This window comes from Arcanobacterium urinimassiliense (assembly GCF_900119495.1).
In the GTDB taxonomy this organism is placed as follows: Bacteria; Actinomycetota; Actinomycetes; order Actinomycetales; family Actinomycetaceae; genus Arcanobacterium_A; species Arcanobacterium_A urinimassiliense.
In genome coordinates, this window is the sequence record NZ_LT632435.1 from 1,556,548 (window position 1) to 1,614,218 (window position 57,671).

Below are 57,671 nucleotides of genomic sequence, written 5' to 3' on the forward strand. Positions count from 1 at the left end.
CGCCGTAGAAGCCATCTACTACCGGCTTATCTTTGTTAATCAACAGCTGGTTAAGTACAGTACCGTCACCGGCGGAAACCGTCTTGAGCTGGTAACCGCTCTCCTCTTGGAAAGCTTTAATATCTTCTTCCGAAATCTTGAAAGAATCGTGGGTGAGAATGGTGACGACTTTATCGGCGCCGTCAGCTTTCTTATCTCCTGAATTAGCGGCGCTGCACCCAGCTAGCACCAGCGCAGCGGCAGCCAAAGCCACAGCCGTCTTCTTTAATGAAATCATTTTTCCTCCTACAATCATCTATTCGGAGGGGTATTCCGGATATATAGCCTGCCGCAGCAAACCGCGCCCAGAATTGAGAAACCCGACTCCCTTCGCCGGCATTATCCGGATCAGGTGCGAGGGTATTGGCTTAACGCAATCTCAGCACCGCAGTGGCGCTCCCCTGTCGTATTTCTAAGTATATAACAAGCAAAAATTATTACATACTTCTAGTAGTAGATATACCTTAAAGCCACGGAAGAGCTTTTCGGCCTTTTTCCTCCAGAAGTAATCGAATACCCGCACTTACTGCGGCACTCACAGCGGTGAATATGAAAAGCTGCACTCCGATTTTTCCTGAATTAGCTACCCCTTGCTGTGGAAGTTCCCTGTGTAAACCTTTTTTCCAAAAAAGCGTCAACAAATTCTCAGCTAAAAATCCAGTTACCGAGCCTAAGCCATAACTTAAAATTTTCTTTCCTATATACATCGGAATATCCTTTCCAATTACTCTCTTTACATTTGCACGTATTCAGTACCGCGGTCTATATCCTCTTTTAATTCATCTATGACTAATTCTGCCGGCTGCACCCGCCCAGTACGGTAGCCAGAGCGAGACAGCATGTGTGCGGAAATCGGCGAAGAAACCAATTGAAAGGCTATCACTAAAAGCAGCGTCCAGGTCATAGAAGCCTCTCGCACCAAAAGAATCACTCCTAGCATAAACATAATGAGAGAGAATACTTGCGGCTTGGTAGCTACGTGTTGGCGAGAAAGCAGATCCGGATAGCGCACCATGCCAATCGCCGCAATCAAAGTAAAAATACTGCCAACTACCAGGAAAATTGCTCCTAGGACATCCGCTATCATACCAGCGCTCACAGCTGCTCCTTCCCCGCGTGTTCCGAATCAGCCCCCGAGGTGCGATTTTTCGAAGTGGCCGCGGGGTGCTGGCTCGGGCGTAAATCGGTAAAAGGCTGTGATTGGTGCAGCTCTTCAGCTCTTTCCGCCGCCCGCCGCGCCAATTTTTGCCGCAGTTGCGGAGCAATTGGCGGCATAAAACGTGCCAAAGTGGTCGAACCGATAAAACCGATAAGAGAAAGCACTACCAATACCGGCAAGAGATCGCCGCGGCGCGAGCTCGCCGCTAAAAGTGTAAAACCGCCGATTAAAACTGCCGTCATCATATCTACTCCGACCATACGGTCTAGCGAAGTAGGCCCTCTCACTATGCGATAGAGGACTAAAACGGCGGCACAAAAAAGCAATACTGCGCAGCCAATAAGTACATAAATCATAGTGTTTCTCCTGCTCTACGCGGTTCACCGCTCGGAGGAGCATAGGGAGTAGGAAGCCTACCCGCCTGCGGAGAATCTCCCGGCACATATCCGGCATCTATCAGCTCCTCGTGAGAAGCCAAGGCGCGCAAGACCCGCTCTTCTTGTTCGAGCACCGTGGCGTGAATACCGTCTATACCACCTGCTAAATCCATATCGAATACGTGCACATAGAGAGTGCCGGTGGCTCGATGCGCATCTACCACTACCGACCCAGGCACCAAACCCGTCATTCCTGCCACGATTGCCAAGTATACATCCGAATGCGAACGCAGTTTCACTCGAATAATGGCGCCGCGCGGCACGCGCCCTCGGAGAATAAATTTTCCTTGCATCCACGAAGCCCGTAAAATATCGGCGAAAAATATGAAAAGGAGCCGCCCGAGAGCCCGCGGGCGAAATCGCCCGTCGTAGGGAGTAGCCGGGAAAGGAGCCAAAGTAGTAATAAATAAAGCCAGTAAAAATCCCGCTACGAAATTACCTACTGAGATATCTCCCCAGATTAACACCCACGCCAAAGTGAGCCAGAGAATTAACCCCATCGAGGCATGCGGGAAACGAGCCGGATGGAACCGAGAACGGCGAATAGCAGCTGCCGATTTACTCATGACTTCCTCCCTCGTTTTGCCGTGTACTTTGCCGCTCATTCTGCATTTCTTTTTCCACTACCTGCGGCGATATCCCTTCTCCGCGGGCGTTTTCCGGGAATACAGCTACCACGTATGGCATACGCTGCGTGAGCTCCATTCCCGCCGCTTGCGTATAGGAATTTATCGGGCCGGCGAAGAGCGAAATACCTAAAGTAATAGCTACCAGCACTCCCGTGGCATAAGTAGTACCGGGGACGCTTTTCACCTGGGGCAACTCCTCCGGAGGAATTTGCCAGAAAGCCATATTCCACGCCCGCATGACGGCGTAGAGCGTGAGGAGTGAAGTGATGATGCCTCCGGCTATTAAAGCCCAATCAATCCACAATCCACGCTCGAGAGAAGCCTGCATAAGCCCAACTTTTCCAAAGAATCCCGAAAAAGGCGGAATACCAGCTAGATTTAAAGCGGGAAGCATATAGAACACGGCGATGAGAGGCGCGGTTTTAGCGAGGGATCCCAGTTTAGTCAAAGAAGTAGTGCCCCCGTGCCGCTCAATTAAGCCCACCACCAGGAAAAGCGTGGTCTGTACTACGATGTGGTGCATTGTGTAATAAATCGCTGCGCCCAGCCCGTGCACCGAAGATACGGAGATTCCCCAAATCATATAACCGATATGCGATACCAGCGTAAAGGAAAGCAAGCGTTTAATATCCACCTGTGCCACGGCACCGAGGATTCCGATCAGCATCGTGAGCAGCGCAAAAACTCCCAGAATAATCCCGAGCCGGTTGTAGGGGAAGAGTAATACTTGCGTGCGAATAATGGCGTAGACCCCGACTTTAGTCAGTAATCCGGCGAATACCGCGGTGACCGGTGCCGGAGCAGTGGGGTAGGAATCCGGCAGCCAAGCCGAAAGTGGGAAAATAGCAGCTTTAATTCCGAAAGCTACTAAGAGCAAGGCTTGAATTGCGAGGCGTACCCCCGGATCAATATCCGGAATCCGCAAAGCGAGCTGCGCGATATTTACGGTACCGGTGGAAGCATATATGAGCGCGACGGCAACCAAGAAAACTACTGAAGATATAAGGGAAACTACTATATAGATAGTGCCTGCCCGCATCCGATCTCGGGTACCGCCCAGCGTAATGAGCACAAAAGAAGATACCAGCAGCATCTCAAAGCCCACATACATATTGAAGATATCGCCCGCTAGAAAAGCATCTGATACCCCGGCAGAAAGAATTAAAAATGCGGGGTGGTAGACGGCAATAGGTGCAGCATCATCTCCGTCTGCGGCACCTTGAGCAAGAGAATAAAGCAATACCAGCAGTGTGACAGTGATAGAGGTGAGGAGCATAATTGCCGATAATTTATCGGCTATAAGCACGATACCTACTGGAGCAGCCCACGAACCAATATTCAAAACTACGGGTGCTTCGCTAGACATTACGACTAGAGCAATTGCCACTCCCAACGCTATCGCTAATACAGTGGCGGAAATTATGCCCTGCAGCCGGCGAATAGAAGCAAAAGCTAAGGAAAGCCCCGCTCCGAGCAGCGGCAACACTATGGGAATGGCGAGCAAAAAGTTCCAATTCATGCTTGCTCCTCCGACTGCATAGTTGCCACTATATTAGCTGGCTGCTGGCGGGGTTTATCGAAGACTGGATCTATTTCTCCCGTGAGCTCCGTATCTTCTAGCTCCCCTTCCGTATCGTCATGTGCCTGCGGCGCATCTTCTTCTACCCGAGCCGCTCCCTCCGCCCGCGCGGCGAGCCGGGCGCGCTCTGCGCGGCGCAAAATTCGTCTATCTTCTAAATCGTCTTGCACTTCGTCATTCCCATTTAATTGCCAGGAACGATATCCAATCGCAAGCAAAAACGCCGTAGTGCCGAGACCAATAACGATGGCCGTGAGCATCATCGCTTGCGCCAAAGGATCTGACATAGTCTGCGGATCAGTTTTCCCGACTAACGGCGGGTTCCCCGTCCTCCCACCGGCGATTAAGAAAAGAATATTTACTCCGTTAGTTAAATTGGTAAGTCCGAGCACGATGCGAGAAAGCGAACGCTCCAGAATTAGATACACTCCCACGGAGATCAGTACCGCCGCCAGCACTAAAAGAGCTAAAGAACTAGGCATGAGCTTCCTCCTCATCTGCTGCATAACGAGCTGCCGCTTCGGCCGCTTCCGCCGCTGCCCGGCGTATATCCTCGCGCGGTAAAAGTGCCATCTCTACTTCGTCAGAAATTCCTTCTTTTTCACCGTGTCTATCTATTTCCGCACCGAGAGAACGCAGAATATCTAGCACTAAACCGACGACGATGAAGAATACTCCGATATCGAAGAAAATGGCGGTGGCCAGATTTACCGGCCCGAACAAAGGAAGAGAGAAATGGAATTTCGCGCTCTGTAGAATCGTACCGCCGAAAAAGGTGGGAGCGAGCGCGGCGATGGCAGCCAAGGCTAAACCTCCCCCGAGGAGATGACCCGGGTGGAGCGGTATAGCAGTTCCAAGTTCATAGCGCCCACCTGCTACGTAGCGCAGTACCAGCGCAGTGCCAGCCATTATTCCGGCCGCAAAACCGCCTCCCGGATTGTTGTGACCAGCTAAGAGGAAATAGAGGGAAAGAAGAATAATCGTATGGAATACGAGCCGCGTGCCTACCTCCAGGATTACCGAACGCCGCGGGCTGGATAGAGAAGTGCTGCCGGCTAGCCAGAGCCGATTGCGCCCAGAGGCCCGTACGGTAGATTCGATTTGCCGCGCACGCCGTGCGTCCCAAGCAGGAGCTTCTCCCTTTTTATCTTGGGGGTGCTCCCAGACGCGCACCGAATTCCCGGGCTGGAGCAGGTTGCGGAAACGGTCGATACGAGCTTTTCTATCTCTAATAAATAGTAGCGAAGAAATCCCTACTGCGGCTGCCACCACTACCGATATTTCGCCGAGCGTATCCCCGGCGCGAATATCTACTAGCGTCACATTTACGATATTGCTGCCATAGCCGTAGTAGTAGGCTTCGGCGGGGAACTGCTGAGATATTGGGGTAGCCGTGCGTGCCCCGGCTGCCAGCCAGGTGATTAGTGCCGCACTTATTCCAATCGCGCAAGCTAGCAGAATTCGCATTTGCCGGATTAAGCGGAGCGGTCGATTAGAAAAATATATGGGCAGGCGGCGCAATACTAAAATAAAGACCACTAGACTCATGGTTTCAGCCAGAGTCTGAGTGAGTGCTAAATCAGGAGCTCCGTATAGTTCATAGATAAAAGCGACCGCATAGCCCGATACTCCAATTAACAGAACTGCTTTGATGCGGTGCCGCGCGCGGGCGCCGAAAATAGCGGCCAGCGCAGCTATTACCGCTACCGCCAGCTGCGCGGGTGTATCGAATAGCCGAATTGCGGGGCGAATCTGCAAATTACCACCCAGCAGGGCCGCTCCCCCCACCAGTAGGGTGAAAAATAGAATTGAGGAGAGGTAAGCAGGCAGAGAACCGCGCTGAGTAAAACCAGTGACATATCCGGAAAGATTCTCTAAACCGTCGATACTCTTCTGATAAAGACCGGAGGCGCGCAGGGGAAACTCCAGTTTCTCAGTGATTCTCTCCCACGGGCGGCGCAGCGCAAATATCGCGAACCCGCTCAAAAGTACTAGGAGCGTGATTAGGAGAGCCCAACTGAAACCACTCCACAACAGCAGATGGCCACTTTCGCCGGGTAGAGACTCCACATAAGGGAGGAGGAGCCGCTCTAAAGACGGCCCGCCGATTATACCGACCAGTAATCCCGAGAGGGAAAGTATAATTACTGGCCCGAGCAGCATCCAAGAGCGCTCTTTTACCGCTAGTTCTACTACATTCTCCTTATCGGCAAAAGCTCCCCAAAGGTAGCGCAACGTATAAGCGACGGTAAAAGCTGAACCAAGGGCAATGGCAATCCAAGTAACTGTGGCACGAAAATCACTGCCAATTAGAGTATGTAAGGCAGCTTCTTTTGCCACAAATCCGGCAAAAGGCGGTAGGCCCATCATTGAAGCTCCGGCGAGCGCCGAGAAGAGCGCCGTCACCGGCATTTTCTTACGCAACCCAGTGAGCTGGCGTAAATCTCGTGTCCCGACTGCCCAATCGATAATGCCGATAGAGAGGAAGAGAGCTGATTTGAAGAGGGCGTGTGCCAGCAACATCATTAAGCCGGCCAGGAGCATGGCCGAGGTGCCGTAGCCGACAAGAATCATTAGTAAACCCAGCTGAGAAACGGTGCCGAAAGCGAGTACCAGCTTCAAATCGTACTGCCGCAGCGCCCGATAGCCGCCCAACAATAAGGTACAGATTCCAAATAACGGAATACCAATCTGCCAGATGGAATAGCCAGCAAAGCCGGGGGCGAAACGCGCCACCAAGTAGACGCCAGCTTTTACCATAGCGGCCGCATGTAAGTACGCAGATACTGGCGTGGGGGCAGCCATGGCAGCGGGGAGCCAAAAGTGGAAAGGAATTATGGCGGATTTTGTAAAAGCTCCGGCCATGAGAAGCACAACTGCCGTATTCAAAAGCGCAGTGGCAGTGTGGCCGGTGAGTTGATCGACTCCGAGGCGATTGCTCTGAATACTAGCTAATAATTCGGTAATTTCATAAGATCCACCGGGTAATTCCCCGAGAATTATGATTCCTACCAGCATTGCTAGACCACCAGCGGTGGTGAGAATAATTGCCTGCATAGCGGCACGGCGGGAAACACTCGTATGGTAATTATGGCCGATGAGTAAAAAAGAAAATACGGTGGTGAGTTCCCAGAAAAGATAGAGGGAAAGAGTGTTGTTGGTGGTCACTAAACCGAGCATCGCTGCTGCAAAAGCTGTGAATACCGCGGCAAAACGAGGTACTCCGCGCGCCGTCGCCGAAAAATACCGACTGCAGTAGAACAGTACGAGTGCCCCGACGCCGGTAACTATCAGAGCCATGAGCCAAGAGAGCTGATCTATTCGAAAGCTGAGATTCATCCCCAGTTGCGGCGCCCAAGGCCAAAACTCACTGCTGCTTTTTCCGCGGAAAATGCCGGGAGCTAGCGAGAGCAGATAACAAAAAATAGCGGCCGGAATGATGGAGAGCACTACGAATCCGAGGCGGCCTTTGCGCATCAAGGGGGGTGCAAGCAGAGCTCCCGCCATGAATAACGCCAGACATATCAGCATGCCGCTCCTTTAAAATGCGCTTCGAAAATTTTTGCACCGGCGAGGTATACCGCGGAAAGCACACTTTACTGGTATGCGCTGCACCTGCGGTACGCCGATAAGAAGATATTTCTGCCAGTATCCCCTCTCCATACTAGTGAAACTAAGTGCGAGCTTCCAGCGGAAGAAGCGAGGAAGCTCCGGCAAAAAGCCAGTTATCGGTAAAATAGGTCTATCCGGAGCTGGAACGAGAAAAGAGCGGAGCCAGCGCGAAAAGAGGAAGTAAAAATCCCCTAGAGCTCGCGCGAAGTATCTACGCGATGAAAATTTAGATATGAGCGCGAAGCGGTAGGCCCACGCTGCCCTTGATAGCGAGAATGAGCTGCTCCTTGTCCGTAGGGGCGCAGGGCTGGCGAAGAGAGCTGGAAGAAGCAGAACTGCCCCACTTTCATGCCGGGATAGAGCTTAATCGGCATAGTGGAAGTATTAGAGAGTTCCAAAGTCACGTGCCCGGAGAAACCGGGATCTATAAAACCAGCGGTAGAGTGCGTGAGTAAACCCAATCTCCCTAGGGAAGATTTACCTTCTAAACGAGCAGCTATATCGGCAGCTAGAGAAATTCGCTCATAAGTGGAACCTAAAACGAACTCCCCCGGATGCAACACAAATACGCCATCTGCCGGCACTTCGAGCAGCGCAGTTAATTCTTCCTGCTCCGCCGCTGGATCTATTACTTCATAGCGGTGATTATTGAACAGACGAAAATATCTATCTAAATGAATATCTATCGAAGATGGCTGCACCATTTCCGGATCCCAAGGATCTAAAGAAATTTTCCCGGATTCTACGTATGCGTATATATCGCGATCTGAAAGTAACACCCTTTGATTCTGGCATTTTTTTCGCCTTTTAGGAAATCAAATTATGAGAAATGCGCTTCTTTATAGCTCTTGTATTTCCCTCTCTCTAGCTTGACTGTTAGGCTAAAAGAGTCTTTTATGCTCAGGCGGGCACAGCCTGCGGTTGATAGAAAAGGTAAAAATATGAAACTGAAAAAAGTATTAGCTCTGGGAGTTGGGCTACTATTAGCATTTTCGCTTATGTCCTGCGGAAATGATGATTCAAAGGCAAAGAATGCCGGAAAAGCAGAAGGCGATACTTTCACCATCGGCTTCGATGCTAATTTCCCACCCTATGGCTATAAGCAGGGCGATGATTACGTCGGCTTCGATATTGATTTAGCGCAAGAAGTAGCTAATCGTAACGGCTGGAAACTGGTAAAGCAGCCTATTGACTGGGATTCTAAAGATATGGAGCTCAACTCCGGTACCGTAGATTGCCTGTGGAACGGCTTTACTCTTACTGGGCGGGAAGATAAATACACTTGGAGCTCCCCGTATGTAGATAATTCCATCGTCGTCGTGACCAAGAGCGATTCTGGAATTAAAACTCTGGCAGATTTAGCTGGGAAAGTAGTAAATGTACAGGCTGATTCCTCAGGTCTGGCCGCATTGAAAGATGCAAAGAATAAAGATTTAGTGGCGAGTTTTAAGGAACTCACCGAAGTGGCAGAATACAACACCGCTTTTATGAATATCGAAGCGGGTGCAGCCGACGCTATTGTAGTTGATTTGGGAGTGGCTCATTTCCAGCTCGATAAGCGCCAAGCTGGTGCTTTCACCATCATGCAGCCAGAACTACAGACTGAACAGTACGGAATTGGCTTTAAGCTCGGCAACGAAGCACTGCGCGATCAGGTGCAGAATACCCTCGACGAAATGCGCAGAGATGGCACCTTCCTCAAACTGGCGGAAAAGTACGGTTTGCAAGATGCGGTGATTAACGAACCGGCTAAGTAAGGCATAAGTAAGGCAGAATCTTTCCTACTTCTACCGTAGTAAGGTAGCTGGGCGCGCCTAGGTTGCAACCATGTGGGCGCGCCCGGTTACAGCAAAAAGAGAAAATTATGGATCTAATAAGTACCTATATGCCGGAACTGCTAGGCGGAGCAGTAAATACCGTAATTATTTTTGCTCTCACCCTCGTGCTTTCTATGCCGCTGGGTTTAGTTGTATACGGTGGGCGAGTATCTCGGTTAAAACCGCTGGCCTGGCTCACGCAGTTCTATATCTCTCTTATGCGTGGCACTCCGCTGATGCTGCAATTAATGGTGGTGTACTTCGGACCTTATTTCCTTTTCGGCGTACAAATTAGCTCTGCTTACCGTTTTTATGCAGTGGTAATCGCTTTCGCCATAAATTACGCAGCCTACTTCGCCGAAATTTATCGGGGAGGCTTTCAAGCAATCCCCAGCGGGCAACGCGAAGCTGCCTACGTACTGGGTTACTCACGTGCTCGCACTTTTCTATCAATCGAACTCCCTCAAATGTTTCGCACGGTATTACCCTCTATCACCAACGAAGTAATCACCTTGGTGAAAGATACTTCGCTCGCCTTCGCCATTGCCTACGCGGAGATATTCACTATTTCTAAGCAGATTGCCGCAGCTCACGCCACTATGGTGCCTTTTATTGCGGCCGGAGTATTTTATTGGGTATTCAATCTGCTAGTGGCTACCTTTATGGCCCAAATCGAAAAACGCCTCGGCGTCTACCATATTTAAGCGAGGAACTGCTATGGAAGCATTAGCTATTAATAATATGGAAAAAAGCTTCGGCACCAATAAAGTGCTGCAGGGAGTTTCGCTGCGCGTAGAAGAAGGAGAAGTAGTAGCCATTCTCGGACCTTCTGGATCTGGAAAATCTACTCTTCTGCGCTGCGCCACTTTTCTTGAAGAAATGGATAACGGCGAGATCTGTTATTTTGGCGAGCAGGCTTTCAAAAAAGAAAACGGCGAAAAAGTATCGACAGGAGACCCGCGGCGCTTTCGCCATGACTTTGGTTTAGTGTTCCAGGATTTTAATCTTTTTCCGCACTGGAGCGTACTACGAAATCTGATGGATTCCCCTTGCAAAGTACAAAAACGCAATCCAGAAGAAGTGCGCAAAGAAGCCCTCGCTCTTTTGGAACGCATGAATCTGAGCGATAAGGCCGACGCCTACCCCAGTGAGCTTTCCGGAGGTCAGCAGCAGCGCGTAGCTATTGCGCGTGCACTGGCGCGCCGCCCGCGTATGCTTTATTTCGACGAACCTACTTCCGCCTTAGATCCAGAACTCACCGGAGAAATTCTCCATATTATTCGTGCTCTCGCTGCCGAGAATATGACTATGGTTATCGTGACGCACGAGATGGATTTTGCCGCAGAAGTAGCTGATACGGCACTGTTTATAGACGGAGGTGTCGTGCTAGAATCCGGGCCTGCCCGCGAGTTAATTAAAAACCCCACCCAACCGCGCACCATCCAGTTCCTTACTAAACTGCGCGGAGAATCTGAGCAGAAAAACTCATGACCCGCACTTCTCTAAAATGGCTTCCGAAAGCCGCTCCAAACCAAAGTATCGCTGCAGCGCAGCACCTCTTTCAAGCGACTTATAACTATCAACCGCAGGGAGTTTGGGCTGCCCCGGGGCGAGCTAATTTAATTGGCGAACACGTAGACTACGCCGGAGGAATATGCCTGCCTTTTGCTTTAGCGGAGCGAGCCTATTTAGCAGCTTCCCCTAATGACGCTGGCATCTACCGAGTAGTGAGCCCTGGCGGGGAACCGCAGCTAGTAGAAATTCCCACTTCCGAAGTAGGGTTACGCAATCCAGATAACTGGGCAAGCTATGTAGTAGGTGCAGTGTGGACAGCATTAGGGCCCGGGCAGGGCTTCGATTTAGCTCTCTATTCGGAAGTGCCGATTGGAGGAGGGCTCTCGTCTTCTGCCGCGCTGGGTTGCTCAGCTGCCTTGGCTGCCCAAGAAATTATTAGCGGCCACTCGCTCACAGAGACCGAAAGAATTCCCCTTATTGCCAGCACGAAGCGCGCCGAAAATGAAGTGGCGGGCGCACCGACCGGCGGTATCGATCAGCATATTTCTTTGCTCGGCCAGGTAGAGCACGCACTGGCGATTGATTTTGCGCAAGGCAGCTATGAGCAAATTCCTTGTGCACTGCAGGCAGCAGGTCTAGTTATTTTAGTAATCGACACCGGCATACCGCATTCTTTACGCGATGGGCAGTACAGTTCCCGCCGGCAAGTGATTGACGCTGTAACCGCTTACGCCGGCCAGCCGTACTTGCGAACGGTATCCGAACCGCTGGCAGTAGCCGAAGAATGGGCGGAGCAGAATGTGCCAACGGGGTATGGAAGTGCCGAATGGAAAAATATCGTCCGCCGGCGTGTACATCACGTATTTAGCGAAATTTCCCATACGCAAGAAGCTATTAGCTACTTACAACAAGAAGATTGGCGGCGACTAGGAGAAGCTATGCAAAAATCGCATATTTCTTTGCGCCACGATTTTGAAGTATCTATTCCCGAGCTGGATACGGCGGTAGAGATAGCTTTGGCGAATGGAGCATACGGAGCTCGCCTCACCGGGGGTGGATTTGGCGGAGCTGCAATTGCCTTGCTGGAAAGAGAGCGCGTGGAAATGTGCGCCGAAAAAATTGCGGAAACTTTTGCTTGGCGCGGTTACAGTGCTCCGGCTTTTCTCTTAGCTTATCCGAGCCAAGGTGCAGAGCGCGTAGCCTAAGAAACCTGCACACCTACCTCACCGTTCCCTACTTATTCCTTGCTACCTGCTCACTTGCTACCTGCTCGCTTGCTACCTGCTCGCTTGCTACCTGCTCGCTCACTGCTCTTTCTCCGCGCTATTTGCTTATCGTTCCGAAAGAGATATAGTTTTCTTGTAGTTTAATGATAACTATTCTCAGTCTAAATAGGGAGTAAAGAATACAATGAGCAAAAAGCGAATCTCGCTACTCATATCTCTTTTAATCTGTGCTTTAGGCGGAACTCTCTGGGCCGGATTCTTAGTACCCGCCCAAGCAAGCGGGGAAAATATAGTCACGCAGCCTACCGTATTACGTAAAGGGCATTTAGACGTATTTTATGTATGGGGAAATTCCACCGGCCTACAGCTGGGAATTAAAGAAGACATTACCGGGCAGGGGGTGGTACGCACAGCAGAATCTGCACTTCTGAAAATGGGGGCAGACTGGTACACCACCGACGTAGCGGATTTCAATCTGCCGGGCGGCGAAAAATCTGGCTATTTAACCCCGGGAATAGCTGCCGATATGATGACGCCCGGCTGGGCCGCCAATGATTACACTCAGGCGGGAATTGAGAGTGTAAAACTGCAATTTACCGAAGTGAGCGGCCCCGGAAGTATTGCTATTTTCCGGCAAACCCTCCAAGGCACTATTAAGCCCTTTCTGGCAGCTGGAAAATTTTATATTGAAAACGGCAGTGAATTAGAGATATCTGCACGCAGCCACACCCACGCCACCTGGGTATTCTCCCAAGCTGGCACGTATAAGATGCAGGTGAAAGCAGTAGGAATTACTGAAAACGGGCAAGAGATTAGCTCTCCGCCGGCCACCTACACCTGGGTCGCAGAGAAAACTCCCGCGGCGGGAAATACAGAAGGAACGGATAATGCCGGCGAAAATCCGAGCCCAAATTTGCCGGAGACTACCCCAGATAATCCCAGCAATCCGCTGCCCACACCAGAAATCGACCCAAGTAATCCACAAGCCGCTAAAACTATTTTAGAAAGAGGGCACCTCGATGTATTTAATATCGAGGCTCCCGGCGGGAAACTCCAGTTAAATCTCAAAGAAGATATTACCGACGCTTCCGGAGCAAGCACGATTCGCCGACCAGAAGATACGGAGCTGCACGTAAGAGAAGCTGCCCGCTGGCAGCCTCTGCAATATCTGCGAACGCAACTTGGGGAAGAAAGCGGATATCTCTTGCCAGAATTTTTCCCCTCGAGCGCAGCGCCTAATCTACTTTGGCCTGGCTGGGACAGCGGCGCCGCCCGTAATTTTTTCCAAAGTGTAGATATTAATTTTCTGGAGATAACGGGCCCCGGAAAAGTCTACTTATTCGGCACTGGGTTCGGAAAAGCCCAACCTTTACTCCAATCAGGAGCTCTAGAGCTGCGTGCGGGAGAAAAAATTTCCCAAAAAATGCTCGGCCATGCGCACGCCAACTGGTATTTTACTAAACCGGGCACCTATAAAATGCGGGTACAAGCCAGCGGAGTACCCCTAGATAAGAACACCCAACTCGCAGTAGATTCCACTTCCACTGCCCTCGCATCTAATCTTCCCGCTGCTTCCACTTCTGCCCAGCCAGATTCAATGGCTGCCTCTCGCACATCCTCCCTCTCCAATGTTGCTACCTATACGTGGGTAGTGGGAAAAATAACTGCCGAAACAGACCTTAGCGGCACGGGCTCGCCGGCAAATACGGATCAGCACCGTGGTATAGATAGTTCTACTCTCTTTACTCCTGGTAAAGATTTAGCGCAAAAAGACGGTTCTTCTCTGCCCACTGCTACCGCAGCTCCAGCAGAAGCGCTTACAAATGCGGCTCCCAGCACCGCTCAGATAGCAGGCTTCCTTCCACAGAGCGGAGGTACTTTCGTGGGATTACTCGGAGCTTTACTGCTTATTCTTAGCTGCGGAATTACTCTCAATACTTGGAAATCCAGGCGCTTTCTAATTAAAAAATAGCAGGAAAACCGCAACTATCTTGTATAGCGTATTTGCTAAATTCACACATGGATTTAATATAAATCACGATAAATAAGATATATCGTCGGGCATTACCCACCCCACGCATATACAAGTTTATAGGCTAAATCGCGCGCGCGGTATGTGTTTAATATGGAAAGATTTTCATTTCTGTGTCATGCATAGGGCATGCACGGGCAGTTTTGAAAGTGTTCCGTTTCGACTTTTCCGCTTGTTTAAGCCGTTTTAAGGGGTGCCCCCAGTGAGACTCGAACTCACACTGGACAGATTTTAAGTCTGCTGCCTCTGCCGATTGGGCTATGGGGGCGCTTGCCGGCACTGCCAGCGAAGCAATTGCTCGCCTTATTCCTAGCTACCTAAAAATAACTGCACTGAGCAACACCTGCTAAGTTTAGCAGTATTTTCTGCGATATAAAATTAGAAGCCAACTCTCTGCAAAAAAGAAAAGGTTATCTATCTTACTTCCCACTTTCTTTTCGCGCTCCGCCCTAGAAATGTCAGTACGATTTAACCTATAGGATTTATTTACTATTCCGCTCCTAATCAAAGTAAGATTAAGCAGAATGTAATTGGTCAACCAATACTCAGAATAGAGGCAATTATGGCGCATAGAAATATACTGCAACGGTATCGGCATTCCTTGGAAAATGAGACTATGGCCGGCCTAGTATTAATTATTGGCGCTGTAATTGCTTTAATTTGGGCAAATTTCCCGGCGGCAGGCGGGCGCGCAGCTTATGCCACTTTCGCCTCCACCACTTTCGGGCCCGCAGCTCTACATCTAAATCTTTCACTTTCCGCCTGGGCCTCCGACGGTCTGCTAGCTATTTTCTTTTTTGTAGTGGGCTTGGAGCTAAAAGAAGAATTCACCATCGGATCTCTGCGCGATATCCGCAAAGCACTAGTACCTATGCTAGCCGCGGTCTGCGGAATGCTCGGCCCCATCGGCGTATATCTAATAGTCCAAATGCTCTCTGCTACTCCTAACTACGGAGGTTGGGCCATCCCCGTCGCCACAGATATTGCTTTTGCTCTCGCCGTCCTCAGCCTGTTCGGAAAAGGGCTCCCTCCGGCCGCCCGCACTTTCCTAATGACCTTGGCGGTGGTAGATGATTTACTAGGCATCATACTAATTGCCATATTCTTCGCCACTGACCTAAACTTCCTGTTCCTCGGAGCTTCTTTACTGGTGATTGCGCTATTTGGTTTCTTAGTACAGAAACGCATCACCCACTGGTACATATTGGTACCACTCGGTATTCTCGCCTGGTATTTCATGCACCTCTCCGGAATCCACGCCACTATTGCCGGAGTAGCTCTCGGCCTCACCGTGCCGGCAAAGCAGCGCACGCGCGAAGATAGCTCCCTGACGCGCGTCTTCACCGAAAAATTGGAATTCCTTTCCGCCGGTTTCGTCCTACCTATTTTCGCTTTCTTTGCTGCCGGAGTAAACGTAGTTGATACCGGCGGCGTATTCGATATGCTCTCCGACCCAATTGCAGAAGGCGTCTATCTAGGACTCCCCCTCGGAAAGTTCTTGGGTATTACCTGCGGAGTATTTATTATGACGAAGGTCTTCCCCCTCCGACTAGAAAATACGATAAATCTCTACGATATTATGCCGATTTCTTTAATAGCAGGCATCGGCTTTACAGTTTCTCTGCTCATCGCCACCCTTTCTTTCACGCCTGGAACAGCAGAAAGTGCTCATGCCCGAGTGGCCGTGCTTGCAGGTACTTTAATCTCTGCTGTAGTAGGCGGCGCGGCCACGAAACTGCGCGGCCACTACAGAATGCGTATCGCCGATAAGACAGATATCCGCACTTCTCAGCAAAGCTATCAGTAGAGATTCTTATATAGTTTCCTATTTGTTAGAAAATTTTCTGCCCACAGTTAGCTAACTGTGGGCAGAACTAACTCTAAATACGAGCTGGTTTTTGCGGCTGGCGAGCCGCCCACAGCGCTAAACCATCTAGAATATCGTGTTCTGAAGTAATTATTTCGCGCACAGGGGTAGCACTATCGGCGGTGCGCGCAGCAATCCGGCGCACTATTTCTTGCCATACCAAGGCGCCTGCAGCGATTACATCTACTCGCCCTGGGTGTAAAAATCCCAACTGCCGCCGCTCTGCCGGTGTGGCCTGAAGAAACCATTCTGCCGCCGCAGAAATCTCTGCAATGCGCAAAGCACTCCCGTGAATACGTGCGGGGTCATAGTTAGGCAGCTGCAGCGCGAAAGCCGTAAGCGAAGTGACTGTGCCGGCCAGGCCAATTACCGCCGCAGCCGCGGTAAAATCTATTTTTGCTTCCACTGCATCAAGAGCTCTTTGCACATCTGCCCTAGCCGCCGCTATTTCTGCCGCGGTAGGTGGATCCGAATGTAAATGCCGCTCGCGCATCCGCACTGAACCGATATTCATCGACACCGCCGCCTGCACTTCTCCTGCTGCCGTACCGAGGGTAAATTCCGTAGAACCGCCCCCTAGATCTACTGTGAGTAGACGCGGGGGAATTTCTGCAATAGGAAGAGCAGAGAGTGCCCCTTGAAAAGAAAAAGTTGCTTCCTGTTCTCCACTCAATACCTGCGGATATACACCTAATCGGCGATATACCCCGGCAATAAATTCTTCTCTGTTTTCCGCATCGCGCGTAGCAGAAGTAGCGGCAAAACGAATCGATTCTACCTTTCGCCGGCGGCATTCTGCTGCATAATCTGCTACTGCATCTAGGGTGCGCGCTAAAGCTGCTGGCGCAAAACGCCCCGTGCTATCTACCCCAGCTCCTAGGCGCACTATTTCCATGCGCCGCAGCTCATCAGTTATTTTTCCCTGTTTGGCATCTACGCTACCGATAAGTAGACGTATCGAATTAGTGCCACAATCAATTCCTGCAACTTTCACAAGTACTAGCTTGCCACTCCGCTCCGAAATTTTTCTAGTTGCGCGCTGCTGCCCCACAGCGGCAAATCTTGGTATCCCAACCAGCTTGTTGTAAGGCTCTATCTCCAAATGGACATATTCCTGCTCCCACTGCGAGCGCATAACCAGCCAAGGCGTGCAAGCATTTTATTCTATCCGGCATACCGCCAGCCGATTTTCCCGCTATTTCCGGTACTTCTTCCATAAGCTCCCGCCTTTGCACATAGATTTCATGTGCGTGGCGATACTGCGTGGCTAGTTCTTCATTAACCCTCAGCTCTTCATTCATCGCTTCCATACCGCCGGTGCTCTCTATTCGAGATATTTCTTTCACCAAAGATGGAAGTGAGAGATAGAAAGTAGTGGGAAAAGGGCTGCCATCTTCCAAGCGTGGATAGGTAATAGTGACGGCCGGATTACCACAGCAACATCGAGCCGCTATTCCCACTAGACCGCGCGGAATACGCCCTAACTGTTGGCGTAAAATTTCTCTATCTGCTTCCGTAGCTAGAGAAGCAGCCGGGGCAATTTGCCGCAGCTGCTCGAGCGAAAGCTGAGGGATAGCAATCTTCATCCGGTCTTCCCTTCTGATGTTTTCCCTTCTGATGTTTTCCCTTCTGACGTCTTCCCGTCTGGCATTTTCAATATTGGAGTATCTTCTAAATCGGTAGTTTTTCCATCACTATCGGCATCGCTCTTAGCAACTCCCCCAGCGAGCTGAAGAGATTCCCACATAGTCAAATAAAAAGGCGTGGCCGCTAAGCGATCTTTCCGCATTTTTTCTATTCTTTCAGCAGCAGCTGTCTCCCCATCTTGCGCCTTTTTCTGCTCTACCACATAGAGAGTCTGCCCCGGGAGCACGTAGCCAATTCGCTCCCGCGCTTGTGCCTGCACAAAAACTGGATTTTTCCAAAGCGCGATTTCATTACGTAGTTCTTTTTCCCGCGCCGTATGCTCCTGCAAAGTAGCAGCCAGAGTTCTTTTCTCTTCCTGCAGAGAGATAAATGTGCGCAAGGGATTAGCCACTATCACGAGCGAAAGCATCACCGTAATCACAATAAAAGCTAAACGCAGCGAAAATTGCCGGGTCTTCCCTTCTCCTTTTAAGACCACATTCCAATCATTACCTAGACGCTGCGCCAACCCCGGTTGGGAAGAATTACCGGAATGCACTTCCCCAGCTTTCGGTGGACGGCGCGGCGGCACCGCATTTTTCCCCTTTCCCGCTTTCGCATTACCCGGTTTTTTCGGCGCAGGTACGCCCGCGCGCACTCCACGGCGCGGAGCTGAGCGCTGTTTACCAGAAGCGGCAGAACGGGAATAGGGACGACGGGAAGTCATGCTGCAAGTCTAACTAATCGAATAAATGTTCCGTAACTATACACACGGGAGGAGCCCGCTGGACCCCTCCCGTGTATTCTTTTAACTATTTTTTAGCCTTATTTCTTGAAACGCGGGAAAGCAGAACGGCCAGCATAAACAGCCGCATCTACTAGCTCGTCTTCAATACGCAGCAGCTGATTGTACTTATTCACCCGCTCGCCACGTGCCGGCGCACCGGTCTTAATCTGGCCAGAGTTGGTGGCTACTGCCAAATCAGCAATAGTGGTATCTTCCGTTTCGCCCGAACGATGCGAAGTCATAGTCTTGAAGCCAGCCCGGTGGGCAGCTTCTACAGCATCAAAGGTTTCGGTGAGGGTACCAATCTGGTTTACCTTCACCAGCAGTGCATTTGCTGCTCCCATTTCAATGCCCTTGTGCAGACGCTCTGGATTGGTTACGAAGAGATCGTCGCCAACCAGCTGTACCTTATCGCCAAGTTCTGCCGTCAGGCTTACCCAGGCATCCCACTCATCTTCCGAAAGCGGATCCTCGATAGATACCAACGGATAATCGGCTACTAGGCGCTCATAGAAATTCACCATGTATTCCGTGGACTTAATTTCTCCCTCGAAGCGGTAGCCGCCTTCGGTGAAGAATTCGGTGGAAGCGACGTCGAGAGCGAGAGCCACATCGGCACCGGGCTCCAAGCCTGCCTTCTCGATAGCTTCACAAATCAAATCCAAAGCTGCCGCATTCGATTCCAGATTCGGAGCGAAGCCACCTTCATCACCAAGACCAGTGGAGAGACCCCGCTCTTTCAGTACCGACTTCAAAGCGTGGTACACTTCGGAACCCCAGCGCAGAGCTTCCCGGAAACTCGGAGCTCCAATCGGGGCAATCATGAATTCCTGAATATCTACGTTGGAATCCGCATGGGATCCACCGTTCAAGATATTCATCATCGGTACCGGCAATACATGTGCATTCGGGCCACCCAAATAAGAGAAAAGTGGCAGACCTACCGATTGCGCAGCTGCCTTAGCTACTGCCAACGAAACACCCAAAATGGCGTTCGCACCAATCTTGCCTTTGTTTACCGTACCGTCTAGATCAATTAAAGCCTGATCAATAAGACGCTGATCAGTGGCGGAATAACCAAGAATTTCTGGTTCAATTACTTCTGTAACCGCATTTACGGCTTCTTCTACACCTTTACCAAGGTAACGAGATTTATCTCCGTCGCGGCGCTCTACCGCTTCGAAAGCACCGGTGGAAGCACCAGAGGGCACTTCGGCACGGGCAAATACGCCGTTATCAAGCAGTACCTCAACTTCAACAGTGGGGTTACCGCGGGAATCAAGAATTTCGCGAGAGGCTACGGCCTCGATGCTTGCCACATGGACTCCTTAAAGTAGGTGGACACAACCAAGCTGCTTACCGCCCCGGCGGGGCAGCAGAGCCACTAGCGGCTCCTCGCGCTTCTGCGCTGCACAGCTCTACTCTATTATCCTACTAAATAGAAAAAATTGGTATCTCTAGCGGTCTTTTTCGCGGTAATGTTCTAGTTCCCACACTCTGCGCTCACCTAGTTGCTTATATTTAACCGTCACCTAGTTCGCTCCTCAATTCGCCGCCCAGCTCGTTCCCTAGCTCGTAGCCCAGTTCACTCCCTAGCTCGTAGCCTAACGCTCCCTAGTTCGCACCCTATTCGGCTATTAATATCGCATGTAAAAACTGGGCAGCGTAATCCAGTATTTCTTCGTTTTCAAAAAGGTGCGGCTCCGCATCTAATTCGCGCACCTCGGGGAGCGGCACTAGCACCACCCGCACTGCCGTCTTCACTATTGCCTTAGGGTAGAGCCGCTTTAAGCGTGCCTGGCGAAAATCACTTAAGACCACCGGCGCGAAGCGCAAATTATTGCCGCGCAAGGAAATTTCTTCCACTCCGGCTTCTTTCGCTAATTCTCGGAGCTCCACCAAAGAAAAAAGCCGCTGCACTGCTAATGGCAAGGCTCCATATCGATCCTCTAGCTCTTCACGCACATTTTCGCGCGCTGCAGCACTATCCGTATGAGCAATTTTGCTATAAATCTCCAACCGCAATCGCTCCGCTGCTACCCAGCTTTCCGGCACATAGGCTTCTACCGGCAGCTCGATGCGAATATCGCGCTCTGCTGCCGCCGCTTTTTTCTGCCCAGTAAGTTGCGCTACTGCTTCGGAAACTAAGCGAATATAGAGATCGAAACCTACGCCGGCAATATGCCCCGACTGCTGACCTCCCAATAAATTACCTGCACCTCGAATCTCTAAATCTTTTAGCGCTACCTGGAATCCGGCGCCTAGCTCCGTATGGGTGGCAATAGTGCGCAATCTTTCTAAAGAAGTCTCCGTCAAAGAAGTATCCGGCGGATAGAGGAAATAAGCATAAGCTCTTTCTCTGCCTCTTCCCACGCGCCCTCGTAGCTGATGTAACTGCGAAAGTCCAAATTTATGCGCGTTTTCTACGATGAGAGTATTGGCATTGGAGATATCTAAACCTGTTTCCACAATAGTGGTGCACACCAGCACGTCAATCTCTTTGTACCAAAACTTTTGAATTACCTCTTCCAGCTGATATTCGCTCATTTTCCCGTGTGCCACGCCGATACGCGCCTCCGGAATCAGCTCCGCCAATTTACTCGCCGTCTTATTGATACTCTGCACCCGGTTGTGAATATAGAACACTTGCCCAGAACGCAGTAGCTCCCGCCGAATCGCTGCTTTTATTTGCTTAAAATCTTGCACTCCCACATAAGTCAAAATGGGATGACGCTCTTCCGGCGGGGTAGCCAAAGTAGACATCTGTCGAATCCCCGTGACGGCCATTTCCAAAGTGCGCGGAATCGGGGTGGCAGACATTGCCAAGACGTCTACCGCCGGATAGAGCTGCTGCAGGGTCTCTTTATGCTCCACCCCGAAACGCTGCTCTTCGTCAATAACCACCAATCCTAAATCCTTAAAGCGCACATCTCCCGTAAGTAACTTATGGGTACCTATCACCACATCTACTTTTCCACTGTGCAGACCGGCCTTTATCTCGGCACTCTCTTTTTCACTTTGAAAACGCGAAAGAGCTTCTACGCGCAAGGGGAATCCCGCATAGCGCTCCCGGAAAGTTTCTAAATGCTGCTGCACCAACAGAGTGGTGGGCACCAATACCGCTACCTGTTTACCATCCTGTACGGCTTTAAAAGCAGCGCGCACAGCAATCTCCGTCTTGCCATACCCTACATCTCCCGATATGAGCCTATCCATCGGCTCGAGAGATTCCATATCTCGCTTTACTTCTTCAATCGCCTGCAACTGATCGGCAGTTTCTACGAATTCAAAGGCTTCTTCTAATTCTTGCTGCCAGGGAGTATCGGGGCTAAAAGCATAGCCGCGCGTAGCACGCCGCTGCGCATAAAGGCGAATCAACTCTTTAGCTATTTCGCGCACGGCCGCTTTCGCGCGCGCCTTCGTCTTCTTCCAATCCGTGCCACCCATTTTGCTGAGCTTGGGCTTCTCGCCACCGGTATACTTACTCACCAAATCCAACTGATTAGTGGGAACCCACAGTTGATCGCGCGGCCCACCTCGCGTAGAAGCAGCGTATTCCAACACCACGTATTCCCGCAAAGGACCATCACCGCCGATTGCCCGCTTCACTAATTTCTGGAATTGCCCGACGCCGTGATACTCATGCACCACATAATCTCCCGGATGCAGGGCGAGCGGATCTACCGATTTTTTCCGCCGCGCCGGCAGAGCCCGCCGGCCAGTTTTCCGATCGCGGAAGCGGGAAACTAAGTCATCACCCGTGATAAGGGCAAAGCGATTCGTTTCCGCCACCCAGCCGGTATGCCCGGGAGCCAGCACGATATGTACTATTCCGGGAGTTATTTCTCCTAAATCTTTCGCTAGGCGCGCCGGAATCTCTGCTTCGGCCAGCTGCTCGAATAGCCGCTTCCCCAGGCCTTTACTCTCTACACTCAGCACTATCTGCCACTGCGCGCGCGTCTTTTCTCGTAATTCCTGAAAAGCAGCCTCCACTTTTCCGGAAAAATTCTTCACTTCGCGCAGGGCCATTTGATTGAGAGTCTCCCCCGCGAGCCCTCCTAGCTCCCACCACGCCAAGTTACGCTGCTGTGCCAACTCCTGTACTTTTTCTAAAGTCCAAAAGGAGGCGTTATCTACTTCAATAGGGAGTTCTCCGCCGGCAGCTGCTGCCGCCCAAGCGGCAGTCAAAAATTCGGCTGTGGTATCTAGAAGTGACTGCGCGTGCGCCGCCGTGCGCTCTGGCTCTAATACTAAAATCCGGCTATCCGCTGGCAGCTCTGCCACTACGGAAATTAATTTATCCGTGAGCACCGCCAGCAGTGATTCCATCCCTTCGACGGCAATTCCCGAGGCAATTTTATCTAGCATATCCACCGCACCCGGCAATTTTTCCATTGCCTGTGCCGCACGTGAACGCACTTCGTCAGTAAGTAAAATTTCTCGGCACGGCGGGGCATATAGCTCTGCTACTTGTTCTAAGGAGCGCTGATCGCTTATGGAAAAGCTCCTAATATCTTCTACTTCGTCGCCAAAAAAATCTATTCGCAGCGGGTGTGCTTCCGCCGGCGGAAAGATATCGATAATGCCACCGCGAACGGCGAATTGCCCGCGCTCTTCCACCATATCCACATGCGTATAAGCCGCATTCACTAAATCTTCCTGCAGCTGGCCTAAATCGCAGTAATCCCCAATTTTTAGCCATAGTGGGCGCATCTGCCCCAACCCCGCCGCAATCGGCTGCAGCAGCGCCCGCACCGGCATAATCAATACGCGCAGCGGAGGGAATTCTTCGGGGTGCGCCAGCCGGCGCAATAGGCGTAAACGGCGTGCCACCGTATCGGCGCGCGGAGAAAGCCGCTCGTGCGGGAGTGTCTCCCAAGCTGGAAAAATATCAATTGCTGCCGGCGGTAAATAGGCACTTAGAGCGGTCTTTAATTCTTCTGCTTCATACTCAGCGGGAGTAATTACTACCTGTAAGGGCGGCTCGGCGTTATCTTCACCGCTATTATCAGCGCTGTTTTCGCCGTTATCTTCGGTATCATTTTCGGCGATATTTTCCGCGGCCGCCAGTTTAGCGATTACTGCCGGAAAGGCACCCCGCGGCATACCTATTTGCGCCGTAGCAGCTGCCGTATTTTCTAAAAGTTCAGCAGGCGCTAAGAATTGTAAAAGCGGAGTTAAAATCATTTGCTACTCTCTGCTAATTTGCTGTTCTCTGCCGATTTTTATCTACTCGAGATGCCTATATCTTACTAGCTAGCGAGCAAGTTATTATTTTACTTAGCTAACCAGCCGCTATTATCTCACTGCGCGGTATGAAGACGCAGCTGCGCTGCCTCTAAACCATTGCGAAATACATCCTCCACGGCATCTGCAGCCTCAGAAATAAGCAAATCTAACTCTGCTTGCTCCGTGCGAGAGAATTTTCCTAATACGTAATCTGCCGGATCCTGGCGCCCAGGCGGGCGGCCTATTCCAAAGCGCAGCCGCATATAGTTTTTTTCTCCCAGCGATTGCGTAATCGATTTCAAACCGTTATGCCCGCCGCTGCCGCCGCCTCGTTTTAAGCGCAGCCGCCCGAAAGCCAAATCTAAATCGTCGTGAATCACCAACAAATTTTCTGGCTTTTCCGAAAAATAGCTGAGCAAAGATTTTACCGGCCCGCCCGATATATTCATAAAAGAAGTAGTGACGGCGTAGAGCACTGGCACTCCTGCGCAGCCGGGTGCGAGCCCTAAGCGCACCGAAGCATTCCGGGTAGAAGTGGGGCGCTGCAAGGTGAGATTTGTGCCAGCGCGGCGCGCTAATTCTTCAATCACCATGTGCCCGATATTGTGCCGCGTGAGCTCGTATTGCGCACCTGGATTTCCCAGGCCTACTGCGATATACACCTACACCTCTTTTTGCTTATTTTTTCGTTATTTCAACTTTGGGGGTCAATCTTCCGATTGACCCCCAAAGTTAAATTTTCAGTCGGTCTTACTCCGCAGCTTCTTCTTCTGCAGCTGCTGGCTCTTCTGCCGCTTCTTCAGTAGCTTCTTCCGCAGCCGGCAATTCTTCCACAGTCGGTATAGCAATAGTTACTACCGTGGTATCGGGATCTTCCATTGCTTCCACATTGGCGGGGAATTCCACATCGGCGAGGCGGATGATGGTGCCGTCTTCGGCTCCCTCCACATTGATGGTAATAGCTTCGGGAATAGCCGTGGCCGGAGCCATTAGCAATACATTCAGCAAATCCACCGTAGCAATAGCAGCACCTAAAGGCTCTCCTTCTACCACTACCGGAACTTCCACTTCCACCTTCTGATCTGCCTTTACGCGCAGCAAATCAATGTGTTCAATAATGCGCGAAAGTGGGTTACGCTGAACATCTTTCACCAGCGCCAACTGCTCTTTACCATCTAAATCAATTTTAATTAGCGCATTTGCGTTGCCCCGCACTTCGAGGAAAATATCGTGCGCATCGAAATGAATATGCGCGGGGGCTTCACCGAATCCGTATACTACAGCCGGGGTACGACCAGCGGCACGCAAGCGGCGCGAAGCGCCTTTGCCGAATTCAGTGCGAGTGCTTGCATAAACTACGTCTGCCATTTTTGCTCCTTCATAGTACTTTACAGACGCCTCACTGCGGAGGCCTGATCTTACGAGAAGGGCAGACCCGCCGCGTCGATCACGGAAAGCTATTTCGCTATCCCTCGCCGAGGCAGTAAAAATTCTACGGCTCCCCGCGCCAAAAAGAAAGCGCACCGAAAAAGCTCACATTCCTGCGCAGTTTTTATACGTATAACGTCAAATATGCATCCCGTGCCGGATGTCCGCCCAGCGCCAGATTAAACCGCCAGCAGCTCGCCCTAGAGAAAACCTCGCCCTAGAAAGCGCCGTCAAAAAGTGAGGTGACTGAACCGTCGTTAAAGACTTCTTTTATTGCATTTGCCAGCACCGGAGCGATGCGCAAAATAGTTAGCTGGGCAAAGCGCTTATCTACTCCAATAGGCAGAGTATCGGTGACTATCACTTCGCGCACTCCGCATTCGGAAAGCCGGCGCGAAGCCGGATGAGAAAGCACCCCGTGCGTAGCCGCGACGATTACATCTTTTGCTCCCGCTGCTAGGACTACACCCACAGCCCCTTCAATTGTGCCGGCAGTATCGATTAAATCGTCTACTATTACCGCAGTACGCCCACTCACATCGCCTACTACTCGATTGGCGACTGCTTGGTTGGGGCGCGAGATATCTCGAGTCTTGTGCACAAAAGCCAAAGGCACTCCACCGAGCCGCTTCCCCCACTGCTCAGCCACTTTTATCCGCCCAGCATCCGGAGATACGACTACCGCATTTTTAATATCAATCCGCGTGCGCACATATTCCACCAGAGTAGGCATCGCCCAGAGGTGATCCACCGGACCGTCGAAGAAACCCTGCGTCTGCGCCGCGTGCAAATCCACCGACATAATCCGATCCGCACCTGCCGTCTTGAAAAGATCAGCCATAAGACGCGCCGATATTGGTTCCCGCCCTTTGTGCTTTTTATCTTGCCGAGCATAGGGGTAGGAGGGAAGCACCACGGTAATTCGCTTTGCAGAAGCGCGCTTGGCGGCATCCACCATAATAAGCGCCTCCACGATCCACTTATTCACCGGATCGGTTATCGATTGCATAATAAAGACGTCAGTACCGCGCACTGATTCGTCGAAACGCACATAAATTTCCGAATTTGCAAAATCATACGTGGTGACGGGGAGCAGCTCTATTCCTAATTCCTGCGCCACCTGTGTTGCCAATTCTGGATGAGCTCGCCCGGTAGCCAATACCAGATGCTTTCTACCGTTGGTATGCAATCCCGTCATAGCGCGTATTACTCCTCGTTCCTGATGTTACGAATCAGTAAGCCGCACTCAGAGCGGCCTACTTCAGCCTACTCTGTTTCTCCTTTTATTATCGGCCTTTTAGAAGATAAGACCGTAAAAGGATTTACCTGGGTGTGCGGGGGAACTTCTACCGTATCCGCTACGGTATAGGGAAGGTGGCAATAAGCTCCCACTTGCACATTACGCAAATCGCTACTCGGACCTAACCGCGTAAACTCTGCCACTTGCGTATTTCCACGTAAAATCGTATTCGGTTCAATGCGCACATCTGGCGCTAGCTGCACCTGCGCATCTATCCAAGTAGAAAGCGGATCTACTATCGATACTCCCGAGCGCATCCACTTATCGAGAATGCGCGCATTTTTCTCTTTCCGTAAACCAGCTAGCTGCACTAAATCGTTTACCCCTTCGGCCTGCACCGAATCAGCCAATACATAGGAGCCGACGCCGCGCCCACTCGCAGCTGCTCGCGCTACCACATCCGTCAAGTACATTTCGCCTTGCGCATTATCAGTGCCTAAAGTAGCTAGCGCCTCGCGGAGGAATGCAGCGTCAAATACATATGTAGAAGTAGCTATCTCACAGATTTCTTTCTGCTCCACTGTGGCATCTTTTTCCTCGACAATGCCTACTATTTCTCCCGCTTCCCGCAGAATTCGCCCGTAGCCATGCGGATTTTCTACCACAGTAGAGAGCACTGTAACGGCTTTCCCACTGTGCGCAGCGAGCAACTCTGCCAAGGCTTCGGTGCTGAACATCGGCGAATCACCCGCCAAAATTAGCACCGGCCCCTGTAAATCTGCTGCCAACGCCTGCATACCACACCAAGCGGCGCGCCCCGTACCTTTTACGGCATCTTGCTCTGCAATTATTCCCTGTGGCGCAATTTCCGCTATATGAGCAGCTACTTTTTCTTTTTCATGGCGTACCACAAATACGCAAAAATCTGGATTTAAGCCGGCCACTGCCGCATATGCGTGCCCAAGTAAACTCCGCCCACACATCTCTAGCAGCACTTTTGGAGTTTGAGATTTAATGCGGGTGCCTTTGCCGGCAGCTAATATAATTGCTGCGCTAAGCGAATTTTCTGCTGCCACAACCCCTCCTGTAAAGCTGCTCGGCGGCTTCGCTCCGCCACTAGGACTCGAACCTAGACTGAGGGTTCCAAAGACCCGCGTGCTGCCATTACACCATGGCGGAATACTCTAGATATTCTGCCATCTCGACTGGCGCATTGCCAATTAAATATTTATTTTTCGTAAATATGTGGGGTGAATCGCCCTATCTGCACCGCTGTGAGCCCTCCCACTCTCCGCTTATATTTTTCTCCCCCCCTTATCCATTAGAGTAAATGATGACTAGTGCAAGCTAACTGTAGAAAGGCAGAAAATGAATACTGCCAATACGCTTACCGTAAATGATTTACATAAATCTTTCGGAAAAGTACGGGCCCTAAGAGGAATGAGTTTTACCGCTCAGAGCGGAGAATTATTTGGCTTCGTAGGAGCAAACGGAGCAGGAAAAACCACCACCATGCGCATCATCTTGGGCGTACTACAAGCCGATAGTGGCACCGCCTGCTTAGGAGGAAAAGAAATTACTTTTTCCCAGCGACAAAATTTTGGCTACATGCCCGAAGAACGCGGACTCTATCCGCGCATGAAAGTAGGCGAGCAAATTACCTATCTCGCACTCTTGCATGGGCTCGATAAGAAAGCTGCCGACGCTGCCGCTCACTATTGGCTAGAGCGGCTCGGAGTAGCGGGCCGCTGGAACGACCAAGTACAAGCACTCTCTTTAGGTAATCAGCAGCGGGTACAACTAGCTGCCGCGCTCACACACGATCCACAAGTTTTAGTGCTCGATGAGCCTTTTTCCGGCCTAGATCCACTGGCAGTGACGGAAATGACGCGAGTGCTAAAGGAGAAAGCCGCCGGCGGCGCTACCGTAATTTTTTCTTCCCACCAGCTAGATTTAGTAGAGCGAATTTGCGACCGGGTGGGGATTTGTACGGCTGGAAAGATAGTAGCCTCCGGCACGGTCGAAGAACTCCGCAGTGGGGAAAAAGCAATTTACGACATTGCCATCAGCGATCCCGCGGCTCTAACTGCCGCCCTGCCAGAGCACGGAATAACCGAAGTAACACAGCTTTCCGATGGGATACTACGCGTCACTCTTCCCGCAGCGATAACTGACCAAGATCTTCTCCACCTTTCCTTAGAGGCAGGTGCAGTACACAGTTTCGCTCCGCACCGCCAACATCTCAATGAGCTATTTGCCAATGTGGTGCCGGAAAATAATCCCGCCCCTGCCACTGCAGCGCAGCCGAATCAAAAATCTTCATTTTTCCGCCGCTTAAGGAGAAAATAATGCTTATCCATATTATTAAACGCGAATATATGATGCTGGTGCGCTCAAAAGCGCAAATCATCGGCACGCTTTTTTTAATCGTCCTCCTTTTAGCTGCGGGAGTAGTCGGAAAAATTCTCCTCAACTCCGCCGCCACAAAAGCAGAAGCAGGAGCAGCTTCTCCACACGCAGTGATCGGGATAGCTCCGGAAATGCAAGAATATCAAGCTGCTTTCACCGCCGATGCAGTGTTCGCAGCGCAGATTCTCCCCAGCGGCACTGCCCCGGCCACTTGGCTTAAGGAAGAAATAAAACAAGCAGAAGGATCAGTCTTTGCGCTCGGGGGCACTCCGGAAAGCCCCCGCGTTTACCAGTATGAAAATGATGGTCAAAATGAATACTGGGTGGAGCAGATTAAACAGCGCCTCTCCGGCACGCAGATTTCCCAACTCTCTTTAGATACCGCTGCTCAGGAACGCCTTTTCGCCAATGCTAATCCGGCTATAGAGATAGTAAAGGAAAGCGATAATACCAAGGCCGAAGATAACCCCGTGGGGTACATACGATTAATTGGTGTAACTATCCTGCTCCTTATGAGCATAGTTACTGGCCTTAGCACTATTGCCAATGGAGTCGTAGAAGAAAAACAATCCCGCATAGTAGAGATTCTGCTCAGCTCTATTCCACCGCGGCGTCTATTGCTCGGAAAAATACTGGGAATCGGCAGCTTCGTGCTCACGCAGATACTTCTTTACGCATTGACTATTTTAGTGTCCTTAAAAATTGCGGGAATGCTGGGGATGGTACCGATTGGCTCCATACTTTTCTCCCTCTTCCTCTGGTCGACCATTGGCTTCTTAGTGTTCACCTCTTTAAGTGGAGGGCTAGCAGCCACCGTATCCCGCCAGGAAGATCTCCCCGCCGTCGTCAGCCCGCTTACTTTCAGCGCCATAATTCCTTTCTACGTCGGAATGTTTCTGGTACCCGCGCGCCCGGAATGGATAGTGACGAAGATTCTCTCCTATATCCCTGGTTTCTCATCTTTCTTAATTCCCGCCCGGCAAGCCTACGGAGGAATTAGCACCTGGGAAATTGCTTTGGCCGCTGGGCTGGGAATTATTTCTATTCCGCTCTTAGCATCTCTCGCTGGCAAAATCTATGAACGCTCGATTCTGCACACCGGAAAACGCGTAAAAATTACCGAAGTTTTACGGGCTTCCTAAGCCTTACGGGCTTCCTGAGCTTTAACTCTCTAAGCCTTATGAGCTTTCTAAGCTCCGCTAACTTCCTCTGCCCAGCTAGCCGCTGTTAGCCAAGCTTCTTCTTGCTCCGCTAACTTCCTCTGCCCAGCTAGCCGCTGTTAGCCAAGCTTCTTCTTGCTCCGCTAACTCGGTTTCTAGTTGCGCAATTTGCCGCCCAATCTCGGCCAATTCTGCATATTCTCCCGCCAGCGCCAACTGCGTCTGGTGCGCACCCAATTGCGTTTTCTCCTGCTGTAGCTTTTGCATTTTCCGCTCCGCCCGCGCCATCGCTTTGCGAGCGCGGCGTTCCTGCTCAGAACTTGTTAGCTGCTCACTCGTATTATTCGCCGCCGCCGCTTTATTCTCTTCGGATATCTTATGCTCCCCAGCTACAGATTTAGCAGTTGGCAAATTTTCTGCCTCTGTCTGTTCGGCTCGCAACTGCAGATATTGATCTACCCCACCGGGTAAATCGCGCACCGCCCCGTCAATTACCGCTATTTGCCTATCCGTCACTCGCTCTAAAAGATACCTATCGTGCGATACCACTACGAGCGTACCCGGCCAAGAATCAAGTAAATCCTCTACCGCCGTTAGCGTATCGGTATCTAAATCATTGGTGGGTTCGTCGAGCAGCAACACATTCGGCTCTTGCATAAGTAAACGCAACAGCTGGAGACGGCGGCGCTCTCCCCCGGAAAGTTCTGCCACCGGCGTCCAAGCTCGTTCCCGGGTAAATCCCAACATATCGAGAAGCTGGCTAGCTTTTAGTTCCCGTTTTCCCACCCGCACCACGCGAGCTACTTCTTCTACCGCGGGGAGCACTCTTTTCTGCTCTACCTCCGCTAGCTCGCGTGTATGCTGGGAAAGGGTAGCTAAGGCTACTGTCTGCCCAATTTTTACTTTTCCTTGCTGTGGCTGCAAGGTGCCATTCATCAGCCCGAGCAGCGAAGACTTACCGGCACCGTTTTTCCCTAAAATTCCGATGCGTTCTCCCGGCTTTAACCGCAAAGTCACATCAGAGAGCACTTTTTGCGCAGATTCTGGCCAAGAAAAATCTACCGCCAATAGATCGATTACATCTTTACCCAGCCGCGCCGTAGCCATCTTCGCTAATTCGAGGCTATCGCGTGGAGGAGGCTCTTCAGCAATTAACTCATTGGCGGCTTCCACCCGGAAGCGGGGCTTAGCAGTACGCGCCGGCGCACCTCGGCGCAACCACGCCAATTCTTTACGCAATAAATTACGCCGTTTTTCTTCCTGCACTCTTTCAATCCGAGCTCGTTCTGCGCGCTGTAGAATATAGGCTGCATATCCACCTTCATACTCGGCTACTTTGCCCGGTTGGGGATTTAAGCCACCCACGCCGTCGTTCCCGGGAATCACCTCCCAGATGCGGCTACAAACTGCATCTAAGAACCATCTATCGTGTGTAATAACTACGAGAGCTCCCTTATGCGGCGGAAATTCTTGCTGTAGATAGTGGGCGAGAAAAGTGACGCCTTCGATATCTAAATGATTAGTCGGCTCATCGAGTACCAATACTTCTGCAGGCTTAACTAGAGTAGCCGCTAAATCCACTCGGCGGCGCTGGCCACCGGAAAGAGTGCTAATAGGGCGTTCCAGATCCACATCCGCCAACAACCCCTGATGTAGGCGGCGAATACGCGGGTCAGATGCCCACTCGTAGACCTCTTTTCCGGGATGAATCACTCTCCCAGCCAGTTCCGTATCTGGTAAATTATCTTGCTGGTGTAAATAGGAGATTCGCGTAAATCCCGCGCGAGTGACGCGGCCGCTATCCGCACGCAATTCGCCAGTAAGCATTTTTACCAAGGTGGATTTCCCGCCCCCGTTCGGGCCCACCACCCCAATATGGTCGCCATCTTGGAGGGAAAGATTGACGCCAGCCAGAATAGGGCGAGATCCCAGCGCGATAGCGAGATTATCCAGATCGAGAAGATGTGCCAAAGGGGCCTCTTATTTTTCTACTCGGCGAATATGGGCGCCAGTTACTGGTCCAATGGCTGCAATAGCGGTACGAGAAGGGAACTTTTCCTGCATTTCTTGCGCAAGAGATTCTGCCGCTTCCGCGGCGCAGAAAATCGCAATCGTGGGGCCGGAGCCCGAGAGAATAGTTTTACCAGGGAATTCTGCTAATTCTGCGCAGATATCGGCAATATCCGCGCGGAGCGCCGCTGCCGGAGCTGCTAAATCGTTCACCATCTCTTGCGCTATAGCGGAAAGATCGCTGCCAGTGAGCGCCTGGCAAAGTTGAGTGGTAGCAAAAGGATCTCCTGCCGCTGGGAACATTTCATCGAAACAGTGAAACACTTCGGGGGTGGAGAGCCCCGTAGCAGAAGTGAGAAATACCCAGCCGTGCAAAGTTCCTGGTTTAATGGATACGAGCTGCTCCCCGCGGGAAGTGCCCCGCGCGATTCCCCCCAGCAAAGCAAAAGGCACATCTGAGCCTAATTCTCCAGCTAATTCTGCTAAACGGGAATCTGGCAGCTCTAAATCCCAAAGCGTATTTAACGCTAAGAGTGCGGCGGCAGCATCTGCCGAACCGCCCGCCATTCCCCCAGCCACGGGAATGCGCTTATGTACTTTTATATGAGCTCCCTGCTGAGTATTAGTTGCTTTTTGTAGTAGATGTGCCGCTTTTATTACTAAATTGCTCTCATCTACTGGGAGATTCTCCCCTAGGCCACTAATTTCTAGGCGTAAATCTGGAGCAAGATCCGCCTGCAAATCGTCAAAGATATCTACTGCTTCAAAGACAGTATCGAGATCGTGGTATCCATCTGGGCGGCGCGCACCTACGCGCAAAGCCAGATTTACTTTTGCTGGGGCAGAAACAAATACAGATTTCACGCCCCTATTTTACCGGGAAAGTGCCGCTTTACAACTGCGCAGGGCAGCAAAGTGATTATCATTTAATTACTGTGAGACGCGGCAGCCAGAGCGGCAAAATCCGCTATTTGCAGTTTTTCACCGCGCCAGCGCGGATCTAAACCTGTCGTACGAATAATAGTTTCTGCGCGCGCAGCCGATCCAGCCCATGGCGTCAATGCAGCGCGGAGAGTTTTCCGCCGCTGGGAAAATGCCGCCTCTATAATGGCAAAAATTTCAGCTCGATCCCCCGGTAACGGCTCGTTATGCCGCTGAAAGTGTACCAAGAGCGAATCCACATTGGGGACGGGCCAGAATACTTGCCGAGAAATTTTACTTCCGCGGCGCATCGTTCCATACCAGGCAGATTTTACCGAAGGCACTCCATAAATACGCGAACCCGGCTGCGCCGTCAATCTTTCTGCCACTTCAGCCTGCACCATTACCGTGGCAGCTTGGAGAGAAGGGATATTTTCTAGGAGCGTGAGCAAAATCGGTACAGCTAAGTTATAAGGTAAATTTGCTACTAATTTCTGGGGAAAGAATACCTCTGCTGCACTGGCCGGCGGGCGCGGTAAATCAGTAGCTGCAGCTATTTCCAGCGCGTCTGCCTGCACTACTCCAAATCGCTGCACCGCAGCGGGCTGAAATTCTTGAACCGTGCGCGGCAGTTCCTGCGCGAGTGCCGCATCTATTTCTACTGCCGCTACTTGAGCTCCCGCCTCTAAAAGCGCCAAAGTCAAAGAGCCAAGCCCGGGGCCGATTTCGAGAATTTTCTCTCCAGGCTGCACCGCGGCTTCGCGCACTATTTTCTGCACAGTAGTAGCAGAGTGCACAAAATTTTGCCCGCGGGCTTTGCTGGGATGAATTTGCAGCCGCTGCGCTATTTCTCTTATCTGCACTGGCCCCAATAAGCTACTCTTCTTATTTTCCACGTTTTATATACTACCCGGGCGCGAAAAATTTTCCCCGCCAGCTGAGGAGATGCTGGCGGGGAAATAATAGTGCAGCAGAGCTGTATCAGGCTCTGAAGCGAAGATATCTAGTGATATTTAGCGATATCCAGCCTCTTCTGCACTCTTACCCAAGCGTGCCGCAATTAGGTCTTGATCTTCCGGAGTGGCCAAATCGCGTACCCAGGCTTGGTAAGTTGGGGTATCGGAGTAAATTTCCTGCCGGAACGGATTGCGCTTCAGCTTCACAATCCGGTACACATGGGAAATTATGAGCGCCATATTGGCGGCGAAGGAAAGTATCGCCACGATCAACATAGCGGTGGGGTTATGCGCACTTCTATGAGCAAACATCGAGGTGTGCATAAATGCAGGGAAGGTAAGCACTACTGCTGACCAGAAGGTGAGCGTATAAGCGCGATACTGAATCCAGGATCCCCGGCCGAGCTTCATAAAGGCGGGGATGGTACAAGCCAGTAGCAGCGCTACGCCGGAGTACCAAGCCCGATCAGCTAGGCAGTTGTATACATAGGAGAAGTTCCACAGGTCGTAGGCGATAATCCACCAAATCGTGAGGTCACCCCAGACGATGGCTCTGCTCTTATCTTTCGCCACGAATATACCCATCCAACCGGCGATTGCCAGCAGATTTGCGATTCCGGCAATACCGTTAAGGATATTCCACGGCCCACCCCAAGTGACCATGCCTTGAGAGGGGTCTACTCCGTGAATGAAGTAGCACTGGAAATCGCGCACCACTGCTTCAGCGATATTTACTGCCAGCAGCATCGGCGGTATACAGAGATACCAACGCATCCGGCGGAGCTTTCCAAAATACTGCAAAGCTACCAGCGAAAGGCTGCCGATGAGAGCAGAATACTGCTTCGCAATGGGGAACCAGCCTGCCGAGTTAGTACCGGCGGTCGAGTATGGCCACCAGAAAATAGTCAATCCCACCGGAATAATTATGAAGACCATAATTGCCACAATTTTATTGCGCTGTGCTAGCCATGCCGTCACTGCCAAAGCAGCGATTACAAATACCAGCATGGCATAATCCCACCATTCTCCGCGTTCGAAGAAGAAAAAAGTAGGATAATCAGGAGGTACTATATTTCCCATTCTTTATTCGCCTGCCTCTTCTTTACCCCAGTTAGGTAAGTAGGTGCGTTCCATCTTTTGCCGAATTTGCTCTTCCCAAGAGAATTTCGGCTCTTTCCAGCCTACGAAGTACTCTTCATCTACTTCGCCTGCCCAAGGACTATCCGGGCCGGTCGGTGGCCAATTCGGATCATCGGTGACGGGCTCGCGAATTTCCTTTACCGCCGGGTTTTGCCGTCCGTAGCGGAACCACTGCGTATAGGTATCTTCAAAGAGCGGAGTACCATCATAGCGGCCAGCCGGAGTCTCCGAATTAAAGAAACGCCCGCCTAATATACCGCGCATAATCTTGCCGCTCCACTGCTCCTTCTTCCGGAATTCAGCTACGCGCTTTACGTAGATATTCTGTAGGCGAGTCATGCAGCCGCCGATTAATTCAATATTTATCCAATTTATTACTTTAGGTAGCGGAGCATCGGGCTCGTAACCAATCCGCCAGTGATTAATCAATCGAGTACGCCCGCCCTGCAACGGAATTACGTAGAAGCACCACGCAGCAGCAAAGTGCTTCATAGTGGGATAACGGAAGGCATAGCTGCCGGGAGCTGCCGGCGGGCACTTGGTATCTACCCACTGTACTAAGTACTTACCAGGTACGATATCTGCCCATTCCATCGACATACCGTGGAAATCAAATGCGGCAATATCTCCGGGCATCATAGAATCTGGCTGCTGGAATTCTTCCTGCATTTCATAGCTATTAAAGAACGGCAGCCGCGCAAAAGTCCGCTCTAGGAATTCCGAGCTGAAAGAACCCGTTTTCTCCGCTCCGATCTGCTTAAATATACGCCAAACCGCATAGGCGGGAGCATCAATTGTAATAGCATATGTAGAGGAGTATGCGTTTTCATAATTGGCATCGATTAGATCGTCGCCCGGATACTTCCATTCCTGCTCTGCTTTAGTGGCTTTTCCGGTAAGCTGGCTAAAAGTGAACATTCCTGCTAAACCAGCAGCTCCTGCGCCTAAAGCAGCTTTAACTAGCCTACCTTTAAGTGACTTCGACATGAAGACTCCCTTATCCTCGTAATGAAATAAAATTTTTTCTCGCTGCAAAAGAGCCCAAATAGCCGCAATTTCTGCAACTTTTCTCTCTTGCCCTGAGATATCTTCCGATAGTAGCATATCTGTGCTAATATTTTGCACAATTGAAATCTAATTTCTTTTAAAAAACAATTTTTTACACAGGAGTGACGATGCAGTCTCTACTATTTTGGGAAATAGGTCCCCTGCATGTCTATCTAATCTGGGTACTCGTACTCACTTTGCAGATAGCAATTGCCGAAATAAACCGCCGCTGGAATTGGACGATTTTCGCCCTCTGGACAGTAGGCGGAATTGCCTTAATCCCCTACGCAATTAAATACGCCATCCCCATCGTGGGTTGGTTCCCCTTCGGAAAATACTTCATCATGGTGCTAACCGCCACGATGACTGGCTTCTTGCTGGTATATGGCAAGCGGAATCCCGTAAAGGCGCACCGCTACGCCATCTGGTTCGGAGTAGCTCTCTGGATCGGGCTAGCAGTAAATATTATGGAAGCTAATATTCGTGATATCACGATCTTCTTCCAAGCTGACACCTACTACTCCTGTGCAGCTAGCCCCACCTGTTTGGAGCAAATAAATGCCACCCACGCCGCCGATATGATTGGCGGTCTGCCGGAAGCGCGGGGCGTCACCGCTCCATTGCATTCTCCAGAGTGGTACCAAGCAGTAGCCCAAAACTTTGCGGCCGCGCATGTAGGTATCGATCCGGCCACCGGCTTCCGTACTATCGGCGGATACTGGAATATCCTCTCGGCCATAGCCGGCGTACTAAATATCGTTACCATTACCGGACTCGGCAAGATTTTCGTCACCTCGAACCCGAAGCAAAAGGTCAAGGGGCTGATTTGGGTAGATATGCTCTGGCCGTGGATCATCGCTTACGATTTGTGGAATCACGCCTTCCTCTACAATTCGCTGGCTGATTACACTTGGTACTGTACTTTCGCCCTCTTACTGGCCTGTACCATACCGGCTTTCACGTGGGCAAAGGGGCAGTGGATTTGGTTCCGGTGCTTCACCTTGATGTTCTGGATTGCCGCCAACAATATCTTGCCCACTTTACTAGTACCACCGGGGTATATGACGAATTTCGCCACTATGAACCCGACCGCCAATATCGTAGCGGCGCTAGCGGCTCTCATATCCAATGTGGCGCTCTTTATCTACTGGCTCTACAAGATAATCACCACTCGGCGCAATCCGCTCACTAACGCCCTCTTCTTCGAAATGAAGAGCTTCCGCAAGGTAGTGCGCGAGCATTGTGACGATAAGGATAAGTACTTCCTCACCGATATGATTCCGGAAACGCCAGAAGAGCTAGGCTTCGAGCCGGAGAGCCCGACACCGCCGGCCGATGGCTTCGTAGGAAATATGCCGTGGTGGAAGAAGGATAAGCGCTATCCAAAGGCACGCACTCCACTTTCTACTGATCCACATCTGGTGGAAAAGGGAGTCCAACCGATGGATGACGAAACCACCGAATAGAAAAATTCTCGCTTTTCTATGTAGATAACCGATGGGGAGCACTGCCAAGCAGTGCTCCCCATTATTTTTAAGTATTAAACACTAGTGAATACGCCCAATTAGGCAAAACTTTATCAGTACCAACCCACGCTCTGAGAATGTGCCCACGCCGCAGCCGGCGAACCGTAACGACCTTTAATGTAGCCCAGCCCCCAGCTAATTTGGGTACTTGGATTAGTGCGCCAATCCGCACCCGCAGAAGCCATCTTACTGCCCGGGAGAGCCTGCGGAATACCATAGGCTCCAGAACTAGCATTGCTCGCGGTGTGATTCCATCTCGATTCGCGCTGCCACAGCGCATCTAAATAGCCAAACTGGTCTTCACCCCAGCCGTAAGAAGCGAGCATACTCTTCGCAATCGCGCGCGCTGAGCCCGGATCTACTGGCCCGGAAGCTGGCGCAGCCGCCTGCCCTGCCCCTACGCGCACAATCTTCTGCACGGGGGCTTTCGCGTAACTTTCTGCCTGTACTTCCCGCGCAGTTTCGGCGCCATCCCGATAAGTAATGCGCACGGTACGCGTGCCAGCGCCATCTACTCCGTGCTGCTCTACTACCCGCTCTCCCGCCGGTAAATTCGCATCCGACTTTTCTATCGTCTCAAAGGGCTGAGTAAAATCTTCGGTGAGCGTCTTATAAGTAATCCGCACAATTTTTACTTCTAGACCCGCTTTTACCGGCGTATCTAGGGGCAGCGATACTTCATCGGCTTCTTGCACCAGAATATCTGCTGCTTTAAGAGCTTTTGCCAGTGAAGTACCGGCAATAGCTTCTACTTTTTGTGTTTTTCCGTCTACCTGTACAGTGAAATCTACTTTCGTAATCATAGGTGCGGAAGCAGCTCCGAGGTGAAAATTGCTGCCATCTGCCGGCGCAAAATTATTTAACGAACTCGCACCCGCCATTACCGTCAAACCGGAAGTAGCTGCTACTAATCCCAATACCGCTAGTTTCGAGCGCCCAAAGATACGGCGTACCGTAAGCGGAGAGCTCACTGCTACCTTGGAAATTACTAAGTTTTCATTCATGTATTCCGCATAGGGATTAGCGGGAAAAAATGCCGAGGCCGCCGTTTTTTGCTGCGCTTGTTGTGCTAAGCGCCGAGCCCGGCGAGAACCTGGCCGCGGCTTCTCTGCCAGCTGCTCCGCAGTAATACTACCCGGAGTAAGTGATCGGCAAGCAGGAGCGCTATGTCTACCCAAAATTAATCACCATACTTGGAATCGACTAGAACAGAATAATTTTCCGTTATCTTACGTACATAAATTGTAATCAAATTGTTATTCTTTGCAAAGTCTGGTGGGTAACATTACAGAAAATCATAGACCCGGCGCGTATTGGCGCGCAGAATTTTACACCACTCCGCCAACTCTATTCCTCGACATTCCGCCAAATAACGTGCAGTATAAGCCACTCCCCACACCACATTCGGATGCCCGCGATAAGGAAGTGGTGTCAAATAGGGGGCATCTGTTTCTACCAGAATTAACTCGGTAGGTAAGCAGAAAAAAGCCTCCCGTAAATCCGCATTTGCCGGATAAGTGACATTTCCAGAAAAAGAAGCATACCAGCCGGCACGCGCACAAATTTCGGCTAGTTCTCTATCTCCAGAAAAACAGTGAAAGACGGTGCGCTCTGGAGCTCCGTCACGCCGCAAAATATCCACTACATCTGCGTGCGCTTCTCTATCGTGAATCTGCAGCGGTTTGTTCAACTCTTTTGCCAAAGCGATATGCGCCCGAAATGCTTCTTTTTGCGCAGCTTTCCCGCCCGGGCCGGTGCGGAAATAATCTAAACCGCTTTCCCCTACTGCTACCACTTCTGGGGCTTGCGCCGCTTCTGCCACCACTTCTATCGCCGCCGCCAGAGAATACTCTCGATGATAATCTTCCTGCTCTGGTTGCAAACCGTCCGGAGAGGCTTCTTCCACTCCCGCATGCAGCGCCGCCTCATTCGGATGAATCGCTAACGCCGCCCCAATATTTGGATATTTTTCTGCCAAGGCGCGCGTATAAGCCAAAGAAGGAATATCACATCCAGAGGTAATAGCTCCCGCTACTCCGGCCGCCTCCATCCCCGCTAAAAGCGTATCGAGATAGATCGGAGGAAGTAACTCGCCATCCGCATCAACAGCCTGCTGCTTCCCAGCCGCCGGAATCTGCTGCTCCGCAATATGCGTATGATTATCGACTATTAACTCTGGTAATTTCTCAGCTATCGGCGGTACAAAATCTTTGCGTTTTTTCTTCCCCATCTGCTCTCACTCTATATTTATACCGAGCTTTCCGGCGCGCCACCTAGCCTCTCTAGCTCTTAGCCGCTCCAGCTCTTCATCTATCACGGCTTCATCGAGCTTCTTAAAGACGGGCTTAGGTTTCGAGATTGGCGTCCCCACTACTACCGGGCGGCTCTCCCAAGCGGGAACATTCCGATAATCACCCGTAATGATTGGATAGGGATGACCGGAATCTAAATCTTGCGTCTCCACTAGCTCCGGCATCGGCGCTATATCGCCGGCGCCGCCCAAGATTTTATCAATCATATTTGCCGAATGCGGCAAAAATACGCTGAGCATCATATTCAAATCGGCAACCGCCTGCACCAGCGTATGCAATACCGTAGCTAGACGCTCCCGCTGCGCCGGATCTTTCATTTTGAAAGGCTCGGTGCGCGATATATAGGTATTAGCTTCTCCCACTAGGCGCATTATCTCCATAAGGGCTGCCCGCTGATGATGCTCCGCAATCAACTCACCTACCTGCGTAAATCCTTGAGAAATAGCTTGCAACAGTTGCGTATCGATTTCCGCTAAAGCACCAGGCGCGGGAATCTCCCCAAAATTCTTCGCCACCATTGCCGCCGTCCGGCTCACTAAATTACCCCAGCCAGCCACTAATTCAGAATTATTGCGGCGCACAAATTCTTTCCAAGTAAAATCGGCATCAGAAGTCTCCGGGCCCGCAATGGAGATGAAGTAACGCAAGGCATCTGCTCCGTAGCGCTCCAGCACATCGCGTACATAAATCACCACCTGCTTAGAGGAAGAAAACTTCTCCCCTTCCATAGTCAGGAATTCACTGGCTACTACCTGCGTAGGCAAGTTCAATACTCCAAATTCGTGGGTGCTCCCACCGTATTTTCCTTCTCCGTTATAGGCCAGTAGTTCGGCTGGCCAAATTTGGGAGTGGAAAACTATATTGTCTTTCCCCATAAAGTAGTAGGAAAGCGCCTCGGGATTATTCCACCATTCCCGCCAGTCTTCTCGGCTCCCTTGGCCAGCTTCTTCGCGCCGCCGCGCCCATTCAATCGAGGCGGAGAGATAACCAATCACTGCATCGAACCAGACGTAGAGGCGCTTATGGGGCTGATCTTCCCAACCGGGCACCGGAATACCCCAGGTGATATCCCGGGTCATCGCCCGCGGGCGCACATCTTCTAATAAGTGCTGTGAAAAAGAAATCACATTCGGGCGCCATTTCCCGGCTTTTTCTACTTCGTCTAACCAAGTACTCAAGGCATCCGCTAAGGCAGGTAAATCGAGGAAATAATGTTCAGTTTCTTTAAATTCCGGCCGCAGCCCCGATACCTTCGACACCGGGTCAATTAAATCCTGCGGATCCAGCTGATTTCCACAGTTATCGCACTGATCTCCGCGCGCGCCCGCCGCTCCACAAATGGGGCAAGTGCCTTCAATATAGCGATCAGGAAGGGTATTCCCCGTGCGTGGATCGAAAGCTACGAGCATTTTTTGCACTTTCATATAACCATTTTCCCGGCAGCCAATAAAAAGCTGCTGTACTACCTCTTCGTGATTCTGCGTGGTAGTGCGGGTAAATAAATCATAGGAGAGCCCCAGATTCACTAAATCTTCTACAATAATTCGATTGTTTTTATCCGCCAATGCCTGCGGAGAGGTTCCGTCTTTATCCGCTGCCACCATAATCGGAGTGCCATGCTCGTCGGTACCAGAAACCATTAATACTTCATGGCCAGCCATGCGCATATAGCGGGAAAATACATCAGAAGGTACCCCAAAACCGGCTACGTGGCCAATATGGCGGGGGCCATTCGCATAGGGCCAAGCTACTGCAGATAAAATTTTCGACATACCTCTAGGGTAAGACTTTCACCAGTGCTAGGTAAACCCAAAGGCAAATTCTGAAAAATATCGTAAACTTAACTATAGATATTTTCGGCAGTTTCGATAGAAGGAAAGACGATGCATACGGAAAATCGAGCTCTCATTATTGTGGATGTACAGCCTACTTTCTGTGAAGGAGGCGCACTGGGAGTAGCCGGGGGAAATGCGGTAGCTGAGCGTATCGCCGATTTCGTAAATACCTATGCCCCAGAGTATGAGCTTATCGTCACTACCCAAGATTGGCATATATCTCCCGGAAAGCATTTTTCAGATAATCCGGATTTTGTAGATACCTGGCCACCCCACGGAGTAGCGGGAAGTGCCGAAGCCGAGCTCCATCCAGCCATAGTTAATTTACCGGTTGACGATATGGTGAAAAAGGGGCAGTATTCAGCAGCTTATTCCGGATTCGAAGGCTGCACCGAAGAAGGGCTGCAACTAGAAGAACTGCTGCGTATCCACGATATCGATAGTGTAGATGTAGTCGGAATTGCCGAATCTCATTGTGTAAAAGAAACTGCGCTCGATGCCCTCGATGCCGGATGGCCGGTGCGAGTATTTTCCGATTTGACGGTACCCACTTCTCCCGAGCTCGGAGTAGCTGCACGCGCCGAAATGCAGAAAGCGGGAATTTCTTTACTCCCTGCGGCAGAAGCTTTTGCTTCTTATACCGATTCTCCGGCTGATTATGAGGATGACGAGCCAACTAGTTGGGGGCGCGCCGATTCTTGGGGGGAAGACGATTCTGATTATCTAGAGGAAAGTTACTCAGACGACCGCTGGGCAGATACCGATTGGGATCACGACGAAGCTGGAGCAGCGGATTTTCAAGATGATGAACTTCCGCAGCAGCCTCTACCGGGCACTGAAGCAGTGAATAATCGCGATAATTATGACGACGATGCAGATGCAGAGCTCACTTCCGATGGCGAAGAAGAAGAGCTCTCCAATCTAAATCAGCTACAGGCGGCAGAAGATTTGGCCGGTATCGATTTCTCCGAATTTGGGATTGACGATGCAGAGCTAGATCTCGATGAAGATATCGATTTTTCTGCAGAAGTGAGTGAAGAAGATTTTGATTTTTCCGATATTGATTTAGATGAATACAATCTCGGAAATCCGGGAAAATAGATAACTGATTACTTTAGTGTGCGTAGTTGGCTATCTCAATGCACGTAACTAATTATCTAAGTGCACGCTCGTAAATCTCATTTGCCCGCAAATTGTGGCGTTTAGCTACATAGCTGGCCGCATCTTTTAAGCGTAAACCGAGTGCGTGCAGCTCTTGCACTTCTTCCAACACCGCAGCTGATATATCCGTATCCTTTTCGGGGCAGCCCGCCACTACGAGCGTAACTTCCCCTAAAATTTCTTGCACCGCTGCCCGCTGCTGTAGATCTGCTAAAGTACCGCGGCACACTTCTTCATGTGTTTTCGTCAATTCCCGGCAGAGAGCAGCCGGGCGTTGCTCACCAAAAGCTGCCGCCAAATCTGCCAGAGTGGCCGCTACCCGCCGCGGAGATTCAAAAAATATCCATGTAGTATCCAGCGCCGCTAAGCTATTTAATACCCGGCTGCGCTCCCCCGCTTTCCGCGGGAGAAATCCAAAGAAAGTAAAACGATTACTAGGCAGGCCAGAGAGAGCCAGCGCGGTGAGTGCCGCGGAAGGGCCAGGAATCACTTGCACCGGAATTCCAGCGGCCGCAGCTAGCTTCACTAATCGATATCCAGGATCAGAGACCACCGGCATTCCTGCATCACTCACCATTAAGATATCGGTGCCCGCGGCTGCAGTAGCCACTAATTTCGGAGCCACTTTTTCTTCATTGTGGTCGTGATAAGGAATCACTTGTGCCGATATTTTTATCCCTAAACGCTGCGCTAGGGAACGCAGACGGCGCGTATCTTCGGCGGCAATTAACTCTGCTTCTTGCAGAGCTCGGCGCAGCCGCGGGGAAGCGTCGTCATCGTTCCCTAGCGGAGTAGCAGCAAGAGTAATCATAAATAATCACTGAGTAGCAATTACTTTATTGCCGACCCGTGAAATCCTCCATCGTTTTATGGATACCGAAAAACTCTAGAGCCGCATCGACAATCGGCACCGGGAAAGCGTGCATTATCTGCACCAGGCGCACAATAGGCGGATTGACTTTCATCTGCGTGCCTTTCGCAATGGCATCTAGTACCTGATCAGCACAATCTTGCGGCTTGAGAATCGGTAGCAGACAAGAGAATTTCGTCTTAACTCCATCGAACATGCCGGTGGAAATATAGTAGGGGCAATAGAGCAGGGTGTGTACATTCGAACGCTGCTTGCGGAGTTCCGCTCGCAAAGACTGCGTGAACCCGACGGCACCGAACTTGGAAACATTGTAGTCAGATTGTTTCGCAACCCCCACTAAGCCGGCTGCAGAAGAAATGGTAACTATCGACCCATAGTCGCGCTGAAGCATTCCCGGTAAAAATTCTCGCACCGTGCGGAAAAGAGAAAGGGTATTTACCTCAACTGTGCGGCGAATTTCTTCTTCGCTCAGTTCCAAGACAGGCTTCCCGTTCACCACTCCGGCGTTATTGATGAGAATATCTACTCGGTCGAACTCTGCCAGCACTGCTTGCGCATTACTATGCACAGATTCCGCATCGGATACATCCACGCTGTAATGCTTGGCTTTAATATGCGGATGCGCCGCCTTGAGCTCATCCACTACTTCTTGCCCACGAGTAGCATTGCGGTTCCAAATGATTACCGCTTTTGCTCCCCGATCAGCAGCTCCCAGGGCCATCAATCGGCCAATACCGGTAGCACCTCCCGTGATTAATACGGTAGCTCCCGTAAACGACACAACTTTGGGTCGAATAAACATAGTTACCTCATTCTTTCTTTACAGAGAAATACGCAATTTATGCTGTATTGAACTGAATACATGCATAAAGCGCGCCCAATTCTTCTCGCCCAGCCACTTCGGAGCAGCAATATGCATAATGTGCTGCGTAGCAACCGTCTGGGTATCGGTATACTTGAGGATACCTTCCCGTCCGTGCCGATCCGCTAAGCCAGAATCTTTAATTCCACCGGTAGGAGCACCAATAGATCCCCAAGTAGCAGCATAGCCATCGTTGATATTGACGCTGCCGGTAAGTAAACGCTTTGCGAGCTTCTGTGCCGTCTTCAAATCACTTGACCAGATTGCACCGTTCAAGCCGTAATTAGTGGCATTAGCTTTCTCCAAAGCTTCTTCATCCGAATCCACTTTATAAAGCGATACCACTGGCCCGAAAGTTTCTTCTGCGAATACCCGCATATCGGGGGTGACGTCGGTGAGCACCGTGGGTGGGAAAGCGCGTGGCGCAATATCAGTCCGCAACTCACCGCCAGCGAGTAAAGTAGCTCCCTTGTCGAGTGCATCTTTAATATGCTCTTGCACTTTCGTCAGCTGCGCATCGCTAATAAGCGGCCCCATATCCGACTTCCAGTCCATCGCAGCGTCCAACTTAATCGCATTCGCTGCGGCCACAAAAGCCGGCACAAATTCATCCCAAATATCTTTGTGAATAAACATCCGTTCTACGGAAATGCACAGCTGACCTGAAGAAGAGAAGCAGGCTTTCGCTGCCCCTTTAGCTGCGCGCGGAAGCGGTGCATCCGCCCGTATAATCATCGGATTCTTTCCACCCATTTCCGCAGAGAAACCGATGAGATTTTCGCCCGAGCGCTTCGCAATGCTGCGGCCAGTCGCCGTAGAGCCGGTAAACATCATGTAATCCGAATTATCGATTAGCGGATTACCGATTTCCCGCCCGGTGCCGATAACTACTTGGAAGAGATCGGCGGGGAATCCAGCCCGGGTAAGAAGTGAACGCACCACTAGTGCGCAGTAAGGAGTCTGGGAATCTGGCTTCAGCACAATGGCGTTACCGGCCATTAACGCCGGAATAGCATCAGAAATCGAGAGGTTGAAGGGGTAATTCCACGGGGTGATTACACCTACTACCCCAAGCGGTAGATACTGTACTTTTGTGAAAGTCATACCGGGCACGGCACCCAGCACGTTCCGCGGCTTTAAGAATTTCTCAGCCCGGCGCGCATAGTAAAGAGAATTATTGATTACGTCGTAATACTCTTCAAAAGCCGACGCACGATTCTTTCCGTTTTCCCACTGGATTACATCCAAGATAGCGTCTTGCTCATCTAGTACGATGCGCGCAAAACGCCGCACCAGAGCACTCCGCTCTGCAAAAGTGGTTTCTTGCCAGGCCTTTGCCGCAGTGCGCGCCCGCTCAAAAATTTCTGGAATATCTTCCGCTTTCACTTGCGGAAGTTCTCCAATTACAGACTGGGTAAGGGCAGCGTATTTCGCTACCATAGTTTCATTTCCCTTGCTGCCAGTAGCACAGACGGCGACCGGATCAGGTACTAATTTATTCAGTGAACGGCGCCCTTGCTCGTCCAACTTGGCAAATTTACTATTATTAATACTCGAAGTTTCACTCATAGTTATATTGTGCTCCCAATTCGTATTTATATCTCGCTTTTGCGAAAAATTACCTGAGGAATTTCACAGTCGGCGGATAATAAGTTCTTCTTATACGGGTTATGCTGTGAATAGTAGTCTACCAAAGCGAAATTTATTATTGAATCTCAGGTAATGGTCACTAATAATTCTTATACACTAGCTCAGTTTCGCGCCGCCCGCCGCGAATTTTCTGCCTGGCTACGCGCCATGCGTCAGCAGGGAAATTTACTGGCACAAATTCACCGCGAAAGCCGCTTAGCTGGGAAAAAACTACTAGAAACGGCTTTGCATCTCCCTCATTCCCGCCCCCGCTGGACACTACTACCGTTACCGGATTCGGCTCCGCTTTTATTAGAAGCACGAGCGCGTGCTTTCAATCTGCCCCCAATCTCCCCGGAGATGCGGCAATTTTTACAGGATTTACAGCGTAAAGGAATCTCCGCTTACCGCAATTGTGAAGCCTTAGCGGAAGAGCAAAACTCTATCCTCAATCCACATGTGCGCGCCCAAGCCGAAGCGGCTGCCGATCAGCTGATGGCACTGTATGAACGAGGAAAAGCACTAGATTTCTCTGCTCATATGAGCGAGCTAGCTCAAGCCTGCGCTGCCCGCCCAGAAGCCACTCTCACCTCGGCTCTTTCGGAGCAGTACGGGCTCATACCTTTGCTCACTTTAAGCGCCGAAAATTCTCCAATGCGCCCAGGTCTAGATTCTCCAAGCCGCGCAGATCGCAGCCCGGTAACTCCGGCACTTGAAGATAAAGAAACCAACGCAGATGCAGGCGAAACTTCGGAATTTAGTGCCGCGAACCTACCTGCCACCGAATTCGCCGATTTGCCGAAAATTGTAGAAAAATTAGATGCGCTGGCACGCTTGCTTAATAAAATGCAAACGGAATGCCTGAAAAATGCTAATGCCCTGCGAGAAGAATTCGTAAAAAAGGAACTAGAAAAAATCCCCGTGGCGCAGCTTCAAGATATAGACCGGCGGCGCATGAAAATATCTGCCCTAGAAGAAGCGGGAATCACTACTGCTGCACAGGTAGCCGATTTAGGCTGGGGAGTGAGCAATATTGCTGGGCTCGGCGAATCCTCGGCTTCCCATATTTTAAGCGCTTTACGAGCTTTGCACGGCGCTATTTTGGAAGAAACTCCGATTCGTCTCGACCCGCAGCAACGCTCTCCCCTTGCCACTGAGTTATTACAATCGGTGTACGCGTGGTATCACACTCGCCAGAATATCGGCCATGCCCGCGCGCTCAGCTTTGCCGCCAGTATTAAGCCACACGCCTATTACTTAGGGAATAATGCTTCCCGTCTATTGATAATAGGAAGAGCCCGCCCCGCTGAGTACTTTACTGAACTTCTCACGGAATGCCGGCAGTTAGCCGCTACCTATCCGGAGCCGCCCACGCCGAGCACCCTATCGGATACAGAAATTTGGGAACATTTTCTTTCCCAGCCAGCCTCCTACTATGCCCAGATGGCTGAGATTGGAATCCTCACTTCCGATTCAGAAAAAATTCGCGGAGAGCTCCCCGCTGAAATAGTAGAGCGAGTAAATGCACTGCAGTTACATACTGATTATCTGCAGGTACCGCTGCGCGGATATCAAAATTTTGGAGCGCGCTTTGCCCTGGCGCAGCGAAAAGTAATACTGGGCGACGAAATGGGGCTGGGAAAGACTATCGAAGCACTAGCCGTGGCAGCTCATTTATTTGAAGAAGGAAAACAACACTTCTTGGTGATTTGCCCAGCATCAGTTTTAAGTAATTGGCTACGCGAGATAGCAGCTAAAACAGATATTCCTAGCTATCAACTACACGGATCAGGCAGATCTGATGCCATGCGTCAATGGAAAAAATTAGGCGGAATAGCGCTGACTACCTATGAAACTTTAGGCTGGCTTTTACAAGAAGAAGGCGCAAAACTACCAGATATTTCTTGCACTATCGTAGACGAAGCGCACTATATAAAAAATCCGGTGGCGAAACGCTCTCTGCGCACTGCTCACCTCATCGCCGGCGCCGAATATGCCATATTACTTTCCGGCACTCCCTTAGAAAACAAAATTGAAGAATTCCGCACTTTAGTGCACTATGTACGCCCTGATTTAGCGATATCTGCTTCTCCGGTGCCCCGTAAATTCCGCCGGCAAGTGGCGCCTGCTTATCTGCGCCGCACGCAAAAAGATACGCTCACGGAATTACCGGATTTAGTGGAAGTAGAAGAATGGCTGCAGATGACGCCGGCAGATGAAGCTGCGTATCGCGAAGCCGTGGCCAGTGGCAATTTTATGAGTATGCGGCAGGCCGCCATGCTCTCTACAGATTCCGGAAAATTAGCGCGTCTGCAAGAAATAGTCGCCGAAGCGGGTGCAAACGGGAAAAAAATAATTATTTATTCCTATTTCCGAAACGTATTGCAACGGCTCGAAAACGAAATTCCCATCAGTTTTGGGCCTCTCACCGGCAGCGTATCTCCACAGCAACGCCAGCAGCTAGTAGATGATTTTTCTGCTGCCCCGCCGGGAGCCGTATTATTGGCGCAAATTATGGCCGGAGGTGTGGGACTAAATATCCAGGCAGCTAGCGTGGTCATAATTTGTGAACCACAGCTGAAGCCCACCACCGAATGGCAAGCTATTGCCCGCGCTCACCGCATGGGGCAGCTGGAAACTGTACAGGTGCACCGGCTTATTAACGAAACGGGAGTAGATGAGCAAATCTTTGCGCTTCTGCAGGGTAAATCGGCGCTTTTCCAAAAATTTGCTCATATTTCCGATACAGCGCGCGCTTCGGAACTTTTCCAATTAGAAAGTGCGGTAGCAGAAAAACTACTAGATAAAGAGCGGCAGCGGTTGGGAATTACCGCACAAAGCCCCACACATTCCTGAATTCAGGCGGAAAAAAGCACTACTATGAAAAGTAAAGTATTCTAGTACTTTTCTGTTTATCCATTCTTGGAGATGAAAATGACAAAAAAACGAATTGCCCTTATCTCAGCAGCAGGTATTGGCGGCGTACTTTTAGTACTGTTTATCGCCTATATTTGCTACTTCGGTTTAGGACATCGCGCTCTGCCTGGCACAAAAGTAGGCGAGATTTCCGTAGGCGGAAAAACGGCGGCGCAAATCAGCACGCAGTTACAGAAAAATACTGAGAATAAGCATATTAACTTCACCGGCAGCGATATTAATCCGCAGCGCGTATATCTGAGTGAAACTGGTTTTCAAATAGATCCCAAAGCCGTGGGGAAAGAAGTAATCTCCTTAAATAAGAAGTGGGGGAATTTCTTTACAGCTCCTTTTGTAGGGAAAAAAATAACTCCCCAGCTGGAAGAAAACCCCGAGATGCAGGCGGCACTAATAGCCAAGATGGTGCAGGATAAGCCCGAAGCGAAGCCGGTGGTAGAGCCGCAGATTGTGGTGCAAGACGGCGAACTGGTGGTGAGTGACGGTCAGCCCGGTCATACGGTAGCAGCCACAGAAATTCGCGCAGCTGCCCAGCAACTAGTAAATACCCAGCGGGAAGTTACGAAGCAGCTTGCCTTCCAAGAAGTACAGCCCAGCCAAAATAAAGAGAAATTAGAGTCGGTGCTCGCAGAGGGCGTTAAGCTAATTGATCCGGAAGTGGCGATAACTATCGGAGATACCGAGCGCCGCGCGGAGCAGAGTGAAAAAGTTTTGTGGTTGGATTTCTCTGAAGAGAAAGCGCAGTTAAATAAAGCAGAAATTACGAAATGGCTCACTGAGATTTCGCAGCCTTTGGTGAGAGAAGAAATCAAAGGTCTGCGCTATGTAAATGAGAACGGACTGGTTGTATCGGTACGGCATGAGCCGCAAGATGCCATAGAAGTGACTAATATCGGCGAAATTACCGAAAGCATAAATGAGAATTTATTGGCGGGGAAGCCCACGAAAGCGAGTTTTCAGACTAAAACCACCCCGAGTAGCTGGGAAGAAAAGCTCATTGCTCCCGGAGCGGAGAATTTAGTCTATGCAGCGGCACCAGGTGAAAAGTGGATAGATGTAAATCTTTCTACTTATCAGATGACTGCTTACGAAGGAGCTACCGTGGTGCGTGGGCCGGTTACGGTAGTGACTGGAACATCTGAAACTCCTACCGTGGTAGGTACTTTTTCCGTAATTCGGAAAGTTCCTTTAGATACGATGCGCGGCGAAAATCCGGACGGCACTAAGTATGTAACGCCAAATGTACCGCACGCTCTCTATTTCGAAAAGCACGGCTACGCTATCCACGGCGCTCCTTGGTGGGCAAGCTGGGGATTTGGCGGTTCACACGGGTGCGTAAACACTCCGTTGGGCGAAGCGCGCTGGTTTTATAATTGGGCTCCAGTCGGTACGGTAGTAGTCACTCATTACTGATAGAATTCTTTTGATAATTTGCAGCTCCCGGCACTGCCGCCGGATCACTGGAAAGTATAGGAGAAACTATCCATGTATAAAATGCTTGATATAAATGGCACGCAACTGGCTTATTACGAATGGGAAGTCCCCAACTGCCGCGGGGTAGTACAAATATCTCATGGTATGGCCGAATACTTAGAGCGCTATCAAGGGCTTGCTGCTTTTTTGAATGAACAAGGATTCACTGTAGTAGGAGCTGATCATCGCGGGCATGGCCACTCTTGCCCCACAGGAGAGCCAATTGGATATTTTGGAGACGGAGTTTCTTGGAACGATATCGTCGGCGATTTACACGCAGTACGTCTTTATACGCAGAAAAAATACGTAGATAAACCTTATTTCTTCGTTGGGCACTCCATGGGCTCGTTGCTACTGCGCGATTATCTTTCCACTTTCGCCAACGGACTGGCAGGAGCTGCCATTATCGGCACTGCAGATTGGCCAAAACTACTGGGTGGAGCTGGCATGGTGCTAGCAAATATCATATGTGCTTTCCGCCCCCGCGCCACCGCCGGGTTGCTCTACAATCTCTCCATTGGGCCTTACAATAAGGGATTCCCCCAGCGCACCGGCGGAGAATGGCTCACCCGCGACGAAGCAGTAGTGGATGCTTATATTGCCGATCCGCTTTCCGGATACATCTCCACCAATGGTCTTTTCCGGGAATTGATGCGCGGCACCAAGCGAGTATCTCAGCCCGCGCGTTTCCAGCTACCGGTACACCTTCCGCTCTATATCGCTTCGGGAGAAGTAGATCCGGTAGGCGGAGCAAAAGTAGTAAAGAAAGTTGCTGCCGCCTATAAGCAGGCAGGGCAAACTGACCAAGAAGTACATATTTATCCGCAAGCTCGGCACGAGATTTTCCAAGAAATTAATCGCGCGGAAGTATTTGCTGATTTAGGTGCCTGGCTACAAAAAGAAGTAGAAAAAGCTGCTTCGGCTCAGTAATACTCTAATCAGTAACGCTCTAAATACTGCAAATAGAAGCGTGGTCTATTTAACGGCAATTTCCGTCGAAAAAAGCTGCGGAGCACGCCGAAATATGCGTTAGAGTGCTAAAGAAAATATTAGGACGGCGCGCAATAGAGCCGGTGAGAGAAGGGCAGTGCTTTGCAGAAAATAGGGTTTGACCGAGAAAAATATATTCAGCTACAGGCGCAGCATATTTCACAACGGCGGGCGGCAATCGGCGGAAAGCTCTACCTAGAAATGGGTGGAAAGCTTTTTGACGATATGCACGCTGCGCGCGTCCTACCTGGCTTCACGCCCGATAATAAAATCGTGATGCTGGAACAGATAAAAGACGAATTGGAAATCGTCATCGTAGTGAATGCGATGGATCTGGAGCGGCAAAAAATGCGCGCCGATTTGGGCATTACCTACGGTGACGACGTCTTGCGGCTCGTAGACGCATTTCGGGAACGCGGCTTCTTAGTAAATAGTGTGGTGCTGACCCGCGCAGATGAAGACGGAGGGCGCTATGCCCGTGCTTTCCAAGAGCGCTTAGAAAATCTCGGCTTGCGCGTGTACCTACACTACACAATTCCCGGCTACCCGACCGATGCCGCACAAGTAGTATCCGAAGCGGGATTTGGGAAGAATGATTATATCGAAACCAGCCGCGATTTAGTGGTGGTGACGGCGCCCGGGCCGGGATCAGGGAAACTAGCGACTTGCCTCTCCCAGATTTACCACGATTTTCAGCGCAATATTCCGGCCGGATACGCAAAATTCGAGACCTTCCCGATTTGGAACCTGCCGCTCGACCATCCGGTGAATGTAGCTTATGAAGCAGCCACTGCCGATCTAGATGATGTGAACCTAATTGATCCTTTCCATCTGGCCAATTACGGTAAACAAGTAGTGAGCTATAACCGCGATGTGGAAGTATTCCCACTGCTGGTATCACTTTTAATTCAACTTTCTGGAGCTTCTCCCTATCATTCTCCTACCGATATGGGCGTAAATATGGCCGGAATGTGTATTTCTGATGACGCCGTCTGCCGCGAAGCAGCAGAGCAAGAGATTATCCGCCGTTATTACCATGCCCTAGTAGATGAAAAACTGACGGGAGCAAAACCCACAGTTTCGCAGCGAGTACGGCTAATTATGAGCAAGCTGAAATTAGGGGTAGATATTCGGCGCGTAATCCCGGCCGCCTTGGCAAAGGCCGCGGAGAGTGGCGGCCCGGCTTCTGCTATTGAGTTGCACGATGGGCGCCTAGTGACGGGTAAGACTTCCCCGCTTCTGGGATGCTCAGCAGCGATGCTACTGAACGCCTTAAAAGAACTAGCCGGCATCGATGATTCGCTGCAACTACTCTCTCCGGAATCTATTTTGCCGATTCAGACTCTCAAGACGCAGCATCTCGGTTCAAAAAATCCGCGCCTGCACACTGACGAAGTATTAATTGCGCTCTCCGTATCCGCAGGCACTTCGGAAGCGGCCCGCAAAGCGCTGGCGCAACTAGCGAATCTGCGCGGCTGCGATGTGCATACTACGACTATTTTAGGATCGGTAGATGAGGGAATTTTCCGGAGCCTAGGTTGCCTAGTTACCTCTGAGCCGAAGTTCCAGAATAAAGGCCTCTACTGGCGGCGCTAGAATTTATAAGCGTTTATACGCATTTATAAGTGTTTATAAACGCAAATACTGGGAAGAAAATTTTCTAGATTCAAGCAAATATCTGGATACGAGGCTCTGCCCTGCGTATAGAAAACTACTCTATATATAAAGATCTACCCTAGATGCAGGGCGGCGGCATTATCCAGCTATTGGCGAGAAGAGCCGCTATTTTCTCTGCTGTTTCTTTCTGGGCAGCAGGGGCACTAATAAGCACTTCTTCTCCCCCTTTTATCCCTAAGCTCATAAGCTGTAAGGCTGATTCGGCATCTTCTCCGTTTATATAAATATCTCCACCAGCTGCGATAGCCATATCAGCTATTTTGGCGGCAGGGCGGGCGTGCATACCAGCTATATCCTTTACTACTGCCCGCAATTCATAGCGGTCTGCCCCTGCCACTGATGCAGCGGCCGCAGGGGAATTCTGCGACGCCGGGCTCGCGAAAGCTGAAGTAGACTTTGCTTCTGCCGAAAACTTTACTTCTGCCGCGAGCGCATTAGCGGGTAGAAAAACTTGGATACTTTCCCGCGCTTGCTCTGCACACTCTGCTAAGGATTTTCCTCCTTGCGCGGCCACGGCTGCGGCTACCGCCCCTTCTATAAACGGAGCTTCCGCGAGTTGCACCTGCTCATCGCCCAGAATATCGAGCAAAGATTCTCCGCTCAGTTTAGCTGAGCCGAGATCAGCAAAGAGAAGCACCGAAAATCCCCTCTGCCGCTGGGCTTTCACAGCTGCTTCTAAGCGCGAAAAATCTGTGCCTAAATCTCCTGCCGCAGTGCCGCCTACCGGAATAATAGCCACATCATTTGCCATTTGTTTAGCTAAATCTGCCAGCCCTTGCGCAAGCTGCGCAGAATGCGAAATTAAAACTAAAGAAACTGAGATAGAAGATTTCACCGTAATAATCCTTTCTTCTGCCTACCCACCACTAACGCCTAATGCGCATTTGCGTGATTCGCTTGATCTGCTTGGGCCACCTGAGCCGCCTGGGCTGCCGCCGCTAAAATATAGGCACTCGATACCGCTCCGGGATCTAAATGACCGATAGAGCGCTCTCCTAAGTAAGAAGCACGCCCTTTCCGGGCGCACAAATCCGCCGTAGCTGCCGCGCCTTTAGCAGCTCCGGCAGCTGCCGCTTCCCATATTTTGCAGGGATCTATCTGCGCAGCTGCTTGCGCCGCATCCACAGCAGCACTCCATGCATCTACCATAGTTTTTTCTCCGGGCACTGCCTTGCCCCGCTCCTGAATTCCCGTCAACGCTGCCTGCAATATCTGCAGAGAATCAGCTGCACTAAGTTGCGGAGAATCCATAGCATTAGCAGCTTTAGCCGCCCGTAAAAAGGCGGTACCCAGCAACGGCCCAGATGCCCCGCCTACCGTAGAAAGTAAAGTCTGGGCAGCAAACTTAAACACTTCCGCAGGAGTGGTAAAAGTAGAATCCACTAACCCAGCTGCTACAGCTTGAAAACCGCGATCGAGATTTTCTCCATGGTCGCCGTCGCCAATTACTCGATCTAGTTCTATAAGCTCATCCCGGTGCGCATTTATGATTTTTGCGCTGAGCTGCAACCACTCTTTTGCCCACTTCACATCCAGCATTTCACATCCCTTTCCGATAAGCGGGGGTGCACACCGGCGCCCGGAACAGCTCGCACATTTTCGCATCTGCACGCAGTAGAGTGAGCGAAACTCCTTGCATTTCCAGACTCGTGACATACGATCCCACTAAGGAATCTGCTATTTTTATATTCGCGCTCTGCAAACGCTCCGCTAAGCGTCTATAAACTATATAGAGCTCAGAAAGCGGGGTGCCGCCCATCCCATTAACTAAGGCAATTACTTGCTCACCCGCGCGCAAATTCAAATCGTCAATGACAGGATCTAATAACTGATCAGTAAGATCGTCGGCATTGGTAAAGGGAATTCTCCGCCGCCCTGGCTCGCCATGAATTCCAATCCCAATTTCCACTTCTCCTGCGGGGAGGTCAAAAGAAGGTTTCCCCACGTGCGGCACGGTGCAGGCGCGAAGTGCTACACCTAACGAACGCACATTCGCAATCACGGCATCGGCCAGATCTTTTACTTCTGCTAGAGATGCTCCGGCCTCACTAGCCGCACCCACGATTTTCTCTACTAGCAGGGTGCCCGCTACGCCTCTGCGCCCAGCGGTATAGAGAGAATCTTCTACTGCCACATCGTCATTGACTATCACAGTAGCTACTTCAATATCTTCCATTTCAGCCAATTCGGCGGCAGTAGCAAAATTCAACACGTCGCCCGTATAGTTCTTAACTATATAGAGCACACCCGCCCCGCCGTCTACTGCTTGAGTAGCAGCCAAAATTGGATCAGGAGTAGGAGAAGTAAATACCGGACCGGCGACGGCGGCGTCTAACATCCCGTAACCCACAAAACCACTATGCAGGGGTTCGTGGCCAGATCCACCACCAGAAACCAGAGCTACTTTCCCCGGCGCCTTCTTTTCTTTCCTCAATACATAGTGCAGCTGCTGATTTACTTCCACTTCTTCAGCATGTGCGCTGGCAAATCCAGCTAAGGACTCAGCAACTACCTTATGCGGATCATTAATAAGCTTTTTCATCAGACTACCTAGTACTCAAATATCTATGCTGTAGCACACATTTTACTACCTTAGATAGCGGAGGAGAAAGATGCAAAAGCGGGAGCTGGTTTCTACCCAAACTCCCGCTTTTACCTGCAGATAATCTGCTTAATTAGTTTTCAATAAAGCGATTTTATTCCGCCTTATCTTCGCCAGCTACTTCTGCTGCAGCTTCTGCTGCCTTTTCGGCCGCCTCTTCAGCTGCTGCTGCCACACCCGGAGCAGTTGCTGGCGTATCAGCCTGCGCATTTTCTTTGGCCAAAATGCGCGTATTGATTCTATCCAGTAAGAAGGCGCAAATCGCTCCTACCAGTGCCACAATCAGCGTGATAAGGAAGATTATCTTGTATCCTACTTCTGGATTATCGCGATGTGCTTCTACAATACCGGCGGTAGTCGGATTGCCCCAGAAAATCGAGGCGTAGACCAAGAGGGAACCAACTGCCATTGCCGAACCGTTGATTTCTTCCGGCAAGTGCAGCTCTGCAATTGGAGCTAAAATTACCGATTTCCCTAGGAAAGTACCGAAAGCCATTACGATCAGCAGCCCCATCGCCAACCAGATATTTCCGGAAGGCAGCACGTAGATAAGACCGACACCGAGAGCAATCACGCTGAGCGCCAGGCCCATCATACGAGTAGAAGACTTAAATACGTAATCAGCCACTAAGCCAGATACCAGGCCAGCAAAAATACCTACTAAGCCGGTGTTGAAAATACCGAAGGCACCTGCCTGCGCGGGCGTAGCTTTAAATACCAAAATCAGGTACGGAGCAGAGCAGTAAATTAGGTTTACGTAGCACCAATAGACGCAAAGTCCGGCAATACCAGCCAACCAAACCCGCGGAATGAGCAGTACTCGCAGCAGACCCTTCAAAGCGGCAATATTATCGGATTCACCCGGCTTTTCACCTTTCGCAGTGGCATTCTTCGGCACAAAGCGCAACAGGCAGAAAAGCAACGGAATAATTATCAAGGTGTAGCACAGACCCATAACACGCATTACGGTGTCGGCATGCTCCGAAAAAGCTGCTAACAAGCCCACCACGATTAGGTTCATTAAGAATTCGGCTGCACGGCGAATCGACTCCAGGAGTCCCATAGCCAAACCGCGCCCTTTTGTATCCGAATCCTGCGACATGAAGGAAACGCCGTTTACCACTGCTGGCCAGCCAATCGCATCCCAGACTCCCCAGGATATGGCCATGGCAATCATGATATTGAAGTCAAGATTTGGCACTAAATACAGCACTAACGCAGTACCCATCCGCCACATAGACCAAGCAATCAGAATAGAGCGAATGGTGAAACGGTTATTTACCCAGCCACCAGGCACATAAAGAAACATTGCTATGCCTAGCCAGCCCATGAGGATACCGAACTGGTCGATACCAATTCCTAAGGCGGAGGTGAGCGGCACCATCAGGGAGCCTTTGAAAGCCTCAAAGGCAGAATAGGTGAGCTGCCCAGCCATGACTATCGTCAAGAAACCGCCTATGCGGCCGGGGCGTAAAAATACCGGCAGCTTTGCGAATCTACTTTGTTTTTCCATATATTTTTTCCAATTCTGTAGCTAGCTACTTTTCACTTTTTGCGCCGGTAATACCCATCAAAGTATTGGCCACATTAGAGATGATTCCATCTACTCCCCAGTTGGCGAGTTGATTTGCTCGGCCGAGATCATCTACCGTCCAAGCATTGATACCAAAGCCAGCTCGATGAATTTCCTTCACTCGCTCTGCCGTCAAGAAGTTATCCTCCGGATGCAGGTAATCGGCCCCCACTAATTCCAGCATGGACTTCCAGTCATCATAAAGAGCGACCGTTTCATAGAGGCAGCCAACTGGCAATTTCGGAGCGCGCTGCTTAAAGATATGCAGTAATACATGATTAAAAGAAGAAATAATGACCTTGCGAGCGGGGCTGAGCTCCTCCAGCTCCGCAATAATATTGTCAATTAGCCGCAGCGTCTC

General features: G+C 50.7%; 47 protein-coding genes, 2 tRNA genes, 1 pseudogene and 1 riboswitch (2 of these 51 only partly in view). Of the genes and pseudogenes, 14 read left to right on the forward strand and 36 right to left on the reverse strand.

The window, feature by feature from the left end:
• From BQ7117_RS06980 to dcd, 9 genes are all read right to left on the reverse strand, one after another.
• Positions 1 to 277, reverse strand: partial view of a thiamine ABC transporter substrate-binding protein gene (locus tag BQ7117_RS06980; RefSeq protein ID WP_073997041.1) — the start only. 752 nt of this gene lie to the left of the window's left edge; the window shows 277 of its 1,029 coding nt (coding positions 1–277); its start codon is at positions 275 to 277; its stop codon lies beyond the left edge, outside the window.
• A gap of 70 nt (positions 278 to 347) precedes the next feature.
• Positions 348 to 452, reverse strand: a riboswitch (TPP riboswitch).
• Between the two features lie 51 nt (positions 453 to 503).
• On the reverse strand, positions 504 to 746 hold the full coding sequence (locus BQ7117_RS06985; protein WP_073996806.1) for a DUF4235 domain-containing protein: 243 nt from the start codon (positions 744 to 746) through the stop codon (positions 504 to 506).
• 26 nt (positions 747 to 772) lie between these two features.
• The gene (gene mnhG, locus BQ7117_RS06990) at positions 773 to 1,138 is read right to left on the reverse strand and encodes a monovalent cation/H(+) antiporter subunit G (RefSeq protein WP_237563074.1); all 366 of its coding nucleotides are present in this window, start codon (positions 1,136 to 1,138) and stop codon (positions 773 to 775) included.
• On the reverse strand, positions 1,135 to 1,554 hold the full coding sequence (locus tag BQ7117_RS06995; protein ID WP_073996807.1) for an MrpF/PhaF family protein: 420 nt from the start codon (positions 1,552 to 1,554) through the stop codon (positions 1,135 to 1,137). The genes mnhG and BQ7117_RS06995 overlap by 4 nt, the downstream gene beginning before the upstream one ends.
• Entirely contained in the window at positions 1,551 to 2,201 is a 651-nt protein-coding gene (locus BQ7117_RS07000; protein WP_073996808.1) for a Na+/H+ antiporter subunit E, read from the reverse strand. Before BQ7117_RS07000 ends, BQ7117_RS06995 begins: the two co-directional genes overlap by 4 nt.
• A complete protein-coding gene (locus BQ7117_RS07005; RefSeq protein WP_073996809.1) occupies positions 2,194 to 3,783 on the reverse strand; it encodes a Na+/H+ antiporter subunit D in 1,590 nt (529 codons plus the stop codon). Before BQ7117_RS07005 ends, BQ7117_RS07000 begins: the two co-directional genes overlap by 8 nt.
• Positions 3,780 to 4,325 carry a Na(+)/H(+) antiporter subunit C gene (locus BQ7117_RS07010; protein ID WP_073996810.1) on the reverse strand — a complete coding sequence of 182 codons (546 nt, stop codon included), beginning with the start codon at positions 4,323 to 4,325 and terminating at the stop codon, positions 3,780 to 3,782. The genes BQ7117_RS07005 and BQ7117_RS07010 overlap by 4 nt, the downstream gene beginning before the upstream one ends.
• Entirely contained in the window at positions 4,318 to 7,374 is a 3,057-nt protein-coding gene (locus BQ7117_RS07015) for a Na+/H+ antiporter subunit A (RefSeq protein WP_073996811.1), read from the reverse strand. The genes BQ7117_RS07010 and BQ7117_RS07015 overlap by 8 nt, the downstream gene beginning before the upstream one ends.
• Positions 7,375 to 7,646: 272 nt before the next feature.
• Complete coding sequence (dcd, locus tag BQ7117_RS07020; RefSeq protein WP_073996812.1) at positions 7,647 to 8,234, reverse strand: dCTP deaminase; 588 nt, start codon at positions 8,232 to 8,234, stop codon at positions 7,647 to 7,649.
• A gap of 162 nt (positions 8,235 to 8,396) precedes the next feature.
• Between dcd and BQ7117_RS07025 the strand changes: the two genes are divergently transcribed.
• From BQ7117_RS07025 to BQ7117_RS07045, 5 genes are all read left to right on the forward strand, one after another.
• The gene (locus BQ7117_RS07025; protein ID WP_073996813.1) at positions 8,397 to 9,212 is read left to right on the forward strand and encodes an amino acid ABC transporter substrate-binding protein; all 816 of its coding nucleotides are present in this window, start codon (positions 8,397 to 8,399) and stop codon (positions 9,210 to 9,212) included.
• A 107-nt stretch (positions 9,213 to 9,319) separates the two neighbouring features.
• Entirely contained in the window at positions 9,320 to 9,976 is a 657-nt protein-coding gene (locus BQ7117_RS07030) for an amino acid ABC transporter permease (protein WP_073996814.1), read from the forward strand.
• Between the two features lie 13 nt (positions 9,977 to 9,989).
• Positions 9,990 to 10,763 (forward strand): amino acid ABC transporter ATP-binding protein, encoded by a 774-nt coding sequence (locus tag BQ7117_RS07035; protein ID WP_073996815.1) that lies wholly within the window; start codon positions 9,990 to 9,992, stop codon positions 10,761 to 10,763.
• Positions 10,760 to 11,992 carry a galactokinase gene (galK, locus tag BQ7117_RS07040; protein WP_073996816.1) on the forward strand — a complete coding sequence of 411 codons (1,233 nt, stop codon included), beginning with the start codon at positions 10,760 to 10,762 and terminating at the stop codon, positions 11,990 to 11,992. The genes BQ7117_RS07035 and galK overlap by 4 nt, the downstream gene beginning before the upstream one ends.
• A gap of 205 nt (positions 11,993 to 12,197) precedes the next feature.
• Positions 12,198 to 13,985, forward strand: a complete 1,788-nt coding sequence (locus BQ7117_RS07045; RefSeq protein ID WP_073996817.1) for a choice-of-anchor M domain-containing protein — start codon at positions 12,198 to 12,200, stop codon at positions 13,983 to 13,985.
• A 254-nt stretch (positions 13,986 to 14,239) separates the two neighbouring features.
• Here the strand turns inward: BQ7117_RS07045 and BQ7117_RS07050 are convergent.
• A tRNA-Leu gene (locus tag BQ7117_RS07050) sits at positions 14,240 to 14,313 on the reverse strand.
• A gap of 294 nt (positions 14,314 to 14,607) precedes the next feature.
• Between BQ7117_RS07050 and nhaA the strand changes: the two genes are divergently transcribed.
• Complete coding sequence (gene nhaA, locus BQ7117_RS07055; RefSeq protein ID WP_084790008.1) at positions 14,608 to 15,852, forward strand: Na+/H+ antiporter NhaA; 1,245 nt, start codon at positions 14,608 to 14,610, stop codon at positions 15,850 to 15,852.
• A gap of 73 nt (positions 15,853 to 15,925) precedes the next feature.
• Here the strand turns inward: nhaA and BQ7117_RS07060 are convergent, their stop codons facing one another.
• From BQ7117_RS07060 to BQ7117_RS07105, 10 genes are all read right to left on the reverse strand, one after another.
• Complete coding sequence (locus BQ7117_RS07060) at positions 15,926 to 16,963, reverse strand: Ppx/GppA phosphatase family protein (protein WP_237563075.1); 1,038 nt, start codon at positions 16,961 to 16,963, stop codon at positions 15,926 to 15,928.
• The gene (locus BQ7117_RS07065; protein WP_073996819.1) at positions 16,941 to 17,498 is read right to left on the reverse strand and encodes a DUF501 domain-containing protein; all 558 of its coding nucleotides are present in this window, start codon (positions 17,496 to 17,498) and stop codon (positions 16,941 to 16,943) included. The genes BQ7117_RS07060 and BQ7117_RS07065 overlap by 23 nt, the downstream gene beginning before the upstream one ends.
• Complete coding sequence (locus BQ7117_RS07070) at positions 17,495 to 18,265, reverse strand: FtsB family cell division protein (RefSeq protein WP_073996820.1); 771 nt, start codon at positions 18,263 to 18,265, stop codon at positions 17,495 to 17,497. Before BQ7117_RS07070 ends, BQ7117_RS07065 begins: the two co-directional genes overlap by 4 nt.
• 98 nt (positions 18,266 to 18,363) lie before the next feature.
• Positions 18,364 to 19,644 (reverse strand): phosphopyruvate hydratase, encoded by a 1,281-nt coding sequence (gene eno / locus BQ7117_RS07075; RefSeq protein ID WP_073996821.1) that lies wholly within the window; start codon positions 19,642 to 19,644, stop codon positions 18,364 to 18,366.
• A 307-nt stretch (positions 19,645 to 19,951) separates the two neighbouring features.
• Entirely contained in the window at positions 19,952 to 23,512 is a 3,561-nt protein-coding gene (gene mfd, locus BQ7117_RS07080; RefSeq protein ID WP_073996822.1) for a transcription-repair coupling factor, read from the reverse strand.
• A 116-nt stretch (positions 23,513 to 23,628) separates the two neighbouring features.
• A complete protein-coding gene (gene pth / locus BQ7117_RS07085; protein WP_073996823.1) occupies positions 23,629 to 24,216 on the reverse strand; it encodes an aminoacyl-tRNA hydrolase in 588 nt (195 codons plus the stop codon).
• 88 nt (positions 24,217 to 24,304) lie between these two features.
• Positions 24,305 to 24,922, reverse strand: a complete 618-nt coding sequence (locus BQ7117_RS07090) for a 50S ribosomal protein L25/general stress protein Ctc (RefSeq protein ID WP_073996824.1) — start codon at positions 24,920 to 24,922, stop codon at positions 24,305 to 24,307.
• Positions 24,923 to 25,199: 277 nt separating this feature from the next.
• Positions 25,200 to 26,180, reverse strand: a complete 981-nt coding sequence (locus BQ7117_RS07095) for a ribose-phosphate diphosphokinase (RefSeq protein WP_073996825.1) — start codon at positions 26,178 to 26,180, stop codon at positions 25,200 to 25,202.
• A gap of 68 nt (positions 26,181 to 26,248) precedes the next feature.
• The gene (locus BQ7117_RS07100) at positions 26,249 to 27,298 is read right to left on the reverse strand and encodes an NTP transferase domain-containing protein (protein ID WP_073996826.1); all 1,050 of its coding nucleotides are present in this window, start codon (positions 27,296 to 27,298) and stop codon (positions 26,249 to 26,251) included.
• Between the two features lie 32 nt (positions 27,299 to 27,330).
• Positions 27,331 to 27,401: transfer RNA gene (locus BQ7117_RS07105), tRNA-Gln, on the reverse strand.
• 189 nt (positions 27,402 to 27,590) lie between these two features.
• Here BQ7117_RS07105 and BQ7117_RS07110 point away from each other — a divergent pair.
• Entirely contained in the window at positions 27,591 to 28,571 is a 981-nt protein-coding gene (locus tag BQ7117_RS07110; RefSeq protein WP_073996827.1) for an ABC transporter ATP-binding protein, read from the forward strand.
• Positions 28,571 to 29,773, forward strand: coding sequence for an ABC transporter permease (locus tag BQ7117_RS07115; RefSeq protein WP_073996828.1), 1,203 nt, complete (start codon positions 28,571 to 28,573; stop codon positions 29,771 to 29,773). The genes BQ7117_RS07110 and BQ7117_RS07115 overlap by 1 nt, the downstream gene beginning before the upstream one ends.
• Positions 29,774 to 29,848: 75 nt before the next feature.
• On the opposite strand, the gene BQ7117_RS07120 is transcribed toward BQ7117_RS07115, so the two are convergent.
• The 5 genes from BQ7117_RS07120 to BQ7117_RS07140 all read right to left on the reverse strand — a co-directional run bounded on the left by BQ7117_RS07120 (position 29,849) and on the right by BQ7117_RS07140 (position 35,805).
• On the reverse strand, positions 29,849 to 31,762 hold the full coding sequence (locus BQ7117_RS07120; RefSeq protein WP_073996829.1) for an ABC-F family ATP-binding cassette domain-containing protein: 1,914 nt from the start codon (positions 31,760 to 31,762) through the stop codon (positions 29,849 to 29,851).
• 9 nt (positions 31,763 to 31,771) lie between these two features.
• Complete coding sequence (locus tag BQ7117_RS07125) at positions 31,772 to 32,665, reverse strand: 4-(cytidine 5'-diphospho)-2-C-methyl-D-erythritol kinase (protein ID WP_073996830.1); 894 nt, start codon at positions 32,663 to 32,665, stop codon at positions 31,772 to 31,774.
• Positions 32,666 to 32,727: 62 nt separating this feature from the next.
• Positions 32,728 to 33,618 carry a 16S rRNA (adenine(1518)-N(6)/adenine(1519)-N(6))-dimethyltransferase RsmA gene (gene rsmA / locus BQ7117_RS07130; RefSeq protein WP_073996831.1) on the reverse strand — a complete coding sequence of 297 codons (891 nt, stop codon included), beginning with the start codon at positions 33,616 to 33,618 and terminating at the stop codon, positions 32,728 to 32,730.
• Positions 33,619 to 33,735: 117 nt separating this feature from the next.
• On the reverse strand, positions 33,736 to 34,758 hold the full coding sequence (locus BQ7117_RS07135) for a DUF5692 family protein (RefSeq protein WP_073996832.1): 1,023 nt from the start codon (positions 34,756 to 34,758) through the stop codon (positions 33,736 to 33,738).
• Positions 34,759 to 34,761: 3 nt separating this feature from the next.
• The gene (locus tag BQ7117_RS07140) at positions 34,762 to 35,805 is read right to left on the reverse strand and encodes a hypothetical protein (protein WP_073997044.1); all 1,044 of its coding nucleotides are present in this window, start codon (positions 35,803 to 35,805) and stop codon (positions 34,762 to 34,764) included.
• A 188-nt stretch (positions 35,806 to 35,993) separates the two neighbouring features.
• Here BQ7117_RS07140 and BQ7117_RS07145 point away from each other — a divergent pair, with 188 nt between their 5' ends.
• Positions 35,994 to 37,331, forward strand: coding sequence for a DUF5692 family protein (locus BQ7117_RS07145; protein ID WP_073996833.1), 1,338 nt, complete (start codon positions 35,994 to 35,996; stop codon positions 37,329 to 37,331).
• Between the two features lie 113 nt (positions 37,332 to 37,444).
• Here the strand turns inward: BQ7117_RS07145 and BQ7117_RS07150 are convergent, their stop codons facing one another.
• The 3 genes from BQ7117_RS07150 to metG all read right to left on the reverse strand — a co-directional run bounded on the left by BQ7117_RS07150 (position 37,445) and on the right by metG (position 41,475).
• On the reverse strand, positions 37,445 to 38,569 hold the full coding sequence (locus tag BQ7117_RS07150; RefSeq protein ID WP_073996834.1) for an aggregation-promoting factor C-terminal-like domain-containing protein: 1,125 nt from the start codon (positions 38,567 to 38,569) through the stop codon (positions 37,445 to 37,447).
• A 107-nt stretch (positions 38,570 to 38,676) separates the two neighbouring features.
• Positions 38,677 to 39,621, reverse strand: coding sequence for a TatD family hydrolase (locus BQ7117_RS07155; RefSeq protein ID WP_073996835.1), 945 nt, complete (start codon positions 39,619 to 39,621; stop codon positions 38,677 to 38,679).
• A 6-nt stretch (positions 39,622 to 39,627) separates the two neighbouring features.
• Positions 39,628 to 41,475 carry a methionine--tRNA ligase gene (gene metG / locus BQ7117_RS07160; RefSeq protein WP_073996836.1) on the reverse strand — a complete coding sequence of 616 codons (1,848 nt, stop codon included), beginning with the start codon at positions 41,473 to 41,475 and terminating at the stop codon, positions 39,628 to 39,630.
• 111 nt (positions 41,476 to 41,586) lie between these two features.
• Between metG and BQ7117_RS07935 the strand changes: the two are divergent.
• Positions 41,587 to 42,168, forward strand: a pseudogene (locus BQ7117_RS07935) (isochorismatase family protein); the annotation flags it as partial.
• Positions 42,169 to 42,691: 523 nt separating this feature from the next.
• Here the strand turns inward: BQ7117_RS07935 and rsmI are convergent.
• From rsmI to BQ7117_RS07180, 3 genes are read right to left on the reverse strand one after another with little or no spacing between them, the layout of a single operon-like run.
• The gene (gene rsmI / locus BQ7117_RS07170; protein ID WP_073996838.1) at positions 42,692 to 43,510 is read right to left on the reverse strand and encodes a 16S rRNA (cytidine(1402)-2'-O)-methyltransferase; all 819 of its coding nucleotides are present in this window, start codon (positions 43,508 to 43,510) and stop codon (positions 42,692 to 42,694) included.
• Between the two features lie 25 nt (positions 43,511 to 43,535).
• Positions 43,536 to 44,372: an SDR family oxidoreductase gene (locus tag BQ7117_RS07175; RefSeq protein ID WP_073996839.1), complete on the reverse strand. Its 837-nt coding sequence runs from the start codon at positions 44,370 to 44,372 to the stop codon at positions 43,536 to 43,538.
• Between the two features lie 18 nt (positions 44,373 to 44,390).
• A complete protein-coding gene (locus BQ7117_RS07180; protein ID WP_073996840.1) occupies positions 44,391 to 46,001 on the reverse strand; it encodes a succinic semialdehyde dehydrogenase in 1,611 nt (536 codons plus the stop codon).
• A 153-nt stretch (positions 46,002 to 46,154) separates the two neighbouring features.
• Here BQ7117_RS07180 and BQ7117_RS07185 point away from each other — a divergent pair, with 153 nt between their 5' ends.
• The 4 genes from BQ7117_RS07185 to BQ7117_RS07200 all read left to right on the forward strand — a co-directional run bounded on the left by BQ7117_RS07185 (position 46,155) and on the right by BQ7117_RS07200 (position 53,054).
• Positions 46,155 to 48,917, forward strand: coding sequence for a DEAD/DEAH box helicase (locus BQ7117_RS07185; protein WP_073996841.1), 2,763 nt, complete (start codon positions 46,155 to 46,157; stop codon positions 48,915 to 48,917).
• 78 nt (positions 48,918 to 48,995) lie between these two features.
• A complete protein-coding gene (locus BQ7117_RS07190) occupies positions 48,996 to 50,408 on the forward strand; it encodes a L,D-transpeptidase (RefSeq protein ID WP_073996842.1) in 1,413 nt (470 codons plus the stop codon).
• A gap of 72 nt (positions 50,409 to 50,480) precedes the next feature.
• On the forward strand, positions 50,481 to 51,398 hold the full coding sequence (locus BQ7117_RS07195) for an alpha/beta fold hydrolase (protein ID WP_073996843.1): 918 nt from the start codon (positions 50,481 to 50,483) through the stop codon (positions 51,396 to 51,398).
• A gap of 162 nt (positions 51,399 to 51,560) precedes the next feature.
• Positions 51,561 to 53,054, forward strand: coding sequence for a DUF1846 domain-containing protein (locus BQ7117_RS07200; protein ID WP_073996844.1), 1,494 nt, complete (start codon positions 51,561 to 51,563; stop codon positions 53,052 to 53,054).
• 139 nt (positions 53,055 to 53,193) lie between these two features.
• On the opposite strand, the gene dhaM is transcribed toward BQ7117_RS07200, so the two are convergent.
• The 5 genes from dhaM to BQ7117_RS07225 all read right to left on the reverse strand — a co-directional run.
• Positions 53,194 to 53,970, reverse strand: a complete 777-nt coding sequence (gene dhaM / locus BQ7117_RS07205) for a dihydroxyacetone kinase phosphoryl donor subunit DhaM (RefSeq protein WP_084790011.1) — start codon at positions 53,968 to 53,970, stop codon at positions 53,194 to 53,196.
• 38 nt (positions 53,971 to 54,008) lie between these two features.
• Positions 54,009 to 54,674, reverse strand: coding sequence for a dihydroxyacetone kinase subunit DhaL (gene dhaL / locus BQ7117_RS07210; protein ID WP_073996845.1), 666 nt, complete (start codon positions 54,672 to 54,674; stop codon positions 54,009 to 54,011).
• 1 nt (position 54,675) lies between these two features.
• Complete coding sequence (gene dhaK / locus BQ7117_RS07215) at positions 54,676 to 55,677, reverse strand: dihydroxyacetone kinase subunit DhaK (RefSeq protein WP_073996846.1); 1,002 nt, start codon at positions 55,675 to 55,677, stop codon at positions 54,676 to 54,678.
• A gap of 154 nt (positions 55,678 to 55,831) precedes the next feature.
• Entirely contained in the window at positions 55,832 to 57,250 is a 1,419-nt protein-coding gene (locus BQ7117_RS07220) for an MFS transporter (RefSeq protein ID WP_084790014.1), read from the reverse strand.
• A 25-nt stretch (positions 57,251 to 57,275) separates the two neighbouring features.
• Positions 57,276 to 57,671 carry the 3' portion of a glycerophosphoryl diester phosphodiesterase gene (locus tag BQ7117_RS07225; protein ID WP_073996847.1) on the reverse strand. It continues 360 nt past the right edge of the window, so 396 of the gene's 756 nt are visible here — the last part of the coding sequence; its start codon lies off the right edge, out of view; the stop codon is at positions 57,276 to 57,278.

Excerpts from the sequence above, each read along its gene's own strand:
- BQ7117_RS07070 (WP_073996820.1), bottom strand. The coding sequence starts at position 18,265 with ATGACTTCCCGTCGTCCCTATTCCCGTTCTGCCGCTTCTGGTAAACAG.
- metG (WP_073996836.1), bottom strand. The coding sequence starts at position 41,475 with ATGTCGAAAATTTTATCTGCAGTAGCTTGGCCCTATGCGAATGGCCCC.
- nhaA (WP_084790008.1), top strand. The coding sequence starts at position 14,608 with ATGGCGCATAGAAATATACTGCAACGGTATCGGCATTCCTTGGAAAAT.
- BQ7117_RS07110 (WP_073996827.1), top strand. The coding sequence starts at position 27,591 with ATGAATACTGCCAATACGCTTACCGTAAATGATTTACATAAATCTTTC.
- BQ7117_RS07145 (WP_073996833.1), top strand. The coding sequence starts at position 35,994 with ATGCAGTCTCTACTATTTTGGGAAATAGGTCCCCTGCATGTCTATCTA.
- BQ7117_RS07190 (WP_073996842.1), top strand. The coding sequence starts at position 48,996 with ATGACAAAAAAACGAATTGCCCTTATCTCAGCAGCAGGTATTGGCGGC.
- BQ7117_RS07045 (WP_073996817.1), top strand. The coding sequence starts at position 12,198 with ATGAGCAAAAAGCGAATCTCGCTACTCATATCTCTTTTAATCTGTGCT.
- BQ7117_RS07140 (WP_073997044.1), bottom strand. The coding sequence starts at position 35,805 with ATGTCGAAGTCACTTAAAGGTAGGCTAGTTAAAGCTGCTTTAGGCGCA.
- BQ7117_RS07180 (WP_073996840.1), bottom strand. The coding sequence starts at position 46,001 with ATGAGTGAAACTTCGAGTATTAATAATAGTAAATTTGCCAAGTTGGAC.
- dhaK (WP_073996846.1), bottom strand. The coding sequence starts at position 55,677 with ATGAAAAAGCTTATTAATGATCCGCATAAGGTAGTTGCTGAGTCCTTA.
- BQ7117_RS07175 (WP_073996839.1), bottom strand. The coding sequence starts at position 44,372 with ATGTTTATTCGACCCAAAGTTGTGTCGTTTACGGGAGCTACCGTATTA.
- dhaL (WP_073996845.1), bottom strand. The coding sequence starts at position 54,674 with ATGCTGGATGTGAAGTGGGCAAAAGAGTGGTTGCAGCTCAGCGCAAAA.
- BQ7117_RS06995 (WP_073996807.1), bottom strand. The coding sequence starts at position 1,554 with ATGATTTATGTACTTATTGGCTGCGCAGTATTGCTTTTTTGTGCCGCC.
- BQ7117_RS07185 (WP_073996841.1), top strand. The coding sequence starts at position 46,155 with ATGGTCACTAATAATTCTTATACACTAGCTCAGTTTCGCGCCGCCCGC.
- BQ7117_RS07090 (WP_073996824.1), bottom strand. The coding sequence starts at position 24,922 with ATGGCAGACGTAGTTTATGCAAGCACTCGCACTGAATTCGGCAAAGGC.
- BQ7117_RS07015 (WP_073996811.1), bottom strand. The coding sequence starts at position 7,374 with ATGCTGATATGTCTGGCGTTATTCATGGCGGGAGCTCTGCTTGCACCC.
- BQ7117_RS07000 (WP_073996808.1), bottom strand. The coding sequence starts at position 2,201 with ATGAGTAAATCGGCAGCTGCTATTCGCCGTTCTCGGTTCCATCCGGCT.
- rsmI (WP_073996838.1), bottom strand. The coding sequence starts at position 43,510 with ATGATTACTCTTGCTGCTACTCCGCTAGGGAACGATGACGACGCTTCC.
- galK (WP_073996816.1), top strand. The coding sequence starts at position 10,760 with ATGACCCGCACTTCTCTAAAATGGCTTCCGAAAGCCGCTCCAAACCAA.
- BQ7117_RS07135 (WP_073996832.1), bottom strand. The coding sequence starts at position 34,758 with ATGGGAAATATAGTACCTCCTGATTATCCTACTTTTTTCTTCTTCGAA.
- BQ7117_RS07095 (WP_073996825.1), bottom strand. The coding sequence starts at position 26,180 with ATGACGGGATTGCATACCAACGGTAGAAAGCATCTGGTATTGGCTACC.
- BQ7117_RS07035 (WP_073996815.1), top strand. The coding sequence starts at position 9,990 with ATGGAAGCATTAGCTATTAATAATATGGAAAAAAGCTTCGGCACCAAT.
- BQ7117_RS07005 (WP_073996809.1), bottom strand. The coding sequence starts at position 3,783 with ATGAATTGGAACTTTTTGCTCGCCATTCCCATAGTGTTGCCGCTGCTC.
- BQ7117_RS07155 (WP_073996835.1), bottom strand. The coding sequence starts at position 39,621 with ATGGGGAAGAAAAAACGCAAAGATTTTGTACCGCCGATAGCTGAGAAA.
- BQ7117_RS07195 (WP_073996843.1), top strand. The coding sequence starts at position 50,481 with ATGTATAAAATGCTTGATATAAATGGCACGCAACTGGCTTATTACGAA.
- BQ7117_RS07115 (WP_073996828.1), top strand. The coding sequence starts at position 28,571 with ATGCTTATCCATATTATTAAACGCGAATATATGATGCTGGTGCGCTCA.
- BQ7117_RS07220 (WP_084790014.1), bottom strand. The coding sequence starts at position 57,250 with ATGGAAAAACAAAGTAGATTCGCAAAGCTGCCGGTATTTTTACGCCCC.
- mfd (WP_073996822.1), bottom strand. The coding sequence starts at position 23,512 with ATGATTTTAACTCCGCTTTTACAATTCTTAGCGCCTGCTGAACTTTTA.
- BQ7117_RS07010 (WP_073996810.1), bottom strand. The coding sequence starts at position 4,325 with ATGCCTAGTTCTTTAGCTCTTTTAGTGCTGGCGGCGGTACTGATCTCC.
- BQ7117_RS07025 (WP_073996813.1), top strand. The coding sequence starts at position 8,397 with ATGAAACTGAAAAAAGTATTAGCTCTGGGAGTTGGGCTACTATTAGCA.
- BQ7117_RS06985 (WP_073996806.1), bottom strand. The coding sequence starts at position 746 with ATGTATATAGGAAAGAAAATTTTAAGTTATGGCTTAGGCTCGGTAACT.
- BQ7117_RS07030 (WP_073996814.1), top strand. The coding sequence starts at position 9,320 with ATGGATCTAATAAGTACCTATATGCCGGAACTGCTAGGCGGAGCAGTA.
- BQ7117_RS07065 (WP_073996819.1), bottom strand. The coding sequence starts at position 17,498 with ATGAAGATTGCTATCCCTCAGCTTTCGCTCGAGCAGCTGCGGCAAATT.